Origin of the sequence: uncultured Dysosmobacter sp., assembly GCF_947631635.1 — a bacterium.
In the GTDB taxonomy this organism is placed as follows: Bacteria; Bacillota; Clostridia; order Oscillospirales; family Oscillospiraceae; genus Oscillibacter.
In genome coordinates, this window is record NZ_CANRMB010000015.1 from 1 (window position 1) to 56,414 (window position 56,414).

At 60.7% G+C, this 56,414-nt stretch carries 54 protein-coding genes, 1 other RNA gene and 2 pseudogenes (1 of these 57 running past the window's edge); 29 read left to right on the plus strand and 28 right to left on the minus strand.

Translation table 11 applies throughout. From position 1 onward, the window contains the following. The first annotated feature begins 208 nt into the window (after positions 1-208). Positions 209-1,114 (plus strand): hypothetical protein, encoded by a 906-nt coding sequence (locus tag Q0Z71_RS09075; protein ID WP_298021235.1) that lies wholly within the window; start codon positions 209-211, stop codon positions 1,112-1,114. A gap of 400 nt (positions 1,115-1,514) precedes the next feature. Then, positions 1,515-3,239, plus strand: coding sequence for an adenine deaminase (ade, locus tag Q0Z71_RS09080; protein WP_298021240.1), 1,725 nt, complete (start codon positions 1,515-1,517; stop codon positions 3,237-3,239). 51 nt (positions 3,240-3,290) lie between these two features. On the opposite strand, the gene Q0Z71_RS09085 is transcribed toward ade, so the two are convergent. Both Q0Z71_RS09085 and Q0Z71_RS09090 read right to left on the minus strand, forming a co-directional pair. Further along, positions 3,291-4,613 (minus strand): hypothetical protein, encoded by a 1,323-nt coding sequence (locus Q0Z71_RS09085; RefSeq protein WP_298021243.1) that lies wholly within the window; start codon positions 4,611-4,613, stop codon positions 3,291-3,293. A gap of 135 nt (positions 4,614-4,748) precedes the next feature. Continuing rightward, positions 4,749-4,850, minus strand: a pseudogene (locus Q0Z71_RS09090) (amidase); the annotation flags it as partial. A 273-nt stretch (positions 4,851-5,123) separates the two neighbouring features. Between Q0Z71_RS09090 and Q0Z71_RS09095 the strand changes: the two are divergent. The 3 genes from Q0Z71_RS09095 (at position 5,124) to Q0Z71_RS09105 (ending at position 8,115) form a co-directional block, all read left to right on the plus strand. Further along, complete coding sequence (locus Q0Z71_RS09095; RefSeq protein ID WP_298021246.1) at positions 5,124-6,572, plus strand: sodium-dependent transporter; 1,449 nt, start codon at positions 5,124-5,126, stop codon at positions 6,570-6,572. A 291-nt stretch (positions 6,573-6,863) separates the two neighbouring features. Beyond that, positions 6,864-7,709: an AraC family transcriptional regulator gene (locus Q0Z71_RS09100; RefSeq protein ID WP_298021249.1), complete on the plus strand. Its 846-nt coding sequence runs from the start codon at positions 6,864-6,866 to the stop codon at positions 7,707-7,709. After that, entirely contained in the window at positions 7,693-8,115 is a 423-nt protein-coding gene (locus Q0Z71_RS09105; protein WP_298021252.1) for a DUF2000 domain-containing protein, read from the plus strand. Before Q0Z71_RS09100 ends, Q0Z71_RS09105 begins: the two co-directional genes overlap by 17 nt. A gap of 49 nt (positions 8,116-8,164) precedes the next feature. Here Q0Z71_RS09105 and Q0Z71_RS09110 read toward each other — a convergent pair whose 3' ends face one another. After that, complete coding sequence (locus tag Q0Z71_RS09110; protein WP_298021255.1) at positions 8,165-8,752, minus strand: helix-turn-helix domain-containing protein; 588 nt, start codon at positions 8,750-8,752, stop codon at positions 8,165-8,167. A 248-nt stretch (positions 8,753-9,000) separates the two neighbouring features. On the opposite strand from Q0Z71_RS09110, the gene Q0Z71_RS09115 reads away from it, so the two are divergent. Beyond that, complete coding sequence (locus tag Q0Z71_RS09115) at positions 9,001-11,241, plus strand: hydratase (RefSeq protein WP_298021258.1); 2,241 nt, start codon at positions 9,001-9,003, stop codon at positions 11,239-11,241. A gap of 363 nt (positions 11,242-11,604) precedes the next feature. After that, positions 11,605-12,822: an NADP-dependent isocitrate dehydrogenase gene (locus Q0Z71_RS09120; RefSeq protein WP_298021261.1), complete on the plus strand. Its 1,218-nt coding sequence runs from the start codon at positions 11,605-11,607 to the stop codon at positions 12,820-12,822. Positions 12,823-12,877: 55 nt separating this feature from the next. Here the strand turns inward: Q0Z71_RS09120 and Q0Z71_RS09125 are convergent, their stop codons facing one another. The 6 genes from Q0Z71_RS09125 to Q0Z71_RS09150 form a co-directional block, all read right to left on the minus strand. Further along, on the minus strand, positions 12,878-13,639 hold the full coding sequence (locus Q0Z71_RS09125) for a helix-turn-helix domain-containing protein (RefSeq protein WP_298021264.1): 762 nt from the start codon (positions 13,637-13,639) through the stop codon (positions 12,878-12,880). Positions 13,640-13,845: 206 nt separating this feature from the next. Beyond that, positions 13,846-14,628 carry a helix-turn-helix domain-containing protein gene (locus Q0Z71_RS09130; RefSeq protein ID WP_298021267.1) on the minus strand — a complete coding sequence of 261 codons (783 nt, stop codon included), beginning with the start codon at positions 14,626-14,628 and terminating at the stop codon, positions 13,846-13,848. Positions 14,629-14,710: 82 nt separating this feature from the next. Next, positions 14,711-14,908 (minus strand): hypothetical protein, encoded by a 198-nt coding sequence (locus Q0Z71_RS09135; protein ID WP_298021270.1) that lies wholly within the window; start codon positions 14,906-14,908, stop codon positions 14,711-14,713. 42 nt (positions 14,909-14,950) lie between these two features. Beyond that, complete coding sequence (locus tag Q0Z71_RS09140; protein WP_298021273.1) at positions 14,951-16,135, minus strand: DUF2812 domain-containing protein; 1,185 nt, start codon at positions 16,133-16,135, stop codon at positions 14,951-14,953. Positions 16,136-16,149: 14 nt separating this feature from the next. Then, the gene (locus tag Q0Z71_RS09145) at positions 16,150-17,274 is read right to left on the minus strand and encodes a DUF2812 domain-containing protein (RefSeq protein WP_298021275.1); all 1,125 of its coding nucleotides are present in this window, start codon (positions 17,272-17,274) and stop codon (positions 16,150-16,152) included. Then, complete coding sequence (locus Q0Z71_RS09150) at positions 17,271-17,588, minus strand: PadR family transcriptional regulator (RefSeq protein WP_298021277.1); 318 nt, start codon at positions 17,586-17,588, stop codon at positions 17,271-17,273. Before Q0Z71_RS09150 ends, Q0Z71_RS09145 begins: the two co-directional genes overlap by 4 nt. 189 nt (positions 17,589-17,777) lie before the next feature. Between Q0Z71_RS09150 and Q0Z71_RS09155 the strand changes: the two genes are divergently transcribed. From Q0Z71_RS09155 to gdhA, 3 genes are all read left to right on the plus strand, one after another. Further along, the gene (locus Q0Z71_RS09155; protein WP_298021279.1) at positions 17,778-18,641 is read left to right on the plus strand and encodes a cell wall hydrolase; all 864 of its coding nucleotides are present in this window, start codon (positions 17,778-17,780) and stop codon (positions 18,639-18,641) included. Positions 18,642-18,702: 61 nt separating this feature from the next. Further along, a complete protein-coding gene (locus Q0Z71_RS09160) occupies positions 18,703-19,497 on the plus strand; it encodes a TIGR04255 family protein (protein WP_298021282.1) in 795 nt (264 codons plus the stop codon). 202 nt (positions 19,498-19,699) lie between these two features. Beyond that, positions 19,700-21,049: an NADP-specific glutamate dehydrogenase gene (gene gdhA / locus Q0Z71_RS09165; protein WP_298021285.1), complete on the plus strand. Its 1,350-nt coding sequence runs from the start codon at positions 19,700-19,702 to the stop codon at positions 21,047-21,049. Positions 21,050-21,277: 228 nt separating this feature from the next. Here gdhA and cysK read toward each other — a convergent pair whose 3' ends face one another. From cysK to Q0Z71_RS09215, 10 genes are all read right to left on the minus strand, one after another. After that, positions 21,278-22,216 (minus strand): cysteine synthase A, encoded by a 939-nt coding sequence (cysK, locus tag Q0Z71_RS09170; RefSeq protein ID WP_298021288.1) that lies wholly within the window; start codon positions 22,214-22,216, stop codon positions 21,278-21,280. 94 nt (positions 22,217-22,310) lie between these two features. Next, entirely contained in the window at positions 22,311-23,159 is an 849-nt protein-coding gene (locus Q0Z71_RS09175) for an anti-sigma-V factor rsiV (RefSeq protein ID WP_298021291.1), read from the minus strand. Further along, a complete protein-coding gene (locus Q0Z71_RS09180) occupies positions 23,156-23,623 on the minus strand; it encodes an RNA polymerase sigma factor (RefSeq protein WP_298021294.1) in 468 nt (155 codons plus the stop codon). The genes Q0Z71_RS09175 and Q0Z71_RS09180 overlap by 4 nt, the downstream gene beginning before the upstream one ends. 171 nt (positions 23,624-23,794) lie before the next feature. Beyond that, on the minus strand, positions 23,795-25,063 hold the full coding sequence (locus Q0Z71_RS09185) for an ABC transporter permease (RefSeq protein ID WP_298021297.1): 1,269 nt from the start codon (positions 25,061-25,063) through the stop codon (positions 23,795-23,797). Beyond that, complete coding sequence (locus Q0Z71_RS09190) at positions 25,060-25,800, minus strand: ABC transporter ATP-binding protein (RefSeq protein WP_363316698.1); 741 nt, start codon at positions 25,798-25,800, stop codon at positions 25,060-25,062. Before Q0Z71_RS09190 ends, Q0Z71_RS09185 begins: the two co-directional genes overlap by 4 nt. A gap of 5 nt (positions 25,801-25,805) precedes the next feature. Further along, complete coding sequence (locus Q0Z71_RS09195) at positions 25,806-26,576, minus strand: efflux RND transporter periplasmic adaptor subunit (protein ID WP_298021300.1); 771 nt, start codon at positions 26,574-26,576, stop codon at positions 25,806-25,808. Beyond that, complete coding sequence (locus tag Q0Z71_RS09200; RefSeq protein WP_298021303.1) at positions 26,549-27,427, minus strand: efflux RND transporter periplasmic adaptor subunit; 879 nt, start codon at positions 27,425-27,427, stop codon at positions 26,549-26,551. The genes Q0Z71_RS09195 and Q0Z71_RS09200 overlap by 28 nt, the downstream gene beginning before the upstream one ends. 621 nt (positions 27,428-28,048) lie before the next feature. Next, entirely contained in the window at positions 28,049-28,729 is a 681-nt protein-coding gene (locus Q0Z71_RS09205; RefSeq protein WP_298021308.1) for a 3'-5' exonuclease, read from the minus strand. Beyond that, positions 28,726-29,433: a DNA/RNA non-specific endonuclease gene (locus tag Q0Z71_RS09210; RefSeq protein WP_363316699.1), complete on the minus strand. Its 708-nt coding sequence runs from the start codon at positions 29,431-29,433 to the stop codon at positions 28,726-28,728. The genes Q0Z71_RS09205 and Q0Z71_RS09210 overlap by 4 nt, the downstream gene beginning before the upstream one ends. Before the next feature lie 188 nt (positions 29,434-29,621). Beyond that, positions 29,622-31,028 (minus strand): alanine/glycine:cation symporter family protein, encoded by a 1,407-nt coding sequence (locus Q0Z71_RS09215; protein WP_298021311.1) that lies wholly within the window; start codon positions 31,026-31,028, stop codon positions 29,622-29,624. 168 nt (positions 31,029-31,196) lie between these two features. Here Q0Z71_RS09215 and Q0Z71_RS09220 point away from each other — a divergent pair, with 168 nt between their 5' ends. Beyond that, on the plus strand, positions 31,197-32,072 hold the full coding sequence (locus Q0Z71_RS09220; protein WP_298021314.1) for a LysR family transcriptional regulator: 876 nt from the start codon (positions 31,197-31,199) through the stop codon (positions 32,070-32,072). A gap of 131 nt (positions 32,073-32,203) precedes the next feature. Here the strand turns inward: Q0Z71_RS09220 and Q0Z71_RS09225 are convergent. From Q0Z71_RS09225 to smpB, 5 genes and pseudogenes are all read right to left on the minus strand, one after another. Continuing rightward, a pseudogene (locus Q0Z71_RS09225) lies at positions 32,204-33,124 on the minus strand (DUF4300 family protein). A gap of 761 nt (positions 33,125-33,885) precedes the next feature. Then, positions 33,886-34,249: a transfer-messenger RNA gene (gene ssrA, locus Q0Z71_RS09230) on the minus strand. A 219-nt stretch (positions 34,250-34,468) separates the two neighbouring features. After that, a complete protein-coding gene (locus tag Q0Z71_RS09235; RefSeq protein ID WP_298021318.1) occupies positions 34,469-35,227 on the minus strand; it encodes an SDR family oxidoreductase in 759 nt (252 codons plus the stop codon). 96 nt (positions 35,228-35,323) lie between these two features. Further along, positions 35,324-35,848: a peptidylprolyl isomerase gene (locus tag Q0Z71_RS09240; RefSeq protein ID WP_298021321.1), complete on the minus strand. Its 525-nt coding sequence runs from the start codon at positions 35,846-35,848 to the stop codon at positions 35,324-35,326. A 134-nt stretch (positions 35,849-35,982) separates the two neighbouring features. Beyond that, positions 35,983-36,456, minus strand: coding sequence for an SsrA-binding protein SmpB (gene smpB / locus Q0Z71_RS09245; RefSeq protein WP_298021324.1), 474 nt, complete (start codon positions 36,454-36,456; stop codon positions 35,983-35,985). Between the two features lie 190 nt (positions 36,457-36,646). Here smpB and Q0Z71_RS09250 point away from each other — a divergent pair, with 190 nt between their 5' ends. The 13 genes from Q0Z71_RS09250 to Q0Z71_RS09310 all read left to right on the plus strand — a co-directional run bounded on the left by Q0Z71_RS09250 (position 36,647) and on the right by Q0Z71_RS09310 (position 49,092). Further along, positions 36,647-36,853, plus strand: a complete 207-nt coding sequence (locus tag Q0Z71_RS09250; protein WP_298021328.1) for a hypothetical protein — start codon at positions 36,647-36,649, stop codon at positions 36,851-36,853. Between the two features lie 223 nt (positions 36,854-37,076). Further along, positions 37,077-37,625 (plus strand): NUDIX domain-containing protein, encoded by a 549-nt coding sequence (locus tag Q0Z71_RS09255; RefSeq protein ID WP_298021332.1) that lies wholly within the window; start codon positions 37,077-37,079, stop codon positions 37,623-37,625. Between the two features lie 28 nt (positions 37,626-37,653). After that, entirely contained in the window at positions 37,654-38,364 is a 711-nt protein-coding gene (locus Q0Z71_RS09260; protein ID WP_298021335.1) for a response regulator, read from the plus strand. A gap of 120 nt (positions 38,365-38,484) precedes the next feature. After that, positions 38,485-40,293, plus strand: coding sequence for an ATP-binding protein (locus tag Q0Z71_RS09265; protein WP_298021337.1), 1,809 nt, complete (start codon positions 38,485-38,487; stop codon positions 40,291-40,293). Between the two features lie 45 nt (positions 40,294-40,338). Then, on the plus strand, positions 40,339-41,622 hold the full coding sequence (locus Q0Z71_RS09270) for a hypothetical protein (protein WP_298021340.1): 1,284 nt from the start codon (positions 40,339-40,341) through the stop codon (positions 41,620-41,622). 82 nt (positions 41,623-41,704) lie between these two features. After that, positions 41,705-42,514 (plus strand): hypothetical protein, encoded by an 810-nt coding sequence (locus Q0Z71_RS09275; protein WP_298021343.1) that lies wholly within the window; start codon positions 41,705-41,707, stop codon positions 42,512-42,514. 228 nt (positions 42,515-42,742) lie between these two features. Next, positions 42,743-44,044 (plus strand): UDP-N-acetylglucosamine 1-carboxyvinyltransferase, encoded by a 1,302-nt coding sequence (locus Q0Z71_RS09280; RefSeq protein ID WP_298021346.1) that lies wholly within the window; start codon positions 42,743-42,745, stop codon positions 44,042-44,044. A 113-nt stretch (positions 44,045-44,157) separates the two neighbouring features. Beyond that, complete coding sequence (locus Q0Z71_RS09285; RefSeq protein WP_298021349.1) at positions 44,158-44,958, plus strand: MBL fold metallo-hydrolase; 801 nt, start codon at positions 44,158-44,160, stop codon at positions 44,956-44,958. Continuing rightward, entirely contained in the window at positions 44,946-45,428 is a 483-nt protein-coding gene (gene rlmH, locus Q0Z71_RS09290; protein WP_298021352.1) for a 23S rRNA (pseudouridine(1915)-N(3))-methyltransferase RlmH, read from the plus strand. The genes Q0Z71_RS09285 and rlmH overlap by 13 nt, the downstream gene beginning before the upstream one ends. Positions 45,429-45,599: 171 nt before the next feature. After that, the gene (locus tag Q0Z71_RS09295; RefSeq protein ID WP_298021355.1) at positions 45,600-45,956 is read left to right on the plus strand and encodes a hypothetical protein; all 357 of its coding nucleotides are present in this window, start codon (positions 45,600-45,602) and stop codon (positions 45,954-45,956) included. Between the two features lie 91 nt (positions 45,957-46,047). Continuing rightward, the gene (locus tag Q0Z71_RS09300) at positions 46,048-47,775 is read left to right on the plus strand and encodes a phospho-sugar mutase (RefSeq protein WP_298021359.1); all 1,728 of its coding nucleotides are present in this window, start codon (positions 46,048-46,050) and stop codon (positions 47,773-47,775) included. 131 nt (positions 47,776-47,906) lie between these two features. Then, a complete protein-coding gene (locus Q0Z71_RS09305; protein WP_298021362.1) occupies positions 47,907-48,251 on the plus strand; it encodes a TIGR04076 family protein in 345 nt (114 codons plus the stop codon). Positions 48,252-48,342: 91 nt separating this feature from the next. Further along, positions 48,343-49,092: a DUF134 domain-containing protein gene (locus tag Q0Z71_RS09310; protein WP_298021365.1), complete on the plus strand. Its 750-nt coding sequence runs from the start codon at positions 48,343-48,345 to the stop codon at positions 49,090-49,092. Positions 49,093-49,267: 175 nt separating this feature from the next. Here Q0Z71_RS09310 and Q0Z71_RS09315 read toward each other — a convergent pair whose 3' ends face one another. The 4 genes from Q0Z71_RS09315 to Q0Z71_RS09330 form a co-directional block, all read right to left on the minus strand. After that, complete coding sequence (locus Q0Z71_RS09315; protein ID WP_298021367.1) at positions 49,268-49,684, minus strand: hypothetical protein; 417 nt, start codon at positions 49,682-49,684, stop codon at positions 49,268-49,270. Between the two features lie 170 nt (positions 49,685-49,854). Then, entirely contained in the window at positions 49,855-50,736 is an 882-nt protein-coding gene (locus Q0Z71_RS09320) for a PfkB family carbohydrate kinase (RefSeq protein WP_298021370.1), read from the minus strand. A 2-nt stretch (positions 50,737-50,738) separates the two neighbouring features. Further along, entirely contained in the window at positions 50,739-51,464 is a 726-nt protein-coding gene (locus tag Q0Z71_RS09325; protein WP_298021373.1) for a PHP domain-containing protein, read from the minus strand. A gap of 66 nt (positions 51,465-51,530) precedes the next feature. After that, complete coding sequence (locus Q0Z71_RS09330; protein WP_298021375.1) at positions 51,531-52,535, minus strand: LacI family DNA-binding transcriptional regulator; 1,005 nt, start codon at positions 52,533-52,535, stop codon at positions 51,531-51,533. 340 nt (positions 52,536-52,875) lie between these two features. Here Q0Z71_RS09330 and Q0Z71_RS09335 point away from each other — a divergent pair, with 340 nt between their 5' ends. The 5 genes from Q0Z71_RS09335 to Q0Z71_RS09355 form a co-directional block, all read left to right on the plus strand. Further along, positions 52,876-53,634, plus strand: coding sequence for an HAD family hydrolase (locus tag Q0Z71_RS09335; protein ID WP_298021378.1), 759 nt, complete (start codon positions 52,876-52,878; stop codon positions 53,632-53,634). A gap of 46 nt (positions 53,635-53,680) precedes the next feature. Next, a complete protein-coding gene (locus Q0Z71_RS09340; protein ID WP_298021381.1) occupies positions 53,681-54,418 on the plus strand; it encodes an HAD family hydrolase in 738 nt (245 codons plus the stop codon). 35 nt (positions 54,419-54,453) lie between these two features. Next, complete coding sequence (locus tag Q0Z71_RS09345) at positions 54,454-55,182, plus strand: HAD family hydrolase (protein WP_298021384.1); 729 nt, start codon at positions 54,454-54,456, stop codon at positions 55,180-55,182. 63 nt (positions 55,183-55,245) lie between these two features. After that, positions 55,246-56,022, plus strand: a complete 777-nt coding sequence (locus Q0Z71_RS09350; protein ID WP_298021387.1) for an HAD family hydrolase — start codon at positions 55,246-55,248, stop codon at positions 56,020-56,022. Positions 56,023-56,087: 65 nt separating this feature from the next. Further along, a protein-coding gene (locus Q0Z71_RS09355; protein WP_298021391.1) for a phosphoglycerate mutase (2,3-diphosphoglycerate-independent) crosses the window boundary here: on the plus strand, positions 56,088-56,414 show its 5' portion. Its footprint extends 1,242 nt past the window's final position; only the first 327 of its 1,569 coding nucleotides appear in the window; it begins with the start codon at positions 56,088-56,090; its stop codon lies beyond the right edge, outside the window.

Consider the following 56,414-nt stretch of genomic DNA (forward strand, 5'->3'; position numbering starts at 1 on the left):
TTTCTTCCATGCCTCTTTTGTCTGTTTCCTCATATCCCTTATTATATCATCAAATCTTTATTTTGGACACTCCCCTGGAATTCTCCTGTTCTTTTAAAAGAAGCGCAGCTCATTGACAGCTTCAGCAGCCTCACCAGCATACCTTGAACGGGGCAGATGCCCATGGTACAATGGAAGCGATAAAAAGAAATTTAAGTGGTGATTTGATATGAGCAATTTATTTGACTTTGAAGAAACAGAAAAGTATGGAATTAGAAAGGGAATTGTTTTCTATTTTGGTGACTGTATTGATTCCAATATATTACTTGTATTGGAATCAATTATAAATCAATTTCTTCTTATGACCCATATGGAATTTACAAAAAAACGGGGCGGAAACGAATATGTAAATATAAGGAATCTCCGAGGTGGCTGGCGGAAAGTTTTTCGCCGGGAATTTAAATGTGAAGATTTCAATAAGTATGGTACAAGGGTTTTGACATTGGATAGCTGTACTCCGCAGCAATTGCAAACGATTCGTGCTGTTATCAGAATGAGTAATGACTCCCCCGCAAGATGCCGTATTGCGGGCAATCCCATTAAAGTTAATCATATCTATTTTCAACTTCCACTTGAAACCGATTGGTCCGCCATTTTTCGATTTATTGAGTATGTAAATGGGAAACTGGACCTTCATTACGCGAGCGCGGGTTATGAAATGGCTTACAATGTATATCATTATCCAGGAAGTTCAGGGTATGCTACACGCGCATTAAAAAATTTGAAGTATATAAACAGTGATGGAACGGAGTGGGGGGATTTGCTCGTTGTTACGGATTTTGGTATCCCATGCCCCAATTTTATACAAGTCCTGTGTCCTGACTTAGCGCAGAAGATCAACGATAAAACTGCAAGTAAAATATATAGAAAATGGGAGAATAACAGGCTGTTTCTTGATATTTTGGATCGAACCGCGGGGCGTCTGTATGAACCGGCATTTGAGGAAATAGAGGCCAGATATAAAGAGCTTTACCAGATGCTTATCCCGATTATTGTTTCGCCTCCGCGCTCTATGTTTATGCGAGAACATGACTGGAATAAAAGGCTGAAAAGATTTGAAGAAACATCCCTATAAATAGCAGTTTAGCGGACAACTATTTCTAAGGAATAACTGCCCGTTCTGTGATTCTGACCAATTATTTCCGTCCTGGCGTTTTGCAGCATCCATCTGAAAAGGGAGCGGGTATTGTCTTTTACCCCATCTGTTTTTATTGTATCTGTTGTCTTTGCAGGGATATGGCTTCTCGCTTGTGCGACGAACAAGATGCGGACGATATGCAGCAGGCGGACAACAGGACCATTGAAAGGCGAATCACGATCCACTCGAGGGGGCGCACCGGCAGCTATGCGCCCCTTAAAATTTTCTTCTCTCCCCCATAGACAAACGCCTGTTTATAGCGTATACTTGCTCTAACGGTGATATTATTTTTGTTTATGTTTGCCATAAGTCATCATAATAAAGGAGGAACGATCCCATGTCTGAAAGCTACGCGGGCAAGATCAATCGAAAGCTGCTGAAAAAGCGGCGCATCATCAACGCCGCCGCCGGCCGGGAACCCGCCGACCTGGTGCTGAAAAACGCCGCCTATGTCAATGTGTTCTCCAACGAGATCTGTCACGCCGACATCGCCGTGGCGGAGGGCCTCATCGTGGGCATGGGCCAATACTCCGGCAAGGTGGAGCACGACTGCGCCGGAAAGATCGTCCTTCCCGGCTTCCTGGACGCCCACATCCACCTGGAGAGCTCCCTGGTCAGCCCCAAGGAGTTCGTGAAGGCCGTTCTGCCCCACGGCACCACCACCGTCATCACCGACCCCCACGAGATCGCCAATGTCATGGGCACCGACGGCATCGAGTACATGCTCCAGGCCACGGAGGACCTGCCGGTGGATGTGCGGTTCATGCTGCCCTCCTGTGTTCCCGCCACGCCGCTGGATGAGTCCGGCGCGGTGCTGGACTACCGGGCCATCGACTCCTTCTATGACCACCCCCGGGTGCAGGGCCTTGCGGAGATGATGAATTTTGTGGGCATCATCGCCGGGGACGACCAGCCGGTGGAGAAGATCGTGGCGGCCCAGGCCCACCACAAGAAGATCGACGGCCACGCCCCGGACCTGGTGGGCAACGACCTGAACGCCTATATCGCCGCCGGGGTCTACTCCGACCACGAGTGCCACGACTTGAACGACGCCATCGCCAAGCTGGAGCGGGGCCAGTTCATCATGATCCGGGAGGGCACCGCCGCCCGGAACCTGGAGGCCCTGGTCCCCCTGCTGTGCGACAAATACAGCGAGCGGTGTATGTTCTGCACCGACGACAAGCACCCCAACGACCTGCTGGAAAAGGGCCACATCGACTACATCGTAAAGCGGGCCATCTCCCTGGGCGCGGACCCCATCACCGCCGTGAAGGTGGCCTGCCACAATGCCGCCCGGTACTTCCTGCTGAACAACCGGGGCGCCATCGCACCGGGGTATCTGGGAGACTTTGTGGTCATCGACAACTTCCAGGATTTCAACATCGAAAGGGTCTATAAAAAAGGCGAGCTGATGGTGGAGAATGGGCAGGTGCGGGACTTCCCCGTGCCGGAGATCGAGCCCTACCTGGTGGAACGCGCCCACAACACCTTCCACGTGGGGGCCCTGTCCGCAGAGGATTTCATCGACCACCGCCCCCGGGGCATCATCGGCATGGTCCCCGGCGAGATCACCACAGTGGACGCCGGATACTCCGACCGCATCGACGTGGAGTATGACGTGCTGAAGATCGCCGTAGTGGAGCGGCACAAGAACACCCACCACATCGGCATCGGCTTCATCCAAGGCTACGGATTGAAGTCCGGCGCTGTCGCCACCTCCATCTCCCATGACTCCCACAACATCATCGTGGTGGGCACCAACGAGGCGGATATGGCGGCGGCGGTCAACCGGGTGGTGGAGCTGAACGGCGGCATCGTAGTCTGGGACCAGGCCGCGCCCATGGCGGAGGTCCCCCTGGCCATCGCCGGCATCATGAGCGACGAACCCCTGGTGACGGTGAATGAAAAGCTGGAATCCGCCAAGGAGAAGGCCTTCGCGCTGGGCGTCAGCCGGGGCGTGGACCCCTTCATGACCTTGAGTTTTATGGCCCTGCCGGTGATCCCCTCCCTGCGCATCACCACCCGGGGCGTGTTCGACGTGACGACCCAGAGCTATGTGTGACCAATAAAATCCGGCGGGCCGTGGAGCTTTCCACGGCCCGCTGTTTGATTCTCATTTCTCCGCCTCCAGGGGCAGGTGAGAGATGAAATACCAACTCCCGTCCGGCTGCTGTTCCAGCGTCAGCTCCCCACGGCTTCCGGTGAGGACTACCCGGCCCCCATCCCGGCGGCCGGAGAGACAGATGAAGGTCCCCGGCCCAAAATCGCTGGTGAAGTTGTAATAGGCGTCGTACTCCGGCAGATAGAGCAGCGTCGGGCCGTTGTCATTCACATGGGTCAGGTCCGCCGTGGTGATGCCCATATACGTTTTCAGCGCCGCGTCCACATCCGCCCGCCTGTATTTGTGGGTCGGCATCGGGAGAGCGTCCGGCTCAAAATCCTCTCCAAAGGGCCAGTCCTCCAGCTGGGACAGGGCCTGCAATTCCTCCGAATCGTCGGGCAGGACCTCCCCGGGTGAAAAGAGATACATAAACTCCCGGAAATCGATATCCTCCGGTCTTTCATAATAGGAGGTAAAAAAGCAGCTGATCTGGGTGGCGTAAGTCGTGCGATCCACTGTATAAGTAGCTGCGAAGGCCTCGTTGACCGCCTCGACCTCCTCCGCCGTCAAAGCGTTGGGGTCCGCGCGCTCCGGTATGGTCACCGCGCCTGTTTCGTCCAGCGGCAGGTAGGACACGAACCGCCAGCTCCCGTCCGCCTGCTCCTCCAGTGTCAGCTGGGCTTCCACCCAGCCGCCGGCGGTCCCCATGGGCGGAACGTAATGCACCGGCGTGCTTTTTCCGGTCAGCCGGACAATGCTCCCCTCCCGGACGCCCGCCTGACAGTCGAACCAGCCGGGGCCGAAATCGCTGGTGTAATTGTAATAGGCGTCATACTCCGGCACATAAAACAGGCTCTCCTTCCATGGTCCGGCCAGGTCTGCCGCAGCAATGCCGGTATACCGCTCCAAAAAGGCGTCTACATCCGCCCGGGGATAGCGGTGGAGGGGCACTATCATCTCATCCGGCGTTTCCGCGCTCTGGAAGGGCCAGTCCTCCTGCCGCTTCAATGCCTCAAACTCCGCCTGGCCCACCGGCTCCGGCTCCTGCCCCATCCGGACCTCCTCCGCCACAAAGCAGTAGGCCAGAAAGGCGGACAGGTCGATGTCCGCCGGACTTGCGTAGTAGCAGGACACCAGGCAGAGCAGGGGATTGGTCACTTCCACCCCGTCCTCTGTGGTGATAAAAGGTGCGAAAGCCTCATTCACCCGTTCGACCTCCTCCGCTGTGAGAGATATGGGGTCTGTCTCCGGCGTTTTCTCCGCCTGTCCGCAACCCCCCAGCAGTCCCAGCATGACCGCCAGTGCCAGTGCTGCCGCCCAATGCGCTCTTTTCATCGGTTGGTCGCCCCCTGTCCTTCTTCTGTTCTCTGGTCTTCTTTTTTCACTATATCAGATAGACAGGCGAAAAGCGTAACAAAACCGTGACGGTTTGGCAACAAACCGCCGCGGTTTTGAAACTTTCCGCACCATTTACGCATGTTCCGCCGTGATCTGGCACACCCTCATGGCCTCCAGCGCGTTCCGGTGGCTCTCCGGCGTCACGCCCGTGCGGCAGGATGCGTCCACCGCGATCTCCGCAGGCCCCAATGCTCCGCTGGCAAAATCACTCTGCATATCCACAGCGATCAAAGCATCCATACCGAATGCCTCCTTGCGATTTTCCCCGATCACAGCAGAGCCGCTCCATAAAATCCACCAAAACGCCCCCTTTCTTACACGAAAGTATTGACTTTCCCGCGGCAGTCCATTACCATAGGAGTGTCCCAATGGCAGGGATGTGGAACGGCGATGCACCGTTCCCTTTTTTCGGCCTTTGGGCGGTCAAAGAGAAGGAGATTTGTTTTCATGAAACGCGAGAGCTTCCAATCCCGTCTGGGCTTCCTGCTGGTGAGCGCCGGGTGTGCCATCGGCATCGGCAACGTCTGGAAATTCCCCTATGTCACCGGCGAAAACGGCGGCGGCGTGTTCGTGTTGTTCTATCTGCTGTTCCTGATCGTTATGGGCGTGCCCGTGCTGACGATGGAGCTGGCGGTGGGCCGTGCCAGCCGCAAGAGCGCGGTGCAGGGCTATGCCGCTCTGGAGCCCCAGGGCAGCAGGTGGCATATCCACGGCTGGTTCTGCGTCATCGGCTGCTACCTGCTGATGATGTACTACACCACCGTGTCCGGCTGGATGCTGGGCTATTTTTTCAAGTTTGCCTCCGGCACCTTCACGGGCCTGCAGGGCGAGGCCATCGACAACATGTTCTTCGTCTCCACGCTGGGCAATCCCGGCGAGATGGCCTGCTGGATGGCAGTCACGGTGCTGGCGGGCATTCTGGTGTGCAGCTTCGGCCTGCAAAACGGCCTGGAGCGCATCACCAAGGTGATGATGCTGGGCCTGCTGGGCCTGATCGTAGTGCTGGCGGTCCACAGTCTGCTGCTGCCCGGCGCGGCGGAGGGCGTCCGCTTCTACCTGCTGCCGGATTTCGGCCGGGCCGCTGAAATGGGCATCGGCAAGGTCATCACCGCCGCCATGAACCAGGCCTTCTTCACCCTGAGCCTGGGCATCGCCGCCATGGAGATCTTCGGCAGCTACATGTCCAGGGACAATACCCTCACCGGCGAGGCGGTCCGCATCTGCTCTCTGGATACCTTTGTGGCCCTTATGAGCGGCCTCATCATCTTCCCCGCCTGCTTCAGCTTCAACGTGCAGCCGGACTCCGGCCCCTCCCTGATCTTCATCACCCTGCCGAAGGTCTTTGTCAACATGGCCGGCGGACGGCTGTGGGGCACGCTGTTCTTCCTGTTCATGACCTTTGCCAGCTTCTCCACGGTCATCGCTGTGTTTGAGAATCTGCTGGCCTCCTGCATCGACAACTTCGGCTGGTCCCGGAAGAAGGCCGCCGCCGTCAACCTGGTGTTCATCCTCATCGCCAGTCTGCCCTGCGTGCTGGGATACAACCTCTGGTCCGGCTTCCACCCCCTGCTGGGCAAGGACGTGCTGGACAGCGAGGATTTTCTGGTGTCCAATCTGCTGCTGCCTATCGGCTCCCTGATATACCTGCTGTTCTGCGTGATGCCCATGGGCTGGAAATACGACAGCTACCTGGCCGAGGCCAACACCGGCAAGGGCCTGAAGCTGCCTAGTCGGGGCACGCCCAAGGTCCTGATGCAGGCATACCTCAGCGTTGTTCTGCCGGTCCTGATCCTGGTCATCCTGATTCAGGGACTGCCCACCATGATGTGGAAGACCGGCGTCTGTATCGCCGTCCTGGCCCTGATCGGCATCATGTCCCACCGGAAAAAGTCCTGATAGAAAAGCGGCAGCTGTGTGGCTGCCGCTTTTTCGCCGCTTTGACGATATTTTACAAGCCTTTTGCGCCCTGGCTGTGGTATAGTCAATTCACTTGAAAAATCCCATGGGATTTTTCAAGCGGGCGATGCCCGCTGTGCGTAAAACGCACAGTGATTGCCGATGAAATTCCAATCAAGGCCGCGGTCGCGGCCTGTCACAGCGCACATGCGCTGTGACACTTGAAAAGTGAATGTATCACGTTTCAAGTGATTTGATGATATCATAGCGTCCAGCAAGGAGGTCTTTCCCATGGAACATCCTGATAAAACCGTGGCCGCGGACCACGACCTGCACATCGAGGCCTACCATTTTCAGGGGCTTTCCCAGCCCTTCCCCCTACACTTCCACGCCCACTATGTGCTGGGTCTGGCGGAGCGGGGCACCCGGTGCCTCTCCTGTAAGCGGCAGGAGGCCACGCTCCATCCCGGCGAGCTGCTTCTGCTCAACCCGGGGGACAGCCACGCCTGCACCCAGTGCGGCGATGAGCCGCTGGATTACCGCAGCGTCAACATCCCCATCGAGACCATGCTGGACCTCTCCATGGAGCTGACGGGCAGCCGGACGCTCCCGGTCTTTTCCGCCGCCGTCATCGGCGACCAGGAGATCGCCTGCCAGTTCCGGGCCTTTCACGAGCTGCTTTTGAACGGCGCCAGCCGCTTTGCCAAAGAGGAGTCTCTTTTCCTGCTGATGGCAAACCTGACGGAGCGGTATGCGCAGTTCCAGCCCGCCGCGCTCCCGGAGTGCCGGACGGAAGTGGAGCATGCCTGCGCCTATATGGACCGGCATTTCATGGAGCGGATCACTCTGGACCAGCTCTGCCGCCGCGTCGGCTTGAGCAAATCCACCCTTTTGCGGAGCTTTACCCAGGCCAGGGGGATCACCCCCTACCGCTATTTGGAGACCGTCCGCGTCAGCGCGGCGAAAGCGCTTCTGGAACAGGGTGTGCCGCCCCTGGAGGCCGCTATGCGCACGGGCTTCTCCGACCAAAGCCACTTCACCAATCACTTTACCAGCTTTATCGGCCTGCCGCCCGGTCTGTACCGGGACATCCTACAGGGCAGGGGAAAAGGAGAACAGCATGGACTATCAACATGAAAAATGCGTCATGGTGATCGACGAGAGCCTGCCGCTGGGCATCGCCGCCAACGCCGCGGCCATTCTGGGCATCACCCTGGGCAAGCAGGTGCCGGAGGCCGTGGGTGCCGACGTATGGGATGGCAGCGGCAGACCGCACCTGGGCATCATCGCCTTTCCCGTCCCCATCCTGCGGGGCGGCGCGGAGACGATCAGGGCTCTGCGGGAGACCCTCTATGGGCCGGACTACGCCGGATTGACGGTGGTGGATTTTTCCGACCTGGCCCAGAGCTGCAAGGCCTATGAGGAATTCACCGGCAAACTGGAAGCTGTGCCGGAGGCAGACCTCCGGTATCTGGGTCTTGCCATCTGCGGCGACAAAAAGCAGATCAATAAGCTGACCGGCAGTATGCCCCTGCTGCGGTAAGCCCTCCCTGAAACGCGCAGAGCCGCCGGAAATTTCCGGCGGCCTTTTCTTATATCTTTCCCTCAAACAGTCCGTCCCGGGAACAGCAGAGATATAGCTTTCCGCCGCCCCGCAGCTGGGGGATGCGGAACTCCCCGCCCTGTTCCGGGTACAGCCGCACCAGCAGGCAGCGGTCCATGGTCACATAGGCGGCAAAGCGGAGAAAGTGATCCTTTTCCATGGGGTGGTCAAAGGTGACATACCAGTCCGTCTCCACCTCCGTCACATTTACCATGTGGTCCCCGTCCGCGGGCCGGACAGCCAGCGGCTCCAGCTTCCGGCCGCAGCAGTGCAGCTCTCCGCCGCCGGTGGCGGTCAGGACGTTGCCGCAGTCCGGGCATACATAGAATTTCAGTCGTTTCATATTTCCTCCATTCGTGTCCTCCGGCGCCAGGTCTCCTGCCAGGAGCCGTTCCACACTGACGCCAAAGAGTTCGGCGAGAAGCGGCAGCAGACTGACGTCCGGGCAGCCCTGTCCCCGCTCCCACTTGCTGACGGCCTGGGGGCTGACATGCAGCTGCTTTGCCGTCTGGCTCTGGGTCATTCCCCGTTCCCTGCGCAGTTTCAGGAGCAGCGCCCCCATCTGTCTGCTGTCCATATCACTCACCTCTGTCCCAGCATACCTCACTGGCGGACAATTTTCAAGCAACGGAGCGTTGAGTACAAGACAATGACAGCGGATTTGCAAAATCCCGCTGTTTCTGCCGTTTCATTCTTGGACATTTCCCCAAATTTGCAAGTTGCCTCTGTTTTTCCTGCAAAATCTCTTTGCAACCGTTTGAATTTGTGCTATATTGTTTGGCAGGAAAAATCCGGCTCCGGCCGGTTACCACAGGAGGACCAGCTATGATCACGCTACATGACACCGGTGTATTCCTGACGGACGGCGTTCCCTGCGCCCAGGCTCCGATCTCTCGGTCAGAGGGCCGCAGGCGGACCATGGCCTGGAACATTCTCCAAAGCCACAGCGTCTCCGGCGATCCGGAACACCTGAAGATCCGCTTTGACGCCATGCTGTCCCACGACATCACCTATGTGGGCATCATCCAGCAGGCCCGGGCCTCCGGCATGAAGGAGTTCCCCATCCCCTACGCCCTCACCAACTGCCACAACAGCCTGTGCGCCGTGGGCGGCACCATCAACGAGGACGACCATGTATTCGGCCTCTCCGCCGCCAGGAAATACGGCGGCATCTACGTCCCCGCCAACCAGAGCGTCATTCACTCCTATGGCCGGGAGCAGATGGCGAAAGGCGGCGCCATGATCCTGGGCTCCGACTCCCACACCCGGTACGGCGCCCTGGGCACCATGGCCGTGGGCGAAGGCGGCCCGGAGCTTGCCAAGCAGCTGCTGAAAAACACCTGGGACATCAGCTATCCCAAGGTGGTGCTGGTATACCTCACCGGCACGCCCCGCCAGGGCGTGGGACCCCACGACGTAGCCATCGCCCTGGTGAAGGCCACCTTCGCCTCCGGCTTTGTGAACAACTGCGTGCTGGAATTCGCCGGTCCCGGCATTGGGGGCCTGCCCATCGACTACCGCAACGGCATCGACGTGATGACCACCGAGACCACCTGCCTCTCCTCCATCTGGGAGACGGATGGCGTGACGGAGGGCTTCTACAAGGCCCACCAGCGGCCGGAGGACTACAGGGAGCTGCATCCCGGCCAGCACGCCTGGTATGACAAGTACATCGAGATCGACCTCTCCCAGGTCGAGCCCATGATTGCCCTGCCCTTCCACCCCTCCAACGCCTGGACCATCCGCGAGTTTTTGGAGAACGCGGAAGACATCCTGTCCAAAGTGGAGGCCGACGCCCAGGCCCGGTATCCCAAGGCTAAGGTCAAGCTGACCGATAAGATCCACGACGGCGGCGTATGGGCGGACCAGGGCGTCATCGCCGGGTGCGCCGGCGGCCTGTTCGACAACATCGGCGAGGCGGCGGACATTTTGAAGGGCGGCAGCTGCGGCAACGGATACTTTACCTTGGACGTATATCCCACCAGCGTGCCCGTCAGCCTGGAGCTGACCAGGACCGGGGCCACGGCCGCCCTGCTGGAGAGCGGCGCCGTCATCAAGCCCAGCTTCTGCGGCCCCTGCTTCGGTGCGGGAGATGTGCCCGCCCACAACGGTCTCTCCCTGCGGCACACCACCCGGAATTTCCCCAACCGGGAGGGCAGCAAGCCCGCCGAGGGCCAGTTCGCCGGGGTGTGCCTGATGGACGCCCGGTCCATCGCCGCCACCGCCGCAAATGGAGGCAAGATCACCCCCGCCGATGAGCTGGGCTATGAGACCGCCCGGTGTCCCTATCACTTCGACAGGAGCATTTACGACCGGCGGGTCTACAACGGCTTCGGCCATCCCCGGCCCCAGGAGGAGCTGATCATGGGGCCCAACATCACCGACTGGCCGAAGATGCAGCCCCTTGCGGAAAACCTGCTGGTGGAGCTGGCGTCGGTGCTTCACGACCCTGTCACCACCACCGACGAGCTGATCCCCTCCGGCGAGACCTCCTCCTACCGCTCCAACCCCCTGCGGCTGGCGGAGTTCACCCTCTCCCGCCGGGAACCCGCCTATGTGGGCCGGGCCAAGGCTGCGGCAGAGGTCGAGGCCCAGCGGCTGGCGGGGCAGTCCCCGGAAAAATTGCGGGATGTTTTGAACAAGGTGGGCGACGCAGATACACTGATGAACAGCACCCAGTTCGGCTCCTGTGTCTTCGCCAACAAGCCCGGCGACGGCTCCGCCCGGGAGCAGGCGGCCTCCTGCCAAAAGGTGCTGGGCGGCTTTGCCAACATCTGCTATGAGTTCGCCACCAAGCGCTACCGCTCCAACTGCATCAACTGGGGCATTCTGCCCTTCACCATTGACCGGGAGACGCCCTTTACCTATGAACCCGGCGACTGTGTGTTTGTCCCCGGCATCCGGAGGGCCGTTGAAAGCGGCATGGAGGACATCCCGGCCAAGATCGTCAAAGCCGACGGCAGCGTGGAGGACATCCTGCTCCATGTCAGGGGTCTGACAGAGGATGAAAAGCAGATCATTCTGGACGGCTGCCTGATGAACTACTACGCAAAGCGCGCAAACTAAAAGTTTCGTCCACCTTTTCAAAGGTGGCGGGTCTGGGCAGAGCCCAGCGCCGAAGTATTGGTAAGCAAATAGATCATACTTACTTTTGAAGATTGCGGGCTTTGCCCTTATCACGCAGGGGCCTTGCCCCTGCACCCCACGGCCTTTGAAAAGGCCGGCGAAACTTATATAGTCAATTCACTTGAAAAATCGTATGGGATTTTTCAAGCGGGCGATGCCCGCTGTGCGTAAAGCGCACAGCGATTGACTATGGAATGCAAATCAAGGCCGCGGTCCGCGGCCTGTCACAGCGCACATGCGCTGTGACACTTGAAAAGTGAACTTATCACTTTTCAAGTTATTTGATTATTACTGGGAGGGTTTATGGATAAGATTCGCATGACCACGCCGTTGGTGGAGATGGACGGCGACGAGATGACCCGCGTTCTGTGGTCCATGATCAAGGAGAAACTGATCCTGCCGTTTGTGGACCTGAAAACCGAATATTACGACCTGGGGCTCCTGCACCGCAACGAGACCCGTGACCAGGTGACCATCGACGCCGCCAACGCCACCAAGCGGCTGGGCGTGGCCGTCAAGTGTGCCACCATCACCCCCAACCGCCAGCGGATGGAGGAATACCCGGAGCTGACGGAGATGTGGAAGTCTCCCAACGGCACCATCCGGGCCATCCTGGACGGCACTGCCTTCCGGGCGCCCATCGTCCTGCCCTTCATCAAGCCTGTGGTGAAAAACTGGGAGGCCCCCATCACCATTGCCCGCCATGCCTATGGCGACATGTACAAGGCGGTGGACATGACCACCGAGGAACCCGGCACCGCCACCCTGACCTTCAAGGGCGAAAGCGGCGCGGAAAAGACGCTGACGGTGCAGACGGTGAAGGGCCCCGCCGTGTGGCAGGGCCAGCACAACACGGAGGAGAGCATCCGGGCCTTTGCCAAGTCCTGCTTCCAATATGCCCTCGACACCAAACAGGATCTGTGGTTCTCCGCCAAGGACACTATCTCCAAGGTCTACGACGGGGAGTTCAAGCGGATCTTCGAGGAGGAGTATGAGACCTGCTATCAGGCGGAGTTTGAGAAGCTGGGCCTGACCTATTTCTACACCCTCATCGACGACGCGGTGGCCCGCGTCATCCGCTCCAAGGGCGGGTTCATCTGGGCGCTGAAAAACTACGACGGCGACGTGATGAGCGACATGGTGGCCACGGCCTTCGGCAGTCTCGCCATGATGACCTCCGTGCTGGTATCCCCTGACGGCACCATGGAGTTCGAGGCCAGCCACGGCACCGTCACCCGCCACTATTACCGCTATTTGAAAGGCGAAAAGACCTCCACCAACCCCATCGCCACCATCTTTGCCTGGAGCGGCGCTTTCAAGCGCCGGGGCGCGCTGGACGGCCTGCCGGAGCTGGTGAAGTTCGGCCAGGCCATGGAGGCAGCGTCTCTGGAAACGCTGGAGAGCGGCGTCATGACGAAGGACCTGGTGGGCCTGGTGGAGCCGGGCTTCCAGGCCACCGCCGTCAACAGCGAGGAATTTTTGGATGCCATTGCCGAAAAATTGGCAAATAAATTGGCATAAATATGCAATATAAGCGCCCGTATCCAATGGATACGGGCGCTTTTTCTACGTTCCGCTATGTTAGGACATCCAACGGAACGCCGCCGTACAGGTCTGTAAACGCGATGTACTGCTCCCAGGAGGTCGCCACCACCGTGCCGTCCGTCAGGCAGAGTGCAAACTCCCTCATGGAACGGGTCAGACAGAAGTTGTTGCCAAGAAAGGGCCCATCCTCCCTGATATTCCCCGACCAGCTCATGTGTGCGGCGTGGGTCTCCTCTCCGGGCGAAATGGGGATCCGGAAGCGCACCCGGCCGGCGGTCTCGTCCAAAGGCACCCAGAACCGCCCCTGGTATTCCGCGTCCCAGGGCAGAACGCCCTGCACATACCAGCCCTTGACCCGGACTTCCGTCAATGCGGTCATCACCCCGTTCTCATAGACTCCGGCAGTCACCGTCCGGTCCACCGGAAGCCGCAGCATCCCAAAAATGCCCAGTACACACCAGAGCAACAGCAGCATCGGCAGCGTCTTTGCCGCCTCCAGCCAGGTCTCCTGCCGCCGTTGGCGGCGGACCTCCCGGACCGCCGCCAGTGTCTCCTTTACCGCTGTCTCCGGCTCCGCGCACACTGTCCGCTCTCCCCGCAGCAGGTCCAGAACGTTCAGGTCCAGGGCCGCCGCCAACGGCTCCAATAGGGAGACATCGGGGAACCCCGCGCCACGCTCCCATTTCGAGACGGCCCGGTCCGAGACGTGGAGCCGCTGGGCCAGGTCCTTTTGGGTCAGATTCTTTTCCTTCCGGGCAGCGGCGATCAATTCGCCCGTTTTCGTCTTGTCCATACGCATCACCTGAAATCAGTATACCCAAGCCGCCCCCCGCCCGCAACAAACGCTTCGTGGAATGGGCCGTTTTTTTGCAATTATGCTTCCGTGCAGCGTGGACAGTGCGCAATTTCTGGACGCCATTGCCAAGAGGCAGGCTGAAAAGCTGTCATGACTCATACGAAAAACAAAAGAGGCGGCGCATCCATGGGATACGCCCTCTTTCAAAATTGGTTTGAGAACACCGGCCGGATGGAGTAATAATAGCCCGACAGCAGCAGCGGCACATAGGCCGCATCGGTGGCAACGATGGTGCCGTCCTCCAGCTTCAATCCGAAGGACTGCATGCTCTCCGTGATGTAGAGCATCCGCTCCACCCCCAGGGAGCAGAATTCCCCCGGCCGGTAATACTGGATGTCCTGCCAGCCCTCGGTTTTCATGGCGTCCCAACGGATGCATGCCTCCACCCTCTCCCGGCAGGTGGCCTCCGCACAGCTAATAGCAAAGCGGCCAACGAAGGACCGGTCCCCCAGGATCTTCCGGGTGCCGTCGATGATAACATCTGTCTCCCCCGCCGGGTCTCCCTCTGGGGTGTATACGACAGCCGTCACCGTCAGGGAGACCGGGCGCAGAAATGCCCCGGCGCGGTCTAGGATGCCGAATAACACAAAGCCAGCCAACGCCAGCGCCGCCAAAGACCCAAGGATCTGTCCCCATCGCCGCCGGGTCCTCTCCCGGGTCTGCCGGGCCAGCAGGGCGACAGCCCGGCGCACCGTCAATTCCGGCTCCGCTGCCTCCTGTTCCTCGCCTCGCAGCAGGTCCAAAACCGTCAGGCCCAGTGCGTCCGCCAGAGGCTCCAGCAGGCTCACGTCGGGAAAGCCCGCGCCCCGTTCCCATTTGCTCACGGCCCGGTCCGAGACGTGGAGCCGCTGGGCCAGGTCCTTTTGGGTCAGACTTTTTTCCTTCCGGGCGGCGGCGATCAATTCGCCTGTTTTTGTTTTATCCATCTGCATCACCTGAAGCCAGTATAGCAAAACCGGCCTCCCCACGCAACAAACGCCCCGTGGAGTGGCCGGTTTTTCTGTTTTTTTACCGCAGGCCGGACAGGTCCGCCAGCTCCTGGGCGCTGCTGCTCCGGTCCAGATTCTGAAGGCCCGCCAGGGTCGCCATGGTGGTGCCCAGCTGGGTCAGCAGCAGGGCGGTGCGGGTCAGTTCCTCGGTGGTCATGCTCCTTGCCAGCGTCACCGCCAGGGCGTAAATTCCGGCGCTCTGCTCAAAGGCGTCCATGGTCTCTCCCCCTCTCTCCAATCTATGAGGGAGACGGTGGATTTATTTTTCCAGCAGGGACGCCAGATAGCCGTCTGCCGTCCGCAGGTCCGTGGAGCCGTCGTACTCCAAAAACAGCACCTCCCGTCCCAGACGGGCCACAACATACTGGGTCTCGGTATCCGCCCGGACCCACCAGAATCCATCCAGTGCCTCAGACGGCACCGGCTCCATGGCCCCGTGCGGGGAGATCCCCAGGGAGCCGGGCCGGGTCTGGACCAGCTCCTTTGCCAGCTGCCGGGCCAGGCCCTGGGTCAGCATCCGGTAATAGGTGGTCTCCACCCCGGCCTCCACATCCCGGGAGGTGCCCCGCCACGGCCCAAGGGACAGGTGACGGGTCTCATACATCCGGGGACACAGCTCGTGGATTTTGGTGCGGCAGCCCCAGAACTCCGTGTCCTCCGCCCCCTCCAGCTCCCGCAGGTCCACATAGACCACGTCGGACCTGACGGTATCACTGTGCTTATAGATGTCCCGGCCCTCGTCCCAGCTGAAAAATCTGCCGAACGTCCAGATCACAATCAGGCAGACCATCATCGCAAAGATGATCCGCCCCATCCACCGCTGGGCCCGGTAGGGCGCGGGCCGCTCCAGGGGGATGCCGGTCCGCAGGCGGCGGAACAGGCGGCGCATGGTCCGCCATTCCAGGACCTCCAAAACCGCCGAACTCAGAAATAGCAGGAGATAGAGGAGCCCTTCTCCCGGCGCCCGCAGGGTGATCGCATCCAGCAGCGGCGTGCGGTCCACGGAGTTGCCCCATAGCAGAAGGCCCGCAAGCACCGCCAGAAGCACCAGCGACCCCAAAAAGCTGCGGCCCATCCGCCGCCGGATATAGCGCCAGCCCTCCGCCTGGACCACCGGGTCCGTGTCCAGCTCCGGGGCAGCGGGGTCGTCGCACCGCCAGATGTGGAAGCTGTCGCCGCGGATCGTCACATAGTCCCAGCCCAGGGCGGCGTAGGTCTCGATCCGCTCCGGGTCCGGCTTCTTCTCCTTGCGGGGCATAGGCTCCATGCGATAGCGGCAGTCCTTGGGCTCCCCCTTTTCAAAGCAGGCGCTCCAGCCGGTGGAGCCTGTGAGGAACCAGCCCTGCCGGGCCATGTCCTCCAACCAGGTCTCATTGGCGGCCACGTCATAGCTGTTGGCGGGCCAGACCTCCTTACAGGTGGTGATCTCTGCAAAATCGCCCATATCTTCCCTCCTCCCTACTGAAACTCCGCCAGGACGGCGGCATAGTCGTCGATGTGGTCCTCCAGGCCGTCCACGCCATAGGTCCCCACGCTCAGCACCACCCGGCCCTGCCAGGCCAGCATATGGGCGTTCTCCCCGTCGCGGGCCAGGGCCAGCCGGTCAAAGCCGGGGCGGTCCAGCTCCGTGAAGGTCAGGCCGTCGAAATGGTCCAGCCATTCCTCGTACAGCGGTTCCGCCAGGGCGGGAATGCGGAGGATGTCACACTGGTTGATGACGCTCCGCTCCCCGGTGAACGAGTCCCATACGTCGTAGTGACCGGGGACCAGGAAGGTGGGGTTCATCAGGCAGACGCCGGACTCCCGGTCCGCCGCCGTCAGGCCGGGGTCCAGCTGCTCCCCCAGCAGGCAGGGGATGGGCTTTGTCAGCTCGTCCAGGTCCGCCCCCCAGCTGGCGCCGATCCGGGTGAAGGGGTAGCTCAAAAAGATGCTCTCCATCAGCAGGAAAAGCGCCAGACCCAGGACCGTCCCCCGGCGGCACCGCCGCCAGTCCCCGGTGTGAGACCGGGGCAGGCCTGCCGCCAGCTGGCGGCGCAGATATCGGAGCTTTCGCAGGGTCCTGACGGTGTCCCACACCAGCCAGGGCACCAGAAGCGCCCCCAGGAACATACCGGTATTGGCCTTCAGGAGGAAGTTCATCACCGGCCTGTCGGAGCTTAAGATCCGATAGGCGGCAAGGGCCACACATCCAGCCAAAAACAGCCATGCCAGCAGCAGGCTCCGCCGCTCCTTCCGCAGCATCCGGTCCCAGGCCCATCCGGCGGCCACCGGGTCTGTCTCCAGCTCCGGCGCGGCGGGGTCCCGGCAGACATAGACCTGGTAATTCCACAGGAAGGCCGCCGTCTCCCAGCCCAGCTGCCGGTAGACCGCCTCCCGCTCCTGCCGGGCCTCATAGGTCTCCGCCTTTGGAAAAGGCTCCAGGCGGAAGCGGACCTTGGCGGGCTCCTCCCGGCGGAAGCGGGCAATGCGGCTGCCGCACTCCTCCACCATCCAGCCCTGGGCCGCCATGTCCTCCAGCCAGGATTCCATGACGCCGCTGTTCCAGTGGTTCTCCGGCATCAGGGCCCTTTTCTTCTCTCTCATAGCAGTCTCTCCTCCCGGTCTCCATCATCCACACACAGCTTCAGTCGGCTCAGCTCCTGCCGGAACAGGCCCAGACCCCGGTCCGTGATGGCGTAGGTCCGTTTCCGTCCCTCCACCGCCGTCTCCCGGATCAGGCCCTCCTCCTCAAATTTTGCCAATATGGTGTACAGCGTCCCCGGTCCCAGGGGGACCCGGCCCGCCGTGGTATCGTCCACAAACCGCACGATCTCCGTGCCGCACCGCTCCTGCCGCAGCAGGGACAGCAGGACGTAAAACATGCTCTCCGTCAGGACATTCAGGGGTTCCTTCGCCATGTGCCTCTCCTCCGATATCGAAACACGATATTATCTGTCCTCAGTATAATATCGTGTTTCGATATTGTCAACAGGATCTTCCGCGGCCTGGAAGCTTTTCCCTGTCCTGGCAGGTTTTGAGGGTTGCTTCCAACAGCGGTTCTCCTGTACCATAGATTGCGGAAAACACCACAGAAAGGAAGAAACAGCATGAATCCACGATGTAAACATCCCCAAGGCGCTTCCAGGGATACATACCGCCAGTCCCGCCTTTGGCGGCGGGCCAGTCTTGCCGGCAGGCGGTTTTTGTGCGGCCTGCTGACTGCGGCTGCCCTGGCCGTGCCCGCCCGGGCCTCCAGGACCGTGCCCGTCCAGGTGGACGGCGAGACGCTCTCCGGCACCTCCTATTTGGAGCAGGGCGTCACTTATGTTCCTCTGCGGAACCTGCTGGACGCCTTCGGCGGCTGGCAGGTCTCCTGGGACAGCCAGGCCCAGGAGGCGGTGGCGGTGTCCGGCTCCACCCGGCTGACGGCGGACCCGGCGGAAAATACCGTCACCGTGGACGGCAGAGAGTATGCCGCCCAGGTGACCGTCACCGGCGGGCGGACCTATGTCCCCCTGCGGCTGGTGACGGAGGCTCTGGGCGGCACAGCGGAGTGGGACCCCTACCTCCAGGGTGCGGCGGTGACTTCAGCGAATGCCGACTATGACGCCATGGACCTGTACTGGTTATCCCGCATCATCAGCGCCGAGAGCGGCGGCGAGCCTCTGCGGGGCCAGATTGCCGTGGGCAATGTGGTGCTGAACCGGGTGGCCAGCCGGGAGTTCCCCAACACCATTCCCGGCGTTATCTTCGACCGCAAGGACGCCGTGCAGTTTGAGCCGGTGGAAAACGGCACCGTGTACCGCACCCCCACGGCCCAGTCTGTGGAGGCGGCCAAGCAGGTGCTGGACGGCCGCCAGGTCATCGGAAAGGCCCTGTACTTTTACGCCCCCGCCCTCTCCCAGGGCGCCTGGATCAACGCCAACCGGACCTATTACCAAACCATCGGGTGCCACCGCTTCTACCTGTAATTGACTTTTGGGCCTTTGAGGACTACAATGGGAGCATCATCAAAGAAAAGGAGCATTTGATATGCTGTTTTCCGGCCATCCCAGGACCCATTACAACAACGCCCCGGCCCATGAGGTCATCTGCCAGCTGCGGTTCCCCACCATTCTCTCCATCAACAATGTGGAGCCCGCTGATTTTCAGGAGGCCATCCGGGAGGAATTCCCCCAGTACGTCCGGCGGCAGGATGTCTCCGCCCCCAAGGTCACCGGTCTGGGCGGCCCCAATCCCAAAGTGGAGCAGCAGCCCCCTGTCACCAACTACAACTTCCTCTCCGCCGACGGGCAGTGGAAGCTGAACCTGACCAAGGACTTCATCGCCCTGTCCACCCTGCGCTACTCCAGCTGGGAGGAATTCGCCCGCCAGCTGGACAAGCCCCTGGCGGCCTTCATCAAGCTGTACAAGCCCGCCTATTTCCAGCGGGTGGGCCTGCGCTATGTCAACATCTTCTCCCGCCGGCGGCTCGGCATTGAGGACGAAAAGTGGGCGGACCTGATCGCCCCCGCCTATATCGGCCCGCTCTGTGAGCCGGATGTGCTCGAGGGCAACTTCCTCAACTGCGCCTGCGACCTGCTGTTCCATTTGGACTCCAGCAGTCAGGCCAAGATCCACGCCGGTCTGGGCCGGATCAAGACCGCCAAGGCCGACGCGCCCCAGGACCCTGAGGTGAAATATATCCTGGACATGGACCTGTCCATGGGCGGCAATGTGCCCTGCACCCTGTCCGCCGCCGGGTTGGAGACGCTGCACGGCCATGCCACCCGTATCTTTGAGGGTGTCGTCACCGACAAGCTCCGCGACGCCATGGACCCCGCTTGACCTCTCTCATTCACAGACAAAAAAGCATTCCGCTGTCCGTCCCTGAACAGCGGAATCTTTTTTTTGTAAAAACCGCAAGAAACCGTTTGCTCTGGCGTTTCAGATTTTAGGAATTTTCTATATTGTCTAAAAGTTGTGTTTTCCGGTATTCTACATTTGTATATTTGGCACTTTAAAGGTGCAAAGAAAGAGGTTGTTGCATATGTTGAAGAGCGAATACCTGCAGCGGGTCTATGACCAGATGGTCGCCCGCGATCCGGACCAGAAGGAATTCCACCAGTCTGTGCTGGAGGTTCTGGAAAGCCTGGACATGATCATTGACAAGCATCCGGAGTACGAGGAGAACGCCATCATCGAGCGGTTTGTGGAGCCCGAACGGGTGATCACCTTCCGGGTCCCCTGGGTGGACGATGCCGGAAAGCCCCATCTGAACCGCGGCTTCCGCGTCCAGTTCAACTCCGCCATCGGTCCCTACAAGGGCGGCCTGCGGTTCCATCCCACGGTGAACCTGTCCGTCATGAAGTTCCTGGGCTTTGAGCAGATCTTCAAGAACAGCCTGACCAGCCTGCCCATCGGCGGCGCCAAGGGCGGCAGCGATTTCGACCCCAAGGGCAAGAGCGAGGCCGAGGTCATGCGCTTCTGCCAGAGCTTCATGACCGAGCTGTACCGCCACATCGGTCAGTTTGTGGACGTGCCCGCCGGTGATATCGGCGTGGGTGGCCGCGAGATCGGCTATCTCTTCGGCCAGTACCGCCGCATCTGCAACAGCTATGACGCCGGCGTTCTCACCGGCAAGGGCCTGACCTTCGGCGGCTCTCTGGCCCGTACCGAGGCCACCGGCTTCGGCGTGTGCTATCTGGGCCAGGAGATGCTGCGCTGCATGAAGAACGACAGCTATGCGGGCAAGACCGTCATCGTCTCCGGCTCCGGCAACGTGGCCATTTTCGCCTGCCAGAAGGCCACCGAGCTGGGGGCCAAGGTGGTTGCCATGAGCGACTCCAACGGCTATATCCACGATCCCAACGGCATCAATCTGGAGGTTCTGAAGGACATTAAGCTGAACCGCCGCGCCCGGATCAAGGCGTACGCCGACGAGGTCCCCGGCAGCACCTACACCGAGGGCTTCCGCGGCATCTGGAACATTCCCTGCGACATCGCCATGCCCTGCGCCACCCAGAACGAGATCACCGGCGAGATCGCCCAGACCATCGTGAAGAACGGCGCTATGGCCGTGGTGGAGGGTGCCAACATGCCCTGCCTGCCCGAGGCCATGAAGACCTTCCAGAACGCCGGACTGCTGTTCGCCCCCTCCAAGGCCGCCAACGCCGGCGGCGTTGCCGTCAGCGCCCTGGAGATGAGCCAGAACAGCATGCGCTACTCCTGGACCTTCGAGGAAGTGGACGCCAAGCTGAAGGAGATCATGGTGAACATCTTCCACAACGCCTATGACGCCTCCGTGGAGTGCGGCGTTCCCGGCGACCTGGTGGTGGGCGCCAACATCGCCGCCTTCAATAAGGTGGTCAATGCCATGCTGGCCCAGGGTCTGATCTGATCTTCTCTTTTGACCGGCAAAAAGGCGAGGAACGAAACGTTCCTCGCCTTTTTCTTTTATAATCAAATCACTTGAAACGTGATCAATTCACTTTTCAAGTGTCACAGCGCATGTGCGCTGTGACAGGCCGCGGTCCGCGGCCTTGATTTGCATTTCATAGTCCATCACTGTGCGCTTTACGCACAGCGGGCATCGCCCGCTTGAAAAATCCCATGCGATTTTTCAAGTTCATGGACTATCCACCTGGAACATGGGGGTGGAGAGATACCGCTCGCCGCTGTCCGGCAGAAGTGCCACGATCACCTTGCCCCGGTTTTCCGGCCGCTTCGCCAGCTCCGCCGCCGCCCAGACCGCCGCGCCAGAGGTGATGCCCACCAGGATGCCCTCCCGCTGAGCCAGTTCCCGGCCTGCGGCATAGGCGTCCTGATCCGTCACGGGGATGATCTCATCCACCACGGCCCGGTCCAGGTTCTCCGGCACGAAATTGGCGCCGATGCCCTGGAGGCCGTGGGGACCGGCGTGGCCCTGGGTCAGCAGGGGCGAGGAGGCCGGCTCCACGCCCACCACCCGCACAGCGGGATTCCGCACTTTCAGATACCGTCCGGTTCCGCTGATGGTTCCGCCTGTACCGATGCCCGCCACGAAGATGTCCACCTTCCCCTCGGTGTCCTCCCAGATCTCCGGCCCGGTGGTCAGGACGTGGGCCTCGGGATTGGCGGGGTTCTCAAACTGTCCGGCGATGATGCTGCCGGGGATGGTCCGCTGCAGCTCCTCCGCCTTGGCGACCGCCCCCGCCATGCCCTCTTTTCCCGGTGTCAGCACGATCCCCGCGCCGTAGGCGGCGATGAGACTCCGCCGCTCCACACTCATGGTGTCCGGCATGGTGAGGATGACATGATAGCCCTTTGCGGCACCCACGGCGGCAAGACCGATGCCGGTGTTGCCGGAGGTGGGTTCAATGATGGTGCCGCCGGGGGCCAGACGGCCCTCCTGCTCCGCCTTGGCGATCATATGGGCCGCCACCCGGTCCTTGGCGCTGCCCGCTGGATTCATGCACTCCAGCTTCGCCAGGAGCACGGCGGGCACTCCTTCGGCTTCCTCATAGCGCTTCAGTTCCATCAGCGGGGTATGCCCAATCAGGTCCGCGACACTGTTTACGATTTTCATGGCAGGTCCCTCCTGTTTTCGTTTGCTTCTATCATACACCTGTTTTTCCCTTCTTGCAACGAAAATCCGGCTGGCATCCGCCAGCCGGATCCTCTTATGACGCGATAATGAACTCCACATACCCCAGTACGCCGGGGGCCACCGCATAGGGCTCGAACACCACTACGGGATCTCCTGATCCATTCAAATAGAATAGCGTGGTCTCATCCACGCTGGAAAAGCCGCCCATGGACTCGTCGAAGTATACCGTGGGATCCTCCGCCGCGGCCATTTGGGTTCGGATGCTCTCGTTGCACACGCTTACCCAGTCCTCCCCCAAGACATCCGCCAGGGTCAGTTCCTTTTCCTCCGTCAGGTCCAGATTATAGTAGGCCCGCTCCCAGTACGCATTGGTAAAGGAGACGTTGAACTCCACCAGAAAGGACACGACGCCCTCCCGCTGGGACTTGATCTCATAGGTGACGGAGACTCCCATGCCATGGGCCTCCCATTCCTCCTGGGTGCCTCCGGTAGACAGGAAAGCCTCCTTGTACTCCTCTACCAGCTGATTGCCCTCGGTGATTTTCTGGTCCACTCGCCGCTGAATCTCCTCATTAACCCTTTGGGTAAACTCTCCATCCCCCTGTATGGCGGGCTGCTCCACTTCCAATGTCCGGTCTGCGTTCGTGTCGGTGAAGCTGCGGACTGTCAGCACCTGGAACAATCCGCCCAGCACCGGTACCTCCGCCGCCGCGGCCGCCACGGTGGGCGAGAGGTTCAGCGTCCCCACCAGCACCACAAAGCAGGCGGCCACGCCTCCCAGACTCCGCCGGAAATACCGGCTTCTCCGGTTTTTCCGGTAATTTTCCCGGCCCTGCCAAATGCCCGCTTCCACATGGGACGCCAGTTCCTCCGGGATGGGTGTGTCCAGATAGTCCTGCTTTGCCTTGTTAAACTCATTCATTCGATTTCCACTCCTTCCAATGATACCCGCAGCTTCTTTAGGCCAGTGTACAGCCGGGTCTTGACCGTGCTGAGCGTACAGCCTGTCACGGCGCTGATCTCCTTGAGAGACAAGTCCTCATAAAACCGCAGCCGGATGATCGTCCCCACCTCGGCCGGCAGGGCGTCCACCCGCCGGGCCAGAGAGCCATCCTCCGGCAGCGGGTCCTCATAGCTGCCGGTATCCAGCGCCTCCGGCGGCACAAAGGCCACCCGCTTTCGCTGCCGGAGCTGGTCTGTACACACGTTGACCAAAATGCGGTAGAACCAGGTGCGCACGGCGTCCGGCTCCCGCAGGCTGTCCCGTTTTTCCAGTGCTGTGCAGACGGCGGTCTGTACCGCGTTCAGAGCCTCTTCCCTGTTTTTCAGACAGCTGTAAGCCAGGCGGTAAAACCGCGCCTGTTCCTCCACAAGAAATCTGGTCAAATCCGCTTCTCTGATCTGTGACACATGTATGGTCCTTTCTGTCTCGTTCTGTTTGATAGACGAATGAAGGCGGGAAAAAGTTTGAAAAGATCCCATATTTTTTATCATGCGCAGAGAGCACCCGTCCATTTCTTGGACGGGTGCTCTCTGCAATTTCTTCTGCCCGGCAGCTCACTCATACCGCAGGGCGTCGATGGGGTTCAGCTTGGCCGCCTTGTTGGCGGGGAGATAGCCGAACAGAATGCCGATGCCCACACTGACGCCGAAGCTCACCGCCACCGCCGTCACGTCCGGGGTGGCGTTGAAGGTGATGCCCCCGGCGTCCCCGCCAGTGATCTCCTGCACCAGCATCCCGCCGAACACCGCCCCCAGGCCCGTGGACAGCAGGAACCCGAAGGCAATGCCCAGCAGTCCGCCGATGGCGGAGGTGGTGCCCGCCTCGATGATGAACTGGCGGCGGATGTCCCGCCGCTTGGCCCCCAGGGACTTGCGGATGCCGATCTCCCGGGTCCGCTCCGTGACGGACACCAGCATGATGTTCATGATGCCGATGCCGCCCACCAGCAGGCTGATGGCGGCGATGGCGATCAGCACCGCCATGGCGACGCCCATCATGACATTGATCATGTTCACCTGGTCCAGCATGGACTGCACGGCATAGTATTCATAAACATGCTCCCCGGTCTCGTCCTGATAGAAATTCATCAGGAAACCCAAAAGAAGCGCCTGGGCCTCCTGCACCATATCCCGGGAGACGGCAGTGAGCTGGTACAGGGAGACATAGCTGGTGCCGGAGAGCCGCATGGCGTTGGGATAGGGGATGAACGCCTGGTCGTCTCCCCGTCCCTCCTCCAGCGTATCGCTGTTCTGGGCCAGCACGCCCACCACGGTGTAGGGCACACCGCCGATGGAGAGGGTCTTGCCCAGGGCGTCGCCGCCCAGGATCACCTGCTCCACATAGGCGCCCACGACACAGACGTTATTCCGGGTGACGATATCCACGTATTGGAGATAGCGCCCTTTGGCCAGCCGGTCGCCATCCAGGGTGGTGTTGGTCTGGGGCTGATACATGGCCTCGCTGACGCCGTAGATACTGGTCTTTTGATACTCCTCGCTGCCGCTGCGGACGCCCTGCCCGCCGCTGACCCAGGGACTGATGCCGTCAAACGCCTCGGGGTGCGCATCCACAAAGGCGTACATCTCCTCCGGGGTGATGTTGCTGGTGGTGCCGTCGCCCCGGCCCCAGGTGTAGGCGTAGATCTGGGTCACGCCCACCTTCTCCACCTGCTGCTCCACCATGCCGGTGAGACCGTTGCCCAGAGAGATGATGACGATGACCGCCCCCACGCCGATGATGATGCCCAGCATGGTCAGAAAAGCCCGCATCTTGCTGGTCCGCAGGGAGTTGATGGCCAGCTTGAAGGATTGGGTGAAATTCATACCGCCGCCTCCTCTTCCCCGCTCTCCGCGGGCCGGACCACAGCCCTGGGGTCTTTGGCGTCCCCGTCGTAGATGATGCGGCCGTCCTGCAGGCGGATGATCCGCCTGGCCTTGACGGCGATGGAGTTGTCATGGGTGATGAGGACCACGGTGTCCCCCTCGGCGTTGAGCTTTTGCAGAAAGCCCAGCACCTCCCGGCCGGTCCGGGAATCCAGCGCGCCGGTGGGTTCGTCGGCCAGGATCACCGACGGCTCCCCCGCCAGCGCCCGGGCGATGGACACCCGCTGCTGCTGGCCGCCGGAGAGCTGGCTGGGCAGATTCTTCCGCTTTTCCGCCAGCCCCACCCGTTCCAGGGAGCGGACCGCCCGCTCCCGCCGCTCCTCGGGGCCTACCCCGGCGTACAGCAGCGGCAGCTCCACGTTTTCCTGTACCGTCAGCTTGGGGATCAGGTTGTACTGCTGGAAGATGAAGCCCAGCATCTTGTTGCGGATCTCCGCCTGCTGATCGTCATCCATGGTGGACACGTCCACGCCGCCCAGGTGGTAGTTCCCCGAGGTGGGCACATCCAGGCAGCCGATGATGTTCATGGCCGTGGACTTGCCGGAGCCGGACTGACCCACGATGGCCACGAACTCCCCCTGGTCGATGGTCATGCTGACCCCGTCCAGGGCGTGGACCTCCTCTGTGCCCATCTGGTAGATCTTATAGATGTCCTTCAATTCGATGAGATGCTCCAATCAGATCAGCCTCCCATCCCCATGGCGGCCTGGGCCGGGACCAGCACCGTCTCGCCGTCTTGCAGGCCGTCGGTGATCTGAATGTACGTGCCGTCGTTGATGCCCAGCGTCACCGGGCGCTCCTCCGCCTGGGAGGGGTCCGCCACCGTGACGCCGTCCTCCCCCAGAGCGCCGGGCAGGGCCACCTGCACGGTGTTGCCCCGGCTCACAGCGGCCACCGGCACGCAGAGGACATTTTCCGCCGTCTCGCCCTGGATATTGGCAGAGACATTCATGCCGGGCTTCAGCTCGCCATAGTCCCGGAGGATGATGGTCACGGGGTAGCTGGTGAAGCCGTTGGTGGTGGTGCCGTTGACGCTGACCCGATCCACCGTTCCGGTGAAGATCTGGCCCGGCAGGGCGCTGGCGGTGATCTCCACAGTCTGCCCCGCCTGCACCTTGCCGATGTTCAGCTCATCCACGCTCATCTCCATCTTCAAATAGCTCAAGTCAAAGATGGTGGCCAGGGTGCCGGAGGACACGCCGTCCACCTTGTCCCCCGCCTTGAATGTTTTCTCGATCACCGTGCCGGAGATGGGGGATGTGATGCGGTAGTCGTCCAGATTATCGGCGGCGCTTCCGGCGGAGAGCTGGGCGGACTCCAGGTTCAGCTTGGCGTTTTGCAGCTGGGCCCGGTTGGCCTCCGACTCGATGGTGCACAGGGTCTCGCCCTTTTTCACCGTGCTGCCCGTCAGCTTTTCAAAGCCCGTCACCGTGCCGCTGCCGGTGGCGTACACCGTGGCGGAGTCCCCAAGGTGATGGGGGCGTTTCCGTAGCTGCTGTAACTGCCGATCACCGCGGAGGCGGTGAAGGAATCGGACAGAACGCCGGGGTTATTCACCTTCACCCGCACGCTGCTGCTCTGCAGGCCGTTGGTGGTGACGGCGGTGGAATTGGACACGGACACGACGGTGCCGTGGACGGAGCCGTCAAAGTTCCCGGCAAAGATGGTGGCGTCCTGCCCCACGTAAAACTCGCTGGGCTCCACATAGGGGAAGAGGAAGTCGATGGTCAGCTCCGAGCTGGTGATGATCTTCGCCAGCGCTGTTCCGGCGGTGACGCTGTCGCCGTTGTGGACGAACACCTCGTTGATGGTCCCGCTGATGGAAGCGGTGGGGTGCAGGGCCTCCTGGGCCTGGGTGTAGCTCAGCCGCGTCTGGGCCACGGAGATATTGGCCCGGGCCACGGAGTTCTGGGCATCGCCGCTGTCCAGCACATACAGCAGGTCTCCCTGCTGCACCATGTCGTCCTCCTCAAAGGGGGACTCCTGGATGGCGCCGGAGACCAGAGTGGTGACCTGGTAGGAATCCGCGGGCTCCAGTGTGGCCGTGCCGGAGACGGACACCGACAGGTCCTGCCGCATTGTCTGGACCGCTGTGTAATCCATGGACGCCGCAGGCGCGCCCTGGCCCATGCCGGCCGCCACGCGCCACACCAGCACCGCCGCCAGCACCAGCGCTACGGCAATTTTGATCCGGCGGCCCTTTTTGCCCTTGGACAGGGTCAGCTTTTTCCACTTCTTCTCACCCTTGGGCGCGGGCGCCCCGCCCGTCTCTGCCGTCTCCGCCTGCATCAGTTCCTCATTCATGCTGAATTCTCCTCGCTTCTATGAATTTGCCTCGAAGGCCGCTCCTTTGACTGATTCTATTATTACGAAACAGCCCTGGCTTTTTCTTCAACTTCCTGCGTTTTTCTTTTGTGTACCATTGTATTGTGTAATTAGTACAATAGCACATTTTCTGCATTTGTCAAGTCCCGGTGTGAAATTTTCCCGCCTTCGTGTGAGAGGACTTTACACCTTCCAGCAGCGGGAAGGTCAAGCATTTTTTCCCTGATTTGGAAAACTGCCGGTCTCTCCATGTTCCCGGCCTCATCCTATAAGCAAATAGCTTGAAAAGGGGTAAACCCACTTTTTAAGTGCCACAGCGCGTATGCGCTGTGACAGTCTGCGAAAGCGGCCTTGATTTAGATTTCATCGTCATTAACCGTGCGCTTCGCGCAGGTTGGGCATTGCCCGCTTGAAAAACAGCTTTGCTATTTTTCAAGTTCATTGACTATAACAGGATTCTAGCAGGGAAATCTTTCAAAAATCTTTCTGAAATCTTACAGTTTCGTAAGATTTCAGCATCCGGCCCGCTGTGCCACGCTTTTGCGGCATTTTTAAGAAAAAGGCGCAAAAAAATGGACGGCCAAAGCCGTCCATTTCACATTATGTCAACTCATACAGCGGCACTGTCCGCTGGTAGGACTGGGGGCGGTAGGTCACGGAGGAGATCCGCCGCCCGCTCATCCCGTATTTGGGGTGGGTGCCGAAGAGGTCGATGTAGCGTTCCAGATCGTCCCGCTCCGCCGCCATGGCCTCCAGCAGCAGGACGGTGGCCCTGGCGTCGTCCACCGCCCGGTGGCTGTTCACCGCCGACTCCCCCAGGCCGTAGGCGTCGATGGCGTTGCAGAGCTTGTGGGGATAGTCCCGCCGGTCCCGGTACACCGTCAGGGCGTCCAGGAACCGCGGCCCCCGGAGGACCTCCACCCGGCCATAGGGCCGCAGGAACCAGTACAGGAAGTTCAGGTCAAACTGGGCGTTGTAGGCCGCCAGCAGAGGGCGCTCCGCGCCGTCCAGCAGGCGGCAGAAGTCCTCCGCCGCCGCGCCCTGGTCCACGCCCTCCGCCGCCAGCTGTTCGCCGGTGATGCCGGTCAGATCCGTGATGAAGGGCGGCAGAGCCTGCCCCTCCGGCAGGCGGACCAGCAGGTCCATGCTGTCGGTCTCCCTGCCATCTTCCAGGCACACCGCCCCCAGCTCGATGATGCGGTCCCTGCCGAATTCGATGCCGGTGGTCTCCGTGTCGAATACCACGATGCGGTCAAACTGTTTCCAAAGCGTCTCCATCATGGGGCCTCCTCCCGCCAGCTCTCGCCTGTGGCGTAATCAATTTCCACGCCGGGCTGCACGTTGTACACAAAGACGTTGAAACAGACGCCCCGGCCCCGGTCCTCCACGGACCACGCCTCCATCTGCACGCCCCGGGCCACCAGCTCCGCGCCCTCGAACACCGGCGTCACCCGGTAGAGCACATGGTTGTCCGTGTCGTCCACGTAATCCGCCACCATATTCTCAAAGGGAAGCATCCCCTCCGTATTCATATACCGGGTGCCGGTGATGAGGTTGCACTCGTTGGCGTTCTCTCCCGCCAGCTGGAACCCGATGAGGTGGCAGCGGTTGTACAGATACTTTCCGTCCACCAGATCGTCATAGCGTGCGGTCCTCCAGCCGGAGGGCTTGATCATACCGATCTCTCCCCGGGGCTCCCTGGGCATCAGCTCCTGACAGATGTTGGCATAGGCCACGCCGCAGCGCCCCAGCTGGTCCAGGGGGCTGTAGGTCTCAAAGGCCGTCTCCGTCCAGTCCTCCTCCGTGAAGCCGGGCCGGTTCCTGTCGATCTCCACATAGGGCGTGCCGCAGTAATCCGGGAGCGCGTCCATGGTGACCACCGGCTGCATGTACCAGCGGACCAGGCCCAGGCCCGCGCACAGCAGCAGAGCCAGCAGCGTCCATAGCGAATACCGTTTCCGTGTTCTTCTCTTTCGTTTTGCCATGTGTCCTCTCTTTCCTGATCCGCAGCGTGCCGTTCCTCTGGGTCTTTCCTCCAATCATACTCTCTGCCGGGACATTTTTCAACCATTCCCGACCAGCCGCTCCAGTTTGCCCCTCAGCCCGCCATATTGGAACATCCCCGGACCGTGAGCGCTCACGGTCCGGGGATGCCTTTGATGCCGGACGCGGGTCACCGCGACCGCATGATCTCTTCATAATCCCGCAGGGAATCCAGGGCCTGTCCAGACATGGGGATGATCACAATGATGTTGAACACCGTCATCAGGCCCACGCCCACATCCCCCAGTTCCCAGACGAAGGTGTAGGCCGCCAGGCCGCCCACAAACAGCATCGCCAACGCCACCAGCTTGTAGGCAGTCTGAGACAGCCAGTTGTCGCCGAACAGGTACGCCACATTGGAGCGGGCGTAGAACAGAATGCCGATGAAGGTGGAAAAGGAAAACAGCCACAGGACCAGGGCGATGAACACCACGCCGAACCGCCCCAGGTGGTACTCCATGGAAGCCTGCAGGAGGTCCATGCCGCCCAGGCCCGCTACCCGCTCCTCCGGCGTTACCAGCATAATAAACGCCGTACAGCTGCAAATTACAATGGTGTCGATAAACACGCCCAGTGCCTGCAAAAGGCCGGTCCTGGCCGGATGGCCGCTCTCTCCGGCAGCCGCGGCACAGGGGGCGGAGTCTGAGCCCGCCTCGTTGGAAAAGAGGCCCCGCTTCACGCCGTTCATCAAAACCGCACCAAAGCCGCCGGCCACTGCCTGCCGCAGGCCAAATGCCTCCTCAAAAATACGCCGGAACACGGAGGGCAGCACGGCGGCGTTCTTCACGATCAGAAACAGCGTCACGCCAAAGTAGCAGACCGCCATGATGGGCACCAGCACGTCCAGCACCTTCACCGTGGCGTTCTTCCGCAGCACGATCACCGCCGCCAGGGCCACCAGAATGACCGTCGTATAGAGCGGCGGGACCTGGAAGGCATTTTGGAACGCAGAGGAGACGGAATTGCTGATGACCTGGCTGATACCGCACCAGCAGATCAGGCCGGAGATTGCGAACAGGACCGCGATGATGGAGTAGCGGCTCTTTTTCCCGCCCCGCTTCTGCTCCACAAAATGATGGATGTAGTAGGCCGGTCCGCCCCGGTATCCGCCGTAAAGGGGGTCCTTTTCCCGGTAGAGCTGTGCCAGCGTGGCCTCGATAAAGGCGGTGGCGGAGCCGATCAGCGCTGACAGCCACATCCAGAACACCGCCCCCGCGCCGCCGGCCGTGATGGCCGCCACCACGCCGATCAGGTTTCCCATGCCCACCCGGGTGGCCGTGGAGACGATCAGCGCCTGCACGCCGGAGATCGCGTTTCCGTGGCCGCCCGTCCGCCTCTCCGCTGTGATGCGGAGCATTTCCGGAAACAGCCGGACGGGAAGGAACCGGGTGCGGAACATAAAATAGATCCCCGTCGGGATCAGCAGCAGCACCAGCACGGAAACGCCCACAGACCCGCCGCCGGGCAGCGGCAGCGTGAACAGGTCGCCCCACAAAAATTCGTAAACGGCAGAGATGACATTGATGATAAATTCCATGGACAGATTCTCCTTTGTCTGGTTGCGGCAAAATCGATCGATTCGATGTGTCATCCGCTGTCAAAAGCCAGTTGATTTTTCTATATTTGAGTATATAATAAAAGCAATTATTTGTAAAATCAATAATTCAGATGCTTTCAATCGAATACATAGATCATGGAGGCCGCTATGGACTTAAAAAATTTAAAGACCTTCATTTATGTGGCGGAGCTGTCCAGTTTTACAAAAGCCTCCCAGCGGCTGGGCTTCTCTCAGTCCACGATCTCCTTCCAGATCAAGCAGCTGGAGGAGGAGCTGAACGTCCGGCTCTTCGAGCGCATCCACCACACCGTGAACCTGACGGAGCAGGGGCGGGACGTGCTGCGGTACGCCCACCAGATGGACAAGCTGATGCAGGAACTGGCAAACGACCTTCGGGAGGAGAAGGAGATCACCGGACATATCCGCCTCGCCATGGCGGACTCCCTTTGCGGCCTTTTCGGCGAGACCTTTCAGGACTTCTGGCTGGATCACCCCGGCATCAGTCTGAAGATCATCACCGCAGGCACCGACGAGATGTTCCGCCTGCTGAACCACAATGAGGTGGACCTGGTCTTTACGCTGGATAATCACATCTACAACACGGAGTACGTCATCATCCGGGAGGAAAAGATCGAGGCGCACTTTGTGGCGGCGCCGGACCACCCCCTGGCGCGGCAGAAACACATCTCCCTTCCGGAGATCGTCCAGGCCCCCTTTCTGCTGACGGAAAAGGGGATGAGCTACCGCAGGCTGATGGACGAACAGCTGGCTACCCGGTCTCTGGAGATCCATCCCATTTTGGAAGCCGGCAGCACAGAGCTGATCTGCCGGCTGGTAGAGCAGGGGGCGGGATGCTCGTTCCTGCCGGATTACGCCACAGCCTCCGCGGTGGCGGCGGGCCGCTTGGTCTACCTGGCGGTGGACGGCTTTAAGATCGATGTCTGGAAACAGCTCTTCTGCCATCGGGACAAGTGGATCTCGCCCCAGATGCAGTCTGTCATCCAGCACTGCGCCGGAATATAGGGCGTCTTATTTTGGCCCAGTTCCATGCACTCGTGTGAAAATTGACGAACAATCTCCCAGCGCCGAAAAGCCCCGCTGTCAGGCGGGGCTTTTCGCTGAATGCTCCAGTTTTGGGGGCGTGGATATCCCCGTTATTCCCTGCCGGGATACTGGCGGTATCCCTCCAGCAGGGCATCGTTCTCCATAATAAAGGGGGCCGCGGTGGGCTGTCCGGAGCTGACGTCATATTTCCCCATCAGATAGTCGTTCAGCTCCACTCTGTTTTGAAATCTTATCAGCTGGTACGGCTCCTGAAACGCCAGTTTTTCCACAAAATACAGTTCCGTTTCCGATACTGGGAACAGCACTCCGACGTGCCCGATGAACAAATAGCTCTCATCCTCCAGCGCCTCATGGAAAAGCACGGTGATCAGCCGCGCCTGCGGGCGGTCGTCAAATACGATCCCCCGAGCCTCCCAGTTCTTCCGGAGGGCCTCCACGTGGGCGGCTGTGTCCTTGGTCAGCTCCGTCGGCACAATGGAATAAAGCGCCTTAAACCGCTCCAGATCCGCCCCGTCCGGCAGGACCGCCGGGTCCTCCTCCAGCGCGGCCAGATCCAGCAGGATGATGTCGTCCTGCGTTTCCGCTCCGGTGGGAATCTCCATAAAGCCGCCGAACAGTCCATAGGCGGTGATCCGGCAGTTGTAGCCCAAAAAGTTCGGATATGCCGTCTCCCATTCCTCCTGCATGGCGTAGGGGTCATACCGGGTCTCCAAAAAGTCCGCCTATTCAAAGCCCGCCGCCAGACTCTCCTTGGAGACGGCGCTGTTGAATTGGTCCACATGGTCAAAGAATACCCACTGCCGCTCCTCCGAGATCCCCGCGCCGCTCATGAGCTCCGCCAGTTCCTCCTGGACCGCAGGCTCAGCCAAATTACTGTATGTGATGGTCTCCAGGGGCAGCTGCTCCGCTGCCCTTTGGCATCCCGTCAGGGCAGTTCCCATGCACAGGGCCAAACTCAATATCAGCATTTTGGGCTTCATGCTCTTTGCTCCTTTATAAAATTTTTCCATTCGCTTTTGTGTTCCCGGTGCCTAAAGTCCTGTTTCTCAGCGTATCAGCATCCGATTCCAAGGATCACACAAGTATTCTGTGTCTATGATGGGCAGCCGACTCATTTAAGATGTTCCATAATTTCCGATATGTGCTTTTGCAAGAGCTGCTTTTCGTATATTTTTTCACCCAGCGTATCTCTGAATACAAGTATAGCACGCCGCCGAAAGAAAGTATATGGGCAGAAGAAAGCCGGCAAGCCTCTCGTCGAAGTCTGCCGGCTTTTGCGAAAAGGGCGAACACGTTCGATGCTGGTCAACGGCCCTTCCGGGGCCGCGCCGCAAGTGCGGCGTCATGAGCGTTTTTCAGAGCAAAACCCCAGCGCAGGGCGAATTCACTTCGCCCGAGCATTATACTCCCCCTCGGAGGGAGCGGGCAATGGAGCGAGACCCAAACAAGAAGCGGTTAAATCGATTTTTATACAGCCCAGAAACCGCGTCCCCTCCCCGGCCGCGACTCGCTCCACTGGATTCGCGGTCGGAAGCGAAGAAAAAGCACGTCCGGCGTATGAAAAGGCCCTAAGGCCTTTTCATCGCCTTAGGGCTTTTTCTGAGCTGCAATAAGCGGTTAAAATCGATTTCCCGCTCAACGGGCCGCATCCCCCGTCCCTCTCGCGCCGCAAACCAGCGGAGCGTTTGCGGTGTGAAAAGCGAAGAAATTCCTATCATAGCGCAGTTTTCGCCGCGAGGCGGAAACGGAGCGGTGACAGGAATTTCTGAGCTGGTGGAGGTGGGGAGAGTTGAACTCCCGTCCGAAAGCACTTTAACGGGACTTTCTCCGGGCGCAGACGATTATTGCGGGAGTCTTCCTCCCTGTTCCCCTTCCAGACGGCAAACCGTCACGCCGTCAGGTCAGGTGAGCTTCATGATGTGTGGTGCAGGCAAAGCTTACTGCGCTCACATTTACCGCTAAACGACGCCCTCCCTGGCTCGCGGTCCTTCCAGGTCGGACGGCTGCCTTTAATTAGGCAGCAACAGCAACAGTGTTGTTGTTATTTAATTTATAAAATTGCCCATTTTAAGGATATTAGGCGCATCCGCCCGCTTGTCCCGCCTCCATACCCCCGTCGAAACCGGTACACCCCCGCGTCGTCGGGGCAAACTCCGCTCCACTCGCTCCCGGCTGCCGCCGAGAGCTTGCAGCGCTCCGTTGCCCCTCCTCTCAAAATCGAACCCACTTCGTTGGGCTTCGATTTTGCTTTGGACGTTGAGTTACGATTGGGTACGGCTGTGAGAGCCGCTACTGGAATCATAACACATTTCACGGTCGAAATGTGTTACGATTCCATGACATTTTTTATTTTATCAGGTTTTTGCAAATTTGACCATCAGCTTGACCGGCGTGATCTTGGCAAGCACCCGGTAGAACTTGTAGAACAGCTTGGGTGTGTAGATCGTCCGTCCTGCCCGTGCGGCACGCAGGGCGCCGCCGGCCACCCGCACCTGGTCGCAGTAGGGCAGGGTGGCGAACATCTTGGAATTGCCGGCGATGCCGCCGATGTCCAGGAACTCGGTCTTCATGGGACCGGGGCAGACTGCCGTGGCGGTGATGCCCTTGGCCCGCAGTTCCTCCCCGATGCCCACGGTGAAGGAGGACACGTACGCCTTGGTGGAGGAGTACACCGTCATCCGGGGATTGGGGCAGAAGGACGCGATGGAGGAGACGTTCAGGATCCGGCCGCCGGGGACCATGTAGGGCACGGTCATATTGGTGATGGCCGTCAAGGCCCGCATGTTCAGGTCTACCATCCGGGTCTGGGAGGCGGTGTCCATCTCGCCGATCCGGCCCAGATAGCCGCAGCCGGCGTTGTTCACCAGAAGGACTACCTCCGGCTGCTCCGCCGTCAGCTTTTCCTGGAAAGCCATAAAGCTCATGGAGTCACACAGGTCCAGCGGCAGACAGGCCACTGTTTTTCCCGGCAGGGTCTCGGCCAGCTCCGCCAGGCGGTCCGCCCGGCGGGCGATCAGCCAATAGCTCTCCACCTCCGGAAACACGTCTGCGATCTGCCGGACAAACTCCCGGCCCAGGCCGGAGGACGCGCCGGTGATAATGGCAGTTTTCATAAGATCACCCCTCTTGGAAATTAGAGATCAGGCGTCAGGAGTGGAGGAGGGCAGGAAAGTTCCCAGTTCCTCCCTCTTGATCCCCCGTATTCAGATTCAGTGCGTCTCCGGAGCGGGGTATTCCACGCCCTGGGTGTCCACCCGAATGGACTGGATGACCACATCCTTTTTGGGCTTGTCGTTCATCATGCTCCGGGGGACCCGGGAGATGTCGATGGCGATGTCGGCACCCTCGGTCAACTGGCCGAACGCGGCATATTGGCCGTCCAGATGGGGCGCGGGCGCCACCATGATGAAGAACTGGCTGCCGGCGGAGTTGGGCGCCATGGTCCGGGCCATGGACAGCACGCCGGTGGTATGGACCAGGTCGTTCTGCCGGAAGCCGTTGGCGGCGAACTCGCCGTTGATCTCATAGCCGGGGCCGCCCATGCCGTTGCCGTTGGGGCAGCCGCCCTGGATCATGAAGCCGGGGATGACCCGGTGGAAGATCAGACCGTCGTAAAAGCCCTTGTTGGCCAGGGAGATGAAGTTGTTGACGGTATTGGGGGCCTTGTCGGGGTACAGCTCGCCGGTCATGACCCGGCCGTCTTCCATGGTGATGGTGACAATGGGATTGGACATAGTGGATGATTCCTTTCTTTTGAATAAACTCAAGTCAGCAGGCTGATTCCTTTTTCACGCAGATACCGCAGCAGCATGCCGCTGTTCCTCTGATTTTCCTCAAAACAGCATCCCGGCCGCAGGGCTTTCGCCCATCAGTGGTTCCGCTCCTTCATGGTGCGGTCGATCTCCCGCTTGGCGTCCCGCTGGGCGGCAGCCGCCCGCTTGTCGTAGTTCTTCTTGCCCCTGCACAGGCCCACTTCCAGTTTCACCCGGGCGTCCTTGAAGTAGACGGACAAGGGCACCAGGGTGTAGCCGTCCTGCTTGATGAGGGCGTGGAGCTTGCGGATCTCCCGCTTGTGCATCAGCAGGCGGCGGGTGCGGACGGGGTCCTTATTGAAGATATTGCCCTTCTCATAGGGCGAGATATGCATACTGTGGACGAACAGCTCTCCGTCCTTGACGGTGCAGTAGGAGTCCATCAGGTTCAGCGTTCCGGCCCGGATGGACTTGACCTCCGTGCCCGCCAGCTCGATGCCGGCCTCATATCTGTCCTCCACGAAGTAGTCGTGGAAGGCCTTGCGGTTCTGGGCCGCGATCTTGATCCCCCGTTTCTCCGTGGGGCTCACCTCATTTCTCTGGAAAGTTTTTATAGTATATCATGATTTTTCCCATTCTTCAAGGGGAAACGGCACGGGCCCTTTTTTAATAGCCGCTGAGTTACAGTCATGGCAATCTGATGGGGTGTCTTGAACCGTGGAGGTATCCATGATATCATCAAAATAGTTGATTAAGCTCTACCGGAGCGGGGTCCTGGACATGATAGATTTGCATGCGGTATGGAATATTCTTTTGTGGTTGTTCATCCTATATCTGCCCGGGCTGATCTGTGCGGCGGCTTTTATAAAGGCGGCTGCCAAAAGGAAGAAAACGCACGCCGTTTTGCTGGGGATTTTAACGATTGCTTCCGTTGCCGCCAGCTCGCTTGTCCTCCATGCTATTTTGGATTTTATGCTGAGTTGGTAACTATATGTTTTACGGGGAGCGTTCGCTGAGAACCACTGCCCGTTCTGGGATTCGAAAGCCTTCGCCTGAAAAGGAGTTGGCGCGGCGCAAAATCCAGCCGCCTTCTTTTTATTCTTGGCAATGTCCGGCGGATATGCTATAATAAGGTATTGTATTTTGCTTTATGTCTTACAGAATATGATGCATTTGATACATTATTGACGAAAACGAGAGGTGTCATACCATGTGTGAACCGATAGACCTGGCGGAGAAAACGCTCAGCCGGGAAGAAAAATTTCAGGGCCGCATCTTCAGCGTCCATGTGGACAAGGTCCTGCTGCCCAACGGCAATACCTCCACCCGGGAAGTGGTGGAGCATGTGGACGGCGTGGCGGTCCTGCCGCTGGACGAGCGGAACAATGTGCTGACCGTGACCCAGTACCGCTATGTGTTTGGGAGAGACCTGCTGGAGATCCCCGCAGGCAAGCTGGACCCCGGCGAGGACCCTGTGACCGGCGCCCTGCGGGAGCTGAAGGAGGAGACCGGGGCCGTGCCGGACACCTTCCTGCCCCTGGGCCGCATTCTCCCCTCTCCCGGCTGTTTCAGCGAGACCCTGCACCTGTTTTTGGCAAAGGGGCTGCACATGGAGGCCCAGCACCTGGACCCGGATGAATTTCTGCGGGTGGAGCGCGTCCCCTTTGCTGAAATGGTCCACCGCTGTCTCAACGGCGAGATCCAGGACGCCAAAACGGTGGCCGCCGTATTAAAAGCGAAAGTGCAGTTGGATCTTTGATTTTACAACTTGAATTTGGAGGTTCTATATGGACAACCAGAAAACGGTTTTGATCGTTGAGGATGAGAAGAACATCGTCGATATCCTGCGGTTCAATCTTCAGCGTGAACACTATCTGACCTGTGAGGCCTACGACGGCGAGGACGGCCTGAACAAGGCCCGCTCTGAGAAGCCGGACCTCATTCTGCTGGATGTGATGCTGCCGAAGATGAACGGCTTCGACGTGTGCCGCACTCTCCGGCAGGAGGGGGACAACGTGCCCGTCATCATCCTCACCGCCCGGGAGGAGGAGGCCGACAAGGTCCTGGGACTGGAGATCGGCGCGGACGACTATATCACCAAGCCCTTCTCCATGCGGGAGCTGATCGCCCGGGTGGGCGCCAATATCCGCCGCACCGCCATGGCGGCCCCCGCCGCCGCGACGGCTGCCGCCAGCGCCATGCCTGTGGCCGGAGACCTGTCCATCAACACGGACAGCCACCAGGTGTTCCGGAGCGGCAAGGCCATCGACCTGACCCAGCGGGAATACGAGCTGCTGACCTTCCTGGCCAGCCATCCCAACAAGGTCTACTCCCGCGTGGACCTGATGGAGCAGGTCTGGAACTACGGCTATGTGGGCGACGATGTGCGCACGGTGGACGTCACGGTGCGCCGTCTCCGTGAAAAGATCGAGGCGAACCCGGCAAATCCCGTCTACATTCTCACCCGCCGGGGCGCGGGCTACTATTTCAGCGTATGACCCCCGGCTCCCTCCCCGTGAGATCCCGGGGAGGCGGGCTTCTGTCCATGGGGCCGTACCCGCCCCATGGCCGTTGATTTGAGGTTCCCGTGACACGGGAGCCGCATGGGAGGTGTTTTTTTGTTCCGCAGCCTGCATATGAAGCTGACGCTGATCCTGCTGCTGCTGATCACGTCGCTGATGGCGGTGGTGGGCGCGTTTCTGACCACCAGCGTCTCCAGCTTCTATATCGACACCTTCTATCAGCAGATGGACAGCGTGTTTGGTTCCACCCAGAGGGACTTTGTCTCCTCCCTCCGCAGCGAAGCCGAATTGGAGGACGGCGCCCAGCGGCTCCAGGATATTCTGGAGGCCAATGCCGGACGTCTGGGCATCGACTACCGCACCCGGAACTATTTTATTTTGGACGGCGTCAGCGGAGCCTATCTCAACGGCTCCACCGATGACGCCTCCCTGCCCCGGGAGCAGAGCCCCAATCTGCTGACGGCGCGGAATGCCGTCGTCCAAAAGGACGAGACCACTGTGGGCGATGCCAGCGACATCACCGCGGACTATATGGATGTGGCTGTCCCCATCATAGGCGGGGACAACGCCTTCATCATTTACATCCTGGACAACAAGGACACCGTCTCCGGCCTGAACAGCCAGCTGTTCCTGATCATCATGCAGGCCCTCATCATCGGTCTTTTGATCTCCGTGCTGCTGAGCTTCCTGCTGTCCAAGACCATGGTCGGCCCCATTGAAAAGCTGACCGCCGGTGCGGAGCGGGTGGCCGCCGGCGACTTTGACAGCGAACTGCCGGTGGAATCCACCGACGAGATCGGCATCCTGACCGGCACCTTCAACGAGATGGCGGGCGTCCTGCAATCCACGCTGGCGGCCATGGAAAACGAGCGGAACAAGCTGGACACCCTCTTCCTCCACATGACCGACGGCGTGGTGGCCTTTGACCATCAGGGCCGCCTCATCCACTGCAACCCCGCCGCCAAGGACATGCTCCGGCGGGATATCCCCGAGACCTGCTCCTATGACGAGCTGTTCGGAGAGCTGGTCTCCTTCCAGGATGTGCTGGGGCTCCAGCGGCCCAACCACACGGAGAGCGAGCTGCACGTGGAGGACCGGACGCTGGAGCTGTATCTCGCCCCCTTCTCCGACCAGGCCCAGGGCGGCGTGCTGATCCTGCTTCACGACGTCACGGAGCAGCACCGCAATGAGGAGCGGCGCAAGGAGTTCGTGGCAAATGTCTCCCACGAGCTGCGGACCCCCCTGACCAACGTCCGCAGCTACGCGGAGACCCTGCGGGACGCCAACGGCGATATCCCCCAGGACACGGCCAACAGTTTTCTGGACATCATCATCACCGAGGCGGACCGGATGACCCACATCGTCCAGGACCTGCTGACTCTGAGCCGCCTGGATTCCGGCAAGGCGGAGCTGGTGCTCTCCCGCTTCCCCTTCGGCGAGGCCATTGAGAGCGTCACCCGCGCCAACGCGCTGAACGCCAAGCAGCGGGGCCACGAGCTGGTCTACGACCCGCCGGAGAGCCTGCCCCTGATCGTGGGCGACCGCAGCCGTCTGGAACAGGTCATGATGAACATCCTCGGCAATGCCATCAAGTACACGCCCGACGGCGGCCATATCCGCATCACCGCCGGTTCCACGGAGGACACTGTCTGGATGGACGTCTGCGACGACGGCATCGGCATCCCGGAAAAGGACCGGGAGCGCATCTTCGACCGTTTCTACCGCGTGGACAAGGCCCGGTCCCGGGAGTCCGGCGGCACCGGCCTGGGACTCTCCATCGCCCGTGAGATCGTCCAGCGCCACCACGGCACCATCACGCTGGCTCCCCACCAGGGTCCCGGCACAACGGTGCGCCTGACGCTTCCCATCGCGCAGGAGCGCAATGGAAACACCACTTTGAGCTGAGGCCGGCTTTTCCCGCCCGCTACCGGCCCGCAGAGGAGGAACAGCATGGAAGAAAAACAGCGGAAGCGCCGGGATTTCCGGCAGAATGTTGCCATCGCCCTGCTGTCCGTCTCCGCGGTGATCCTGTTTGCCCAGACACAGCTTTACAACCTGGGCGTGGACATCGGCAGCAGCTACTTCGACCGCCTGACCGGCGTTCCCGTACAGACCGACAGCGCCGCCGGCGGCCAGCTGTCCGACCTGGCGGCGCCGGTGCGGGTCGCCGTCACCGGCACCTATGGCCGGTATGCCAACGTGACGCTCACCACCGCCGACCAGGAGCTGTTCTCCCCCTTGAGCACGCTGCTGTGCGGCATCCTGGGCTCGGCCCAGACATACACCACCTGCGGCGGCCAGGAATTTCTGGACGCCCTGTCCGGCCCCTCGGTGTACTATGACTTTCTCTCTCCCCTTCCCCTCTCCGTGATCGCCGGTTTTGTGGACGCGGAGTGGGATGTGGAGCTCTCCGCCCGGCGGCTGGTCGTCTCCGCCCAGGGGGACAGTGTCGTCCTGTACCTGCTGGATGACGCGGGGCGCTATCTCCGCTGTGCCACCGCCGTCTCCGCCGCCGAACTGGAGGAGGCCGTCAGCCACTATGAGCTCGGCAACGATATGTTCGCGTTCGACGGGGCCGAGAGCAACAGCCACTACCAGGAGATCTCCCCCCTTTCTCTGCTTCCAGCCGAGCTGCCGGCGCTGCCCTGTCTCACCGTGGACAGTTCTCTGTCGGATACCACCTGGCTGCTGAACGCCCTGGGGTTCAATCCCAACACCCAAAACCGCTATCAGGAGTCCAGCGGCACAGAGGTCATCATGGAGGGCGAGCGCGCCCTCTACATCCGGCCTGACAACAGCATCTACTACCAAAGCGGCGGAGAGCCCTTTTTGACGATCAGCGCTGCGGAGGAGGTCCCCACCCTGCGGGAGGCCGCGGCCGGGACCGGACTGCTGCTCAACGCGCTGCTGTCCCCCATCACCAGCGACGCCGGATTGTATCTGGAGAGCATCCGGCAGAACGGCGCTGTCACGGTGCTCTGTTTCGCATATCAGGTGAGCGGCGTTCCCATCCGCCTGTCCGGCGGCTGCGCTGCCGAGGTCACCCTCACCGGGAATGCCGTCTCCGCACTGTCCCTGCGGTTCCGGCAGTATGCCATTGCCGGCGAGGACTCCCTGCTGCTGCCGCTGCGCCAGGCCGTTGCCATCGCCGCCAAGCAGCAGGGCGCTGAACTGACGATCGGCTACGCCGACAACGGCGGCAGCACCATCAGCGCCACCTGGCTGGCCGATTGACACGGCACGATCCCCTGCGCAGAAGTCGCATTTGCGGTCCCTGCCCCAATCTGGGCGGCAGGCCGCGGAAAGGAGCGCTGAAATGGACCGCTCTCGGCTGAAAAACATCATCATTTTGATTCTGGTCCTGGTGAATGTGGCACTGTTGGGCTCTCTGGCGATCCGGAAACGGGCGGAATACACCGCCCGCCAGCGGACCTCCGAACAGCTGGTGGCGCTCTTTGCCGCCGACGGCATCGCCCTGGACCCGGACATCATCTCCACAGAGGTCCCCCCTGCCGGCCGCTCGCTGACACGGGACACGGCCCTCGACCAGCGGGCCGCCGTGTATCTGCTGGGCAGTATCCTGTCCACCAACGACAAGGGCGGCGGCATCTATGACTATACCAGCGCCGTGGGCACCGCCACGTTCCGCTCCAACGGCACCTTTGACGCGGCGAGCCTTCAAGGGCCTCTGGCATCTGCGGACGCCCTGGACTTCTGCCGGGACTTCTGCCGCAAATTCTCTTACAGCGAGCCTGTCTTTGAACTGGACGAGGACGGCAGCGGCAAGGCCTCCGCCGCTCCGCTGTGCGGCAAGCTGCCGGTGTTCAACGCCGCCGTGACGTTCACCTTCAGCTCCGGCTCCCTGATCGCGGTCAGCGGCACGCTGCTGCCGGAAAACTATACGGAGCTCTCCCCGGAGGCCGCGCCGCTGTCCGCCGCCGCTGCCCTCACCACCTTTCAGGAGGAGACCTTTGCCGTCATCTCCGCGGTGACGGACATCTACCTCTGCTACGAGCTGCAGACCCCCACGCCTTCCTCCATCACCCTCACGCCTGCCTGGTGCATCGCCACCGACACCGCAAAATATTATGTAAACTGCGAAACCGGGAACATCACCGCGAATTGAGGGATTTTTTCACAGCGCCCTTCCCTTTTTTCTGGAAATCCATTGGGAAGGGTTTACAATTCTTACCTGGTTATGTTATGATATCCATGTGTCAGCTTCACCGGATAGGAATTCTGTCCGCCTGTCTCCGCATTTTTGCGTATGAAGCCGCACCGCGCGGGCAAACTGTCTCCATATGGAACGGATCTGCCGCCACAAAAGACTGTGCCTTGAAGAGAGGGTCAAACTTTGACTAAATATATTGTGCAGGGTGGAAAACCCCTGTTTGGTGAAGTAGAGATCAGCGGCGCGAAAAATGCCGCTGTTGCCATTATCCCCGCCGCGCTGCTGGTAGACGGTGTCTGCCGGATCGAGAACATCCCCCAGATCTCCGATGTGACCATGAGTCTGAAGATCCTGGAGCAGCTGGGTGCGGGCATCCGCACCATCAACCGCCACACCGTAGAGATCGATTGCAGCCACATCCGCTCCACACGGACCTCCTATGAGCTGGCGCGGAAGATCCGCGCGTCCTACTATCTGATCGGCGCCCTGCTGGGCCGCTTCGGTCAGGCGGAGGTCGCCATGCCCGGCGGGTGCAACTTCGGCGGCGTCCGTCCCATCGACCAGCACGTCAAGGGCTTCACGGCTCTGGGCGCTAAAGTGTTGGTGGAGAGCGGCTTCATCCACGCCTCCGCGGAAAACGGCCGTTTGAAGGGCGCCAGCATCTATCTGGATGTGGTCTCCGTGGGCGCCACCATGAACATCATGATGGCCGCTGTGATGGCGGAGGGCAATACCGTCATTGAGAACGCCGCCAAGGAGCCCCATATTGTGGACCTGGCCAACTTCCTCAACTCCATGGGGGCGAATATCCGGGGCGCCGGCACGGACACCATCAAGATCCGCGGCGTGGAGCGTCTCCGGGGCGGCAGCTACGCCATCATCCCCGACCAGATCGAGGCCGGCACCTACATGGCCGCCGTGGCCGCCACAGGCGGACAGATTTTGGTGAAGAACATCATTCCCAAACATATGGACTGCATCACCGCTAAACTCCAGGAGTGCGGCGTGGAGGTGGAGGAGCATGAGGACACCCTTCTGGTCCGCCGCACCGGAAAGCTCCAGAAGGCCAACGTAAAGACCATGCCCTATCCCGGTTTCCCCACGGACATGCAGCCCCAGATCACCACCGTGCTCTCTCTGGCAGAGGGTACCTCTTTGGTGACCGAGGGCGTTTGGAGCAACCGCTACCGCTATGTGGACGAACTGCGCCGCATGGGGGCCTCCATCCAGGTGGATGAAAAGACTGCCGTGGTGGAGGGCGTGGAACGCCTCACAGGCGCCCCCATCCAGGCCTACGACCTGCGGGCCGGCGCCGCCATGGTCATCGCCGCTCTGGCCGCTCACGGTCAGAGTGAGATCAGCGGTGTCAAATATATCGAGCGCGGCTATGAGAACATCGTGGCAAAGCTGCAGGCATTGGGCGCGGATATCCGCTCTGTGGAGGAGCCGGACGAGACCGCGGCCATGGAAGCTCATATCGGATAACGCTTTCTGTTTTTTCTGAACATGTATTTGCGTCCGCTGAGGAGGATGGCGGCCTTAGCCGGCGTTCTCCCCGGCGGACGCACTTTACCATCGAAGCAAGAGAGGGATCTTTTTTGACGACCGTACATACCCTTGCCAGCGGCTCCTCTGGAAACGCCCTGCTGGTCTCCTGCGGCGGAACCCACATTCTGGTGGACGCAGGCATCTCCTGCCGCCGCATCACCGCCAGTCTCCGGGAACTGGGGCTGGCCCCGGAAGCCCTGGCTGCTGTTCTCATCACACATACCCATACGGATCACATCTCTGGACTGCAAACGCTGCTGAAGCGCACGGACTTCCCCGTCTGGGCCACGGCCCGGACCTGCCGGGAGCTCCGTCTCCGGCTGCCGGAGCACGGGACCCGGATGCGGGAGCTCCCGCTCTGCCAGCCCATCCCTCTGGGGAACTGTTTTGTCACCGCCTTTTCCACCTCCCACGACGCTCCCGGCGCCTGCGGCTTCCGCTTTGACGCCGCCGGAGGCAGTGTGGGGGTCCTGACGGATACCGGCTATGTCACCGAGGAGGCGGCCGCGGTCCTGCCCGGCGTGGACCTGGCGGTGCTGGAGGCCAACCATGATGTGGAAACACTGCAAAGCGGCTCCTACCCCTATTATCTGAAGCAGCGCATTTTGGGCGAGAAGGGGCACCTCAGCAATGAGACCTCCGCCCGCTTTGCCGTTGTCTTGGCGGAGGCCGGGGCGTCGGAGATCATCCTGGCCCACTTGAGCCGGGAGAACAACACCCCCGCCATGGCGCGGAACGCTGTGGAGACCGCGCTGTCCGCCGCCGGGCTGTTTCCCCGGCTCACCGTGGCCCCACGGGACACCATGAGCGAGACTTATATCGTCTCCGGGAGGGCCGTATGCAGAAAGTGACCATTCTCTGTGTGGGGAAATTAAAAGAAAAATTTTACGCCGACGCGGCGGCGGAATATATCAAACGGCTGTCCCGCTACTGCAAGCTGGAGCTCCTGGAGCTGCCGGAGGAACGTCTGCCGGACGATCCCTCCCCCGCCCAGATCGACGCGGCCCTGGCCAAAGAGGCCGCCGCCATCCGGGCCAAGCTGCCGCCCTCCTCCAGCCTCATCGCCCTGTGCGTGGAGGGGCGGATGCGGTCCAGTGAGGAACTGGCCCATCTGATGGCCACCTGGGCCAACCGGGGCGAAAAGCAGCTGGTGTTCCTCATCGGCGGCTCCTTCGGCCTGCACCCATCCATCAAAGCCCAGGCCTGGGCGCAGCTGTCCATGTCCCCCATGACCTTCCCCCACCACTTGGCCCGGGTCATGCTGCTGGAGCAGATCTACCGGGCCTATCAGATCAACGCCGGGACCAAATACCACAAATGATCTCTCAGGAAGCGCTTATGGAGCATAACGGCAGGCCGCCGTCCCAACTGCGGCTGCTGGCAGCTCCAAAGCAAGGCCTCCTAGGGGGCTTGCAACCGGTGCGGGTTTTGGATCGCCTGACCTCCACGTTTTCCAATTAGTTCACATAACATTTTAAGGAGGTGCATTCCGATGGATACCATGCCGCCTGACGGCCCCCGCAAAGACAGGTCCATGACCTATGCGGACAAGTGCGGGGCCGCGCAGGGCTTCCACCGCAAATCCCTGATCCGAAACCTCTGCTTTCTGCTGGCAATTATCGCGCTCTGCGCCGAGGCCGTCACCAGCTTCCGTTTTTTCCTGGCCGCTGCCCTTGTGCTGGCTGTAACAGGTGCGGTCTTTGGCCTTCTGACCGGCCGCTGCCCCATCTGCGGGCGTCCCATCCGCCGCAGATGGTCAGGCCGGTGGTATTTCATCAATCTCCTTATCCCCTATGAGTGCCCGGACTGCGACTTCACAACAGACCGGCAGAGCTGGCGGCCTCTTTAGAAAAGCGCCCCCAGCGTACAGTCAGGGCCCGTGCCTGCTCTGAGTTTCTTTCCGCTGTTAAGCTTACATAATTTTATAGGAGGAATTGAAAATGGACTTCATGAAGAAATTTGAAAAATGGCTGGCCAGTCCCGCCCTGTCCGCCGAGGAGCACGCCGAGCTGGAGGCCATCCAGAATGATCCCAAGGAGATCGAATCCCGGTTCTACGGCCCCCTGGAGTTCGGCACCGCCGGACTGCGGGGCACCATGGCCGTGGGCCTGCACAACATGAACATCCACGTCATCCGCTGGGCCACCCAGGGCTTTGCCGACGTCATCGCCGCCGAGGGCGAGGAGGGCAAGCGCCGGGGCGTGGCCATCTGCATGGACTGCCGCAACCACTCCATGGAGTTTGCCCGGGCCGCCGCCGAGGTCTGCGCCGCCAACGGCATCCATGTCCGCATCTTCGACGCCCTGCGTCCCACCCCCGAGCTGAGCTTTGCCGTCCGGGAATACCACTGCCAGGCGGGCATCAACGTCACCGCCAGCCACAACCCCAAGGAGTACAACGGCTACAAGGTCTACTGGGAGGACGGCGCCCAGCTGCCCCCCCACCACGCCGACGCCATTGCCAAGCGGCTGGAGGAGATCGACATCTTCGGCGGCGTTAAGACCATGGACTACGACGAGGCGGTGAAGGCGGGTCTCATCGAGATCATGGGCGAGGAGACCGACGCCCGCTTCATGGCCCAGGTCACTGCCATGATCAACGACAAAGCCACAGTGGAGAAGGTGGCGGACACCTTCAAGCTGGTCTACACCCCCTTCCACGGCTGCGGCTACAAGCTGGTGCCCCAGGCTCTCAAGGCTCTGGGCATCAAGCACCTGATCTGCGAGCCCAAGCAGATGGTCATTGACGGCGACTTCCCCACCGTGGTCTCCCCCAACCCGGAGAATCCCGAGGGCTTCTATCTGGCCATCGACCTGGCCAAGGAGAACGACGTGGACTTCATCCTGGGCACGGACCCCGACAGCGACCGCGTGGGCATCATGATCCGGGACAAGGAGGGCGAGTTCCGCCCCGTCACCGGCAACCAGACCGGCGTGCTGCTGCTGGACTATCTGATCGGCGCCATGAAGCGTGCCGGCACCCTGCCGAAGAACGCCGTGGCCCTGAAGACCATCGTCACCACCGAAATGGCCCGCAAGGTGGCGGAGAGCAACGGCCTCACCTGCTTCGACACCTTCACCGGCTTCAAGTTCATGGCGGAGAAGAAGAACGCCCTGGAAGCCACCGGCGAGGGCAAGGTCATCTTCTCCTATGAGGAGTCCTATGGCTACATGCTGGGCGACTACGTCCGGGACAAGGACGCCGTCACCGCCTCCATGCTGCTCACTGAGATGGCCGCCTGGTACGCCGACCAGGGCATGACCCTGTTCGACGCTCTGGAGGCCCTGTACGCTAAGTACGGCTACTATGCGGAAAAGACCTTCAACCTGGTCATGCCCGGTCTGGACGGTCTGAAGGACATGGCGAATCTGATGAAGGCCCTGCGGGAGAATCCCCCTGCGGAGATCTCCGGCGTGAAGGTCGTGACCCGGAAGGACTACCAGGACGGCTCCGTCATTGACACCGCCACCGGCGAGAAGGGCGCCATGGATCTGTCCGGCTCCAATGTGCTGCGCTTCGAGATGGCCGACGGCACCTCCATCATCGTCCGTCCCTCCGGCACCGAGCCCAAGATCAAGGTCTATATCCTGACCCAGGGCAAGGACGCCGCCGACGCCCAGGCCAATGTGGAGAAGTACGGCAAGTGGGTGGACACCCTGAAGAAATAAAAAACGCGCCAGCGCCGGAGGGATCGCCCTCCGGCGCTTTTTATCTGTCCGGGCCTTCCGCGCCGCCTGTGCCTTGCAAGCGTTCCGCCTGTATGGTAAACTGGCAGCAAATCAAACCGAGGAGGGATCCCATGAAAAAGGTAAAGATCACGGTTTTGAAAACCACCTTTGACCAGGAGCTGGCCGCGGAGTATGGCAGTGAAGGGCTGACCGCCTGCCCCATGATGGAGGCGGGGCAGGTATTTTACGCCGACTATGCGAAACCGGATGGCTTTTGCGATGAGGCCTGGAAGGCGGTCTATCAATATGTGTTCGCATTGGCCCACGGGGCTGGGAACGACGTGTTCTATTATGGTGACTGGATCCGAAAACCCGGCGTCGCCATTTGCAGCTGCAATGACGGCCTTCGGCCTGTCATCTTCAAACTGGAGGCCACTGAAACGCGCTCAGAGCTGGACTACACCCCTGTTCGTTAGCATCTTCCAGCCCTTGCGGTAAAAAGGTGTATTGACATCTGTTGCCCGCGGCGTATAATGGGCATATGCTCAAAATAAAGGAGGGACACGGATGCCGCGCAGCGCTAAATGCCGCCGGGTATGCCAACTGCCCGCCCACTGCCGGTTTTCCCCGGAGCAGCCCGCTCAGGGCGAGGCCGTGGTGCTGGCCGTGGAGGAATACGAGACCATCCGGCTGGTGGACTTTCAGGGGCTGACCCAGGAGGAAGCCGCCGTGCAGATGGGCGTGGCCCGGGCCACGGTCCAGCGCATCTACGCCCAGGCCCGGCAGAAGCTGGCGGCCTTTCTGGTGGAGGGCCGTCCGCTGCAGATCGGCGGCGGAAGCTACGCCATCTGTCGTCGGAAGAACTGCCGCGGCTGCGGAGGCCCCGTCCCCCTCCCAAAACGGAAAGGATGCAGGCAAATGAAAATCGCAGTCACCTATGAAAACGGCAATGTGTACGGCCACTTCGGCCACACGGAACAGTTCAAGATCTATGACATCGTGGACGGCACGCTGGCGGACGCCCAGGTGGTGCCCACCAACGGCAGCGGCCACGGCGCGCTGGCCGGCTTCCTGACGGACCACGGCGTGGACTGCCTGATCTGCGGCGGCATCGGCCCCGGCGCCCAGACCGCGCTGGCCGAGGCGGGTATCAAGCTCTACGCCGGATGCTCCGGCGACGCCGACCAGTGCGTCACCGACCTGCTGGCCGGCACGCTGGCCTATGCCGAGGCCGCCACCTGCGACCACCATCACGGCGAGGAGGGCCACACCTGCGGCGACCACGGCTGCGGAGAGCATCACTGCGGCAATCACTGATATGATCAAATCACTTGAAAAGTGATCCATCCACTTTTCAAGCGTCACAGTGCACATGCGTCGTGGCAGGCCGCAGACCGCGGCCGTGATCGGAATCTCATCACACATATCTGTGCATAAAATATGCCAAAAGAGGCCGCCCGATCCGGGCGGCCTCTTTTGAAATGGTCCGATTTCAGGGTATCATTTCCCGCAGGGTCTCCATGAGCTTCTCCCCGTCATGGATGGGGTAGCACAGACCGTTGCCCCTGTAGGCCACATAGAACGGTTTTCCGTTTCGGGCCGCCTCGCCGTTGGACAGGAAGATGTGCAGGACGCCGTGATGGTCGCTGGTCACCAGCTGGATCGTCCCATCAAAGCCCTCGATCTTGGGGAATGGCCGCGGCACCGCGCTGCGGGAATACTGGGCCGCCAGGTCCTGCACCGCATCCAGATCCACCTGCTCCGTCACATCTCTCAAACTGCCGTCCTCGCCGCGGCACTCCACATAGCCGATGGGATATCCGTCGTGCACAATGGCCCGGGGCACCGCGCAGTACACTGCGGCGGCGGCCAGGACCGCCGCCAATATGATAAGTCTTTTCTTCTTCATGATACCTCTCTCAGCTCCGCCTGCACGGCGGTCCATACTGCCTCACCGCCCTGGCTTCCCCAAAAACACTGGATACCGGCGCTTTCCCCGCTTTTTATCCATCGCACTATATGCCCGTGTAAAAGTCCAGAAAAGCACCGCTTTCGCGGTGCTTTTCTAGCTTTTGAGGCTCAATAAAATTCCCTGATATAGTTTTCCACATCCTGCCGGGTGCCCATAAAGGGGCCGGGGGTCTCCATCTTCAGGGAGACCAGGGCAGTGGCAGTCTGGAGGGCGGTGGGGATGTCCTTGGTCAGGCGCTCGTTGATGTACCCCGCGAAGGTGGTGTCGCCCCGTCCGGTGCGGCCGGACATGTTCCGGGACCTGATGGGGCAGGTGTAGATCTCCCTGCCGTCATACACCAGGACCTCGGTGTTGTGGGTGATGAGGATCTCCTTGGCGCCCCAGTCATACATCATCTTGGCGGCGGCCACCCGGTCACTGGTGCCGGTGAGGATCTCCGCCTCGGCGGCGTCGGTCTTTAAGAAGCGGATGTAGGGCAGCATCTCCTTCTTGGCCGCCCAATCGTGATACACCATACCGCCGTTCTCCACGCAGCGCAGCATGGTCTGCACATCGATGGCCACCATGGCGTGCTCCGCGGCGAAGGGGATCATCTCATCGGTGATATCGCCGCCCACCAGGCCCGCCAGATGCCAGATCTTGGCGTCGATCTCGGGGACCTCGCTGGTCTTATAGGGTTCGATGACGCTGTCCACCGTGGAGGTGCGGCGCTCCCGGTCCGGGGTGTGGTATACGTTCTTGGTCACAAAGGAGGTGGCGCTGTGCAGGGGGAACACGGTGACGTTGGGGGCGTCCGCGAACGCGGCCGCCATGTCGATCTTGGTGGTGTCCGCCTTGGGCAGCACCGCGATCCTGTGGCCCATGTTGGCGGCGGCAAACCCGGAGTAGTACACTGCGCCGCCCACGGCCCGGACCGTGGTGCCGTCGTAGTCCACATTGGTGTCCTGGGCGACTTCGCCGATGATCAAAGAATCAAACTGCTGGCTCATGATTACTTGCCTTCCTTTCGCATTTCCGCGTCAGCCGCCAGGATGTCCGCAAAGTCCGGGCACCACGGCTGGAACTGCCATGTTTCGATCATATGCTTCAAAGCAAACGAATCCTTCACCCGCTCCGGCAGGACAATGCCCGCGCGGGCCTCGTCCCCATCCCGGTGGGTGTCGGAGCCGGCGGTGCGGTAGAACTCCGGATGGCGGCGGCACATGGCCAGGGCCTGGTCATTGTGGTTGGGGTGGCGGGGGTTGTTGTTGATGATCTCAGAGCCGTGGACGGCGGTCTCCTGCACCGGGGCGCTGCCCTCCCGGAAGGGATGGGCGTGGATGATGAGGACCTCGTCGTGGAACTTGTCGAAAAACTCCTGGGCGCTCAGGCAGCAGGCATAGGGATGGCTGCGGAGCCACTGCTCGTCGATGCCGTAGACCAGATAGTCGTTGTCGTTCTCCGGGAACCGGAACTCCGCGCCCAGGATCACGTCCAGCCCCACCTCGTCGCCCCGCTTTTTGGAGGCGTGGTAGCCGCTCAGATAGTGGTCCATCACATGGTCCCAGTTGTGGTCCACATCAATGCGGGAGAGGTATTCCGGGTGGAGGTGGTCTGTGACCACCAGGCCGGAAAAGCCCTTGCGCACATAGCGGTCCACCACGTTGGCCGCGTACAGGTGCCCGCATCGGCTGGTCTCCGCGGTGTGGGTGTGCGGATCGTACAAATAACCGTTCATGATGCAATCTCTTCCTTTTCACAGCACAGCCCGGCGAAACGCCGGGCTTGCCAATTTATGCTTCTTTTAGTCCGGCTCCCGGCAGGTGCCGCGCTTGATGAGGCTGGGCAGCAGGATCTGATGTACATAGCCCTGGGTCCCGTTTTCGATCTTGTCCCGCAGCATGTCCACCGCCTGGAGCGCCATATCCCGCTTGGGCTGTTCGATGGTGGTCAGGTCGATGCGGGGCAGGCCTGTGGAGGGGATATTGTCGAAGCCGATCAGACTCAGGCGGCCGGGGACGTCGATGCGCATCTCGTCCGCCGCCTTCAGAATACCCAGCGCGTTGGAGTCCGTGGAGGCGAAGATGGCGGAGTAATCGATGGGCTGGGAGAACAGGTCCTTCGCCAGCTGATAGCCGTTGTTGATGGAGGAGCGGGAAAACTCACTGTTGAAAAACCGCTGCTGGAGGCCCAGCTCCTGGCAGGCCTTCATATAGCCCTCCGCGCGGAGCTGGTGGGTCGTGGAGTGGCGGCGGCCGAAATACAGGATGTCCCGGTGTCCCAGCTCATAGAGGTATTTCGTGCCAATATAGGTGCCCCGGCTGTTGTCCACAGTCACGTAGCTCTGGGGCTGGTCCCGCAGGTTTTCGCCCAAAAATACCGTGGGCACCTGGTCGGTATAGGCCCGGATATTCTCATAGGTCCTGGAGCTCTGGGGCACGATCAGAATGCCGTCCACCTGGCGGCCCAGCAGCAGCTTGACCACTGTCTTCTCCTGCTTCAGATCCGGACCGGAGTTGCACAGCATGATATTGTATCCGTGGGCCCGGGCGCTCATCTCCGCGTAGTAGGCCAGCTCCGACATGAACTGGTTTTCAATGGAGGGCACCACCAGGCCGATCAGGTCCGTCTTTTTCATCACCATGGAACGGGCCACATAATTGGTCGTGTAGCCCATCTCGTCGCACAGCTTGATGATGCGCTCCCGGGTCTCGCTGCCGATCTGGGGACTGCCAGACAGCGCCCGTGAAACCGTTGCATAGGAAACGCCTGCCGCCTTGGCAACATCCTTTAAAGTTACACTTTTCATCTCATATCGTCCTTCCCACGCCGTGGAAAATCGTAAACGTTTCCGCCTTATTTGAAGCAGCCGGCGGCCATAGAGGCCCCTACCAGCTGTTCACTAAAAGCATATATGATTTTCCCTGCAATGTCAATGACAATCTGCTTTTTTTCAGTTTTTGGGCAGAAAAACGAAAAAGTCCTTCACTCTTCGGCATTTGGGATATTGACAAAGGACCCCCTCTTATTTAGAATAAAAACTATGAAAGGTCGCAAACGTTTACGATCCTTGTTGAGAGAGGCTGCCCCGCCGGAGCCCCCGCGCGTCCGGCAGAACGCGCCTCCTCTTTCAGAAGGGAGGGACACCTATGATCCGCGCTGTCCTGTTCGATGTCGGCGGTACGCTCCATGCGGTCCATCCGGATGAGGCTCTGGCCGGCAAGTTCTCCCAGCGCCTGCTGAACCGTCTGGCGGAGAGCGGCATCGTGCTTCCCATCGACGCCGCTTCCCTGACGCCGCTGCTCCACGCGAACGCGGAGGCCTATAAGCACTGGTCCGAGGAGCACCGGACGGAACTGCCCAATATCCGGATCTGGAATGAATTTTATCTCAAGGACTTCCATGTCGGCGAGGCCCGCCTTGCCCCGCTGGCGGAGGAGCTCTCGGTCCTCTATGACGCCGTGCGGGTGCGCAACGTGCCCCGTCCGCACATGCGGGAGACCATTCAGACTCTTCATGAGATGGGCATGGTCCAGGGCGTCATCAGCAACATCATCTCCACCACCTTTGTTCCCCGCCTGCTGGAGAACTACGACATCGCACAATACATGTCCTGCGTCGTGCTCTCCTCTGTCACCGGCATCCGCAAGCCTGACGCCCGCATCTTTGAACTGGCCGCCGCCCAATGCGGCGTTCCCTGCGGGGAGATGGCCTATGTGGGCGACACCCTGTCCCGGGACGTTCTGGGCTGCCGGAATGCCGGGATCGCCCTCAGCATCCAGATCCGCAACCCATCCATCGCCCACCGAGACGCCGCCTTTATCGGCACCGGCCTGGCGCCGGATGCGGCCATCGACGATTTGAGCGAGATCCCCGCGGTCATCCGCAGTTACAATACACCGGCATAGCTTTTGTTATCATCTGACATTTTTATTATATAAGGAGGACACCATTATGACCCCCGATATCAAGACGATCTTCTTTGACGTTGGCAACACCCTGCGCGTGGTGGTAAAGGACCAGGCGTTCATCGACAAAGCCGAGGCCGACCTGATGGAGCTGATCCAGACCAAGGAGAACCACGACGAGCTGTTCGCCAAGCTGGAGGAGCGCTGGAAGGCTTACCGCAAGATGTCCAAGACCACCCTGCTGGACGCCTCCGAAGGCGAGCTGTGGACCCAGTACATGCTGCCCGACTATGAGCCCAACCTGATCTTTGCCAACGCCGCCCGCCTGACCCGCCTGTGGCGCGACCATGACGGCCGCCGCGTGGCCCGTCCCGACGCTGTGACCACCCTGAAGGAGCTGTGCGCCCGGGGCTATACCCTGGGCATCATCGCCAACACCGTCACCGAGACCGAGATCCCCGACTGGATGGCCGCCGACGGCGTGGCCCAGTGCTTCAAGACCACCATTCTCTCCTCCAAGGTCCGCCTGCGCAAGCCCGATCCCGACATCTATCATCTGGCCTGCCGCTGCATCGGCACCCCCGAGGCCAACTGCGCCTACGTAGGCGACAACCCGGTCCGCGACGTGGAGGGCACCCAGGCCGCGGGCTTCGGCATGATGATCCGCATCGACGAGCCGGACACGCTGAACATGGAGCATGCCACCGGCAAGGAGTTCACCCCTGACCACGTCATCACCGCCCTGTCCGAGCTGCTGGACATCTTCCCCGCCCGGAACGCCTGAGCCCAAGGTGGTCATTGAGGAAAGGAGAATGTCCCATGGATAAAAACAAGCAGTACAAAGCCGTATTTTTTGATCTGGGCGGCACGCTGCGCATCGCCCTGATGGATGAGCCCTACATGAAGCACGCCCGCCGGAAAATGGCGGAGATCGCAGGCACCGACCTGCCCTATGAGGCGTTTTACCAGCTGGTGGAGGAGCGCTATGAGCCATACCGCAAGTGGGCGCTGGGCGAGAACAAGGAGTCCGGCGACGAGGAGCTGTGGTGCAAGTGGCTGCTGCCCGACTATGACCAGGCCCGCATCAAGCAGGTCTGCCATGAGCTGAGCTTCCAGTACCGGCAGACCAAGGGCCGCCGCGTCGTCGTGGACGGCGGCGTGGAGGTCATCAAGGGCCTCCGCCAGCGCGGCTACAAGCTGGGCATCATCTCCAACCTGATCGGCGAGAACGAGGTCCCCGACTGGCTGGAGGAGGACGGCCTGGACCAGTACTTCGACTCCGTCATCCTCTCCTCCGTCTGCCATCTGCGCAAGCCCTGCGCCGAGATCTACCAGCTCGCCTGCGCCGACCTGGGCGTGGCCCCCGAGGACTGCGTGTCCGTGGCCGACAATGTGAAGCGGGACCTGGCCGGTGCCATTGAGGCCGGGATCGGCGCCAACATCCTCTTTGAATCCCCTGAAAAGAAGCATCCGGTGGTGTTCACCGAGGAAAACCGCCCTGACGCGGTCATTCAGGACTTCCGTCAGATCCTGGACCTGCTTCCATAAATCAAATTTGCAGGACGTCCGGGGGATCCCCTGGGCGCGTCCTGCGTTCTGGAGGTCATGCATATGAATACCGATATCCAATACATTTTCCTGGACCTGGGCGGCACCTTCCGCGTCATCGACGAGGACCCCGCCTATCTGGCCGCCGCCAAGACGAAGATCGCCGAGCTGTGCGGTGTGAAGAGCGGCGATCCCTGCAAGTGGTTCGACGAGGTCATCGACAAGCGCTATGACAAATACCGGGAGTGGGCGCTGAAGTTCATGTGTGAGGCGCCGGAGGAGGTCCTGTGGACCCGCTGGCTGGCCTTTGACTGTGACCGGGAGCTGATCTTGAAGAACGCCGCCGAGCTGACCTATCAGTACCGCCAGACCAAGGGCCGCCGCACCGTGGTGACCGGCGGTGCCGAAACGGTCAAGGAGCTGTGCGCCCGGGGCTACACCCTGGGTATCATCAGCGACCTTGTCGGCAGACGGGAGGTGGACGAGTGGCTGGACAACGACGGCCTGCGCCCCTATTTCCAGACGGTCCAGCAGTCCTCCATCACCTATGTCCGCAAGCCCGGCCCCGCCATCTATTACTACGCGCTGGATGAGGTGGGCGCCCAGGCGGAGAACTGCTGCTATGTGGGCGACAATCTGAACCGCGACATCGTGGGCGCCAAGGCCTGTGCCTTCGGCATGACCGTGGCGGTGCAGTACAACAAAAACAAGCCCCTGAAGCTCACGGAGGAGAACATGCCGGACGCCAAGATCTACGAGTTCCCCCAGCTGCTGGATATCTTCCCGGCCCGGGGACAGGTGGCCGTCGACAAGCTGATCGCCCCCGCTGACGGGCAGTAACATTCCCATTCCTGACGGCATCTATTTCATTCCTAATTTCTCATTCTTACAGGGAGGTATTTTCTATGTCTGATAGTAAGCGCGGCGGTGCCCAGCTGGCGGAAGCCGTGAAAAAAGCATATGAACAGGGCCTGGACGATTACCATCTGGAGCCGATGCTCCTGGTGGAGGACGGAAAGCCCGTAGGCAAGATCGCCGATGGCGACGCCGCCGTTTTCTGCTGCCGCCGGGGCGAGCGCGAGATCGAGCTGACCGAGATGTTCACCGAAGAGGGCTTTGACAAGGTGGAGCGCCGGAAGGTCAATGACCTGGACTTTGTCATCATGACCATGTACCACGACAAGTTCAAGGACCTGCCCATCGCCTTCGCTCCCTCCCATGTGGTGAAGCCC

What these genes read in the sequence shown, in the direction of transcription:
- Q0Z71_RS09350 (WP_298021387.1), top strand. Translation starts at nt 55,246, where the DNA reads ATGAATACCGATATCCAATACATTTTCCTGGACCTGGGCGGCACCTTC.
- Q0Z71_RS09095 (WP_298021246.1), top strand. Translation starts at nt 5,124, where the DNA reads ATGAAACGCGAGAGCTTCCAATCCCGTCTGGGCTTCCTGCTGGTGAGC.
- ade (WP_298021240.1), top strand. Translation starts at nt 1,515, where the DNA reads ATGTCTGAAAGCTACGCGGGCAAGATCAATCGAAAGCTGCTGAAAAAG.
- Q0Z71_RS09250 (WP_298021328.1), top strand. Translation starts at nt 36,647, where the DNA reads ATGATAGATTTGCATGCGGTATGGAATATTCTTTTGTGGTTGTTCATC.
- Q0Z71_RS09075 (WP_298021235.1), top strand. Translation starts at nt 209, where the DNA reads ATGAGCAATTTATTTGACTTTGAAGAAACAGAAAAGTATGGAATTAGA.
- Q0Z71_RS09210 (WP_363316699.1), bottom strand. Translation starts at nt 29,433, where the DNA reads ATGGCAAAACGAAAGAGAAGAACACGGAAACGGTATTCGCTATGGACG.
- Q0Z71_RS09110 (WP_298021255.1), bottom strand. Translation starts at nt 8,752, where the DNA reads ATGGACAGCAGACAGATGGGGGCGCTGCTCCTGAAACTGCGCAGGGAA.
- Q0Z71_RS09340 (WP_298021381.1), top strand. Translation starts at nt 53,681, where the DNA reads ATGACCCCCGATATCAAGACGATCTTCTTTGACGTTGGCAACACCCTG.
- Q0Z71_RS09270 (WP_298021340.1), top strand. Translation starts at nt 40,339, where the DNA reads ATGGAAGAAAAACAGCGGAAGCGCCGGGATTTCCGGCAGAATGTTGCC.
- Q0Z71_RS09085 (WP_298021243.1), bottom strand. Translation starts at nt 4,613, where the DNA reads ATGAAAAGAGCGCATTGGGCGGCAGCACTGGCACTGGCGGTCATGCTG.
- Q0Z71_RS09305 (WP_298021362.1), top strand. Translation starts at nt 47,907, where the DNA reads ATGAAAAAGGTAAAGATCACGGTTTTGAAAACCACCTTTGACCAGGAG.
- Q0Z71_RS09100 (WP_298021249.1), top strand. Translation starts at nt 6,864, where the DNA reads ATGGAACATCCTGATAAAACCGTGGCCGCGGACCACGACCTGCACATC.
- Q0Z71_RS09330 (WP_298021375.1), bottom strand. Translation starts at nt 52,535, where the DNA reads ATGAAAAGTGTAACTTTAAAGGATGTTGCCAAGGCGGCAGGCGTTTCC.
- cysK (WP_298021288.1), bottom strand. Translation starts at nt 22,216, where the DNA reads ATGAAAATCGTAAACAGTGTCGCGGACCTGATTGGGCATACCCCGCTG.
- Q0Z71_RS09125 (WP_298021264.1), bottom strand. Translation starts at nt 13,639, where the DNA reads ATGGACAAGACGAAAACGGGCGAATTGATCGCCGCTGCCCGGAAGGAA.
- Q0Z71_RS09145 (WP_298021275.1), bottom strand. Translation starts at nt 17,274, where the DNA reads ATGAGAGAGAAGAAAAGGGCCCTGATGCCGGAGAACCACTGGAACAGC.
- Q0Z71_RS09205 (WP_298021308.1), bottom strand. Translation starts at nt 28,729, where the DNA reads ATGATGGAGACGCTTTGGAAACAGTTTGACCGCATCGTGGTATTCGAC.
- Q0Z71_RS09115 (WP_298021258.1), top strand. Translation starts at nt 9,001, where the DNA reads ATGATCACGCTACATGACACCGGTGTATTCCTGACGGACGGCGTTCCC.
- Q0Z71_RS09160 (WP_298021282.1), top strand. Translation starts at nt 18,703, where the DNA reads ATGCTGTTTTCCGGCCATCCCAGGACCCATTACAACAACGCCCCGGCC.
- Q0Z71_RS09130 (WP_298021267.1), bottom strand. Translation starts at nt 14,628, where the DNA reads ATGGATAAAACAAAAACAGGCGAATTGATCGCCGCCGCCCGGAAGGAA.
- rlmH (WP_298021352.1), top strand. Translation starts at nt 44,946, where the DNA reads ATGCAGAAAGTGACCATTCTCTGTGTGGGGAAATTAAAAGAAAAATTT.
- Q0Z71_RS09345 (WP_298021384.1), top strand. Translation starts at nt 54,454, where the DNA reads ATGGATAAAAACAAGCAGTACAAAGCCGTATTTTTTGATCTGGGCGGC.
- Q0Z71_RS09105 (WP_298021252.1), top strand. Translation starts at nt 7,693, where the DNA reads ATGGACTATCAACATGAAAAATGCGTCATGGTGATCGACGAGAGCCTG.
- Q0Z71_RS09240 (WP_298021321.1), bottom strand. Translation starts at nt 35,848, where the DNA reads ATGTCCAATCCCATTGTCACCATCACCATGGAAGACGGCCGGGTCATG.
- Q0Z71_RS09255 (WP_298021332.1), top strand. Translation starts at nt 37,077, where the DNA reads ATGTGTGAACCGATAGACCTGGCGGAGAAAACGCTCAGCCGGGAAGAA.
- Q0Z71_RS09325 (WP_298021373.1), bottom strand. Translation starts at nt 51,464, where the DNA reads ATGAACGGTTATTTGTACGATCCGCACACCCACACCGCGGAGACCAGC.
- Q0Z71_RS09215 (WP_298021311.1), bottom strand. Translation starts at nt 31,028, where the DNA reads ATGGAATTTATCATCAATGTCATCTCTGCCGTTTACGAATTTTTGTGG.
- Q0Z71_RS09200 (WP_298021303.1), bottom strand. Translation starts at nt 27,427, where the DNA reads ATGAATGAGGAACTGATGCAGGCGGAGACGGCAGAGACGGGCGGGGCG.
- Q0Z71_RS09120 (WP_298021261.1), top strand. Translation starts at nt 11,605, where the DNA reads ATGGATAAGATTCGCATGACCACGCCGTTGGTGGAGATGGACGGCGAC.
- Q0Z71_RS09220 (WP_298021314.1), top strand. Translation starts at nt 31,197, where the DNA reads ATGGACTTAAAAAATTTAAAGACCTTCATTTATGTGGCGGAGCTGTCC.
- Q0Z71_RS09315 (WP_298021367.1), bottom strand. Translation starts at nt 49,684, where the DNA reads ATGAAGAAGAAAAGACTTATCATATTGGCGGCGGTCCTGGCCGCCGCC.
- Q0Z71_RS09175 (WP_298021291.1), bottom strand. Translation starts at nt 23,159, where the DNA reads ATGAATGAGTTTAACAAGGCAAAGCAGGACTATCTGGACACACCCATC.
- Q0Z71_RS09155 (WP_298021279.1), top strand. Translation starts at nt 17,778, where the DNA reads ATGAATCCACGATGTAAACATCCCCAAGGCGCTTCCAGGGATACATAC.
- Q0Z71_RS09300 (WP_298021359.1), top strand. Translation starts at nt 46,048, where the DNA reads ATGGACTTCATGAAGAAATTTGAAAAATGGCTGGCCAGTCCCGCCCTG.
- Q0Z71_RS09140 (WP_298021273.1), bottom strand. Translation starts at nt 16,135, where the DNA reads ATGGGCGATTTTGCAGAGATCACCACCTGTAAGGAGGTCTGGCCCGCC.
- Q0Z71_RS09260 (WP_298021335.1), top strand. Translation starts at nt 37,654, where the DNA reads ATGGACAACCAGAAAACGGTTTTGATCGTTGAGGATGAGAAGAACATC.
- Q0Z71_RS09185 (WP_298021297.1), bottom strand. Translation starts at nt 25,063, where the DNA reads ATGAATTTCACCCAATCCTTCAAGCTGGCCATCAACTCCCTGCGGACC.
- Q0Z71_RS09320 (WP_298021370.1), bottom strand. Translation starts at nt 50,736, where the DNA reads ATGAGCCAGCAGTTTGATTCTTTGATCATCGGCGAAGTCGCCCAGGAC.
- Q0Z71_RS09150 (WP_298021277.1), bottom strand. Translation starts at nt 17,588, where the DNA reads ATGGCGAAGGAACCCCTGAATGTCCTGACGGAGAGCATGTTTTACGTC.
- Q0Z71_RS09310 (WP_298021365.1), top strand. Translation starts at nt 48,343, where the DNA reads ATGCCGCGCAGCGCTAAATGCCGCCGGGTATGCCAACTGCCCGCCCAC.
- Q0Z71_RS09335 (WP_298021378.1), top strand. Translation starts at nt 52,876, where the DNA reads ATGATCCGCGCTGTCCTGTTCGATGTCGGCGGTACGCTCCATGCGGTC.
- Q0Z71_RS09295 (WP_298021355.1), top strand. Translation starts at nt 45,600, where the DNA reads ATGGATACCATGCCGCCTGACGGCCCCCGCAAAGACAGGTCCATGACC.
- Q0Z71_RS09275 (WP_298021343.1), top strand. Translation starts at nt 41,705, where the DNA reads ATGGACCGCTCTCGGCTGAAAAACATCATCATTTTGATTCTGGTCCTG.
- gdhA (WP_298021285.1), top strand. Translation starts at nt 19,700, where the DNA reads ATGTTGAAGAGCGAATACCTGCAGCGGGTCTATGACCAGATGGTCGCC.
- Q0Z71_RS09135 (WP_298021270.1), bottom strand. Translation starts at nt 14,908, where the DNA reads ATGGACGCCTTTGAGCAGAGCGCCGGAATTTACGCCCTGGCGGTGACG.
- Q0Z71_RS09235 (WP_298021318.1), bottom strand. Translation starts at nt 35,227, where the DNA reads ATGAAAACTGCCATTATCACCGGCGCGTCCTCCGGCCTGGGCCGGGAG.